This window comes from Allobacillus halotolerans (assembly GCF_018967645.1).
GTDB classification, from domain to species: domain Bacteria; phylum Bacillota; class Bacilli; order Bacillales; family Alkalibacillaceae; genus Allobacillus; species Allobacillus halotolerans.
Window position 1 is genome coordinate 1 of sequence record NZ_JAHLZF010000012.1, and the last position, 56869, is coordinate 56869.

Consider the following 56869-nt stretch of genomic DNA (forward strand, 5'->3'; position numbering starts at 1 on the left):
CCGAACACAGAAGTTAAGCTCTCTAGCGCCGATGGTAGTTGGGGTTTTTCCCCTGCAAGAGTAGGACGTTGCCGGGCGGTCAAAGCCAAGAAGATTTCTTCTTGGCTTTTTTTGCACATCAAAAAGCATATGATATTTTTCTTCTTCTTTGCATAACCATAATTTTACCTTCATCTATAATATCCATTGTTAAAAAAGCCAATTTAATTGTTTTCTTATCGATGTTTAATAAATAGAAATAGGGTATAGAGAAATATTTGGTTTAGTCATTCTTTAGATCGTTTGCGTTTTGATTGAGTACGTTGCTTTCATAGTAATGAATAAAAACACAAAGATTTACCAGGATCTATAGTTTAAATAAGTGAGGGGAGAAGAAATGATTGAATCGATGAATCAACTTTTTGGGGAAAACTTCTCAGAGATGCTGTTGCGCATTTTATTAGCTACCGTACTTTGTGGTTTGATTGGTTTTGAAAGAGAATTGAAAAAACACCAAGCTGGCTTTCGTACACATATATTAGTTGGGGTAGGCGCTTGTATGATGATGCTTTTGTCATTGTACGGTTTCGATCAATACATTACTCAATATGATAATATTCGCTTTGATCCTGCCAGAATTCCTTCTTATGTCATCAGTGGAATTGGCTTCTTGGGTGCAGGTACGATTATGGTTCATGGCATGACGATTCGCGGATTAACGACTGCAGCATCCATTTGGACCGTAGCTGGGATTGGATTAGTCGTTGGTGCAGGTTTGTATCCATTAGCTATTTTAACGACGATCGTTGTTTTACTTAGCTTGGTTTTTTTGAATTCATTCGAGAAGTTGTTTTCAAAAGACAAAGGAAAATATCTCATTCAACTCAGGATTGATAATAGAGCAAATATCGGAGACATCTTGGATGTGTTTGAAACGTATGACCTATATATCAAACGAATTGAAATTGAGACGGAGAGTGTCGATCAGCGAAATATATATATTGAACTTGAGAAGGACCAATTGTTTAACCGACATGAATTACTTGATGAAGTTAGTCGCATACAGTATGTAACGTATGTTCACAAGCCAAAATAATAACAACTAGAAGATGATTCGAAAATGAATCATCTTTTTTTATAAAAATGGAGCAAAACGTTTTGCATCGATCATAAAAATAAGTATAATAAAATTATAGTCAAAGATAGTCAAAGTCAAAGTTAATGTAAATGACTTTTATTTAAGTAACTTAAAGGGAATTATAGGGTAAAGGAGGGATCGCACGTTGAAGAACATATCTGATGTCATTGAAGCATATTTAAAGAGAGTGCTTCAGATGAGTGGTGAGGATATCGTTGAAATAAAAAGAAGTGAGATAGCAGATCGCTTTGAGTGTGTTCCTTCGCAAATCAATTATGTCATCAAGACACGTTTTACGGTTGAAAAAGGATATATTGTTGAGAGTAAGCGTGGGGGCGGAGGCTATATTCGTATCATTCGATTAAAGCCTAAATCAAAGCAAGCTTTACTTGATGAAATGCTCTCAATCACCAACAACCCAATGTCACAGCAGGCAAGCATGGACTTATTAAATCGGTTATATGAGGAACGTTTATTAACCGAAAGAGAGTCACATCTAATGAATAAAATTTTACATCGGGATGTCCTATCCATCCCATTGCCCAATCGAGATATCATTCGTTCTAAAGTTTTTCGAGAGTTAATTATGACGTTGAAAGTTCATGATCGACAGGAGGGATAAATATGGAATGTCAAAGATGTCATAAAAACGACGCCAGTGTGCATTATACACAAGTTATTAATGGGAAGAAAGATGAGGTCCATTTATGTGAAGAATGTGCTGAAAAAGAGGGTTATATGGACTTTTCCAACCAACATCTTTCCATGCATCAATTCCTGACAAGTATGGTTCCGCTTGACTCGGCATTCAATAAAAGTCAGAGTATCAAGCCGGAAACGACAACGCAGTGTGACTATTGTGGAATGACATATGGAGAATTTCGTAGAAAAGGAAAATTCGGTTGTAGCCATTGTTACGAATCGTTTTCTTCCTACTTGACACCCCTTCTGAAGCGAGTTCATAGTGGGAATACTGAACACGTTGGAAAGATCCCAAAAAGAATTGGCGGGAATTTACACAAACAACGTGAGGTTGAGAGTTTGCAAACAAAACTTCAAGAAGCAATTCAAGCTGAAGCATTTGAAGAAGCAGCAACAATACGAGATCAAATACATCAATTGAAACAGGAGCTAGAAGAGGAACGAAAAGGTGGTGAAGCATAATGTCATTACAAGACTTTATTGATGATGCCATCAGCCCTTGGTTGAATGACGGTGGAGAGGATAACGATATCGTCTTAAGCAGTCGAATACGCTTGGCAAGAAATTTGGATAAAGTTCCTTTTCCTACGAGTGGCCAAGAAGAACCTTTAACAAAAGTCTTGGAATACATGGAACAGGAATTTAGTGGCCAATCATTCAATGGGTTTAAGGATTTTCAACTTGCCAAGATGTCAGATCTTGAGCCGATTGAAAAAAGGGTCTTGATTGAAAAACATTTAATTAGCCCAAACTTAGCTGAGAACGAAGGCAGCGGCGCTGTATTGATTTCAAAAAATGAACAAGTCTCAATTATGGTCAATGAAGAAGATCACTTACGGTTGCAAATCTATTATCCAGGACTGCAATTGAAAACAGCCGTAGATACCGCTTTTGAAATCGATGATTGGATCGAGGGCAAAATTGGTTATGCTTTTGATGAAGAGAAAGGATATTTAACAAGTTGTCCGACAAACGTCGGTACAGGATTAAGGGCATCCGTTATGATGCATCTTCCAGCACTGACAATGACAAATCAGATGAATCAGATTGTTCCTGAGATTAATAAGCTAGGGTTAGTTGTACGCGGGATATATGGTGAAGGTAGCGAAGCGTTAGGGAATCTTTACCAAGTATCCAACCAAGTGACTCTAGGGAAGTCTGAGGAAGAAATCATTCAAGATTTAACCAGTGTCGTAAGAGAATTAATTGATAGTGAACGTAGATCCAGAGAATGGATTGTCCAGCAATCGGGTATACAGTTAGAAGATAAACTGTATCGTTCCTATGGGATTTTATCTAATAGCCGGATCATTCACTCGAAAGAAGCATCAAAATGTTTGTCAGATATTCGTTTAGCAATTGATTTAGGATGGATTAAAGGAGTTTCCAAAACTATTCTGAATGAATTAATGGTGTTAACCCAACCCGGTTTCTTGCAGCATTACGCCAAGAAAGGACTTTCGCCAAGAGAACGGGATGTATTTCGAGCTAAATTGATTCGAGAACGATTAACGATGGAACAAGAGGATTAAAAAGGAGGTCATTTATATATGATGTTTGGTAGATTTACAGAAAGAGCTCAAAAAGTATTGGCACTTTCACAAGAAGAAGCCTTAAGATTAGGCCACAACAACATCGGTACAGAACATATTTTGTTAGGATTGATTAAAGAGGGCGAGGGCATTGCTGCTAAAGCTTTGAAGTCGCTGGATATCGACAGTGAAAAAATACAACAAGAAGTTGAACAGTTGATTGGAAAAGGAGAGTCAACGAATCAAACGATTCACTATACACCGCGTGCGAAGAAAGTCATCGAGCTTTCTATGGATGAAGCGAGAAAGTTGAATCATTCCTACGTAGGAACAGAGCACATTCTTTTAGGGTTAATCCGTGAAGGCGAAGGGGTGGCAGCTCGCGTATTTAACAACTTAGGTGTTAGCTTAAATAAAGCACGTCAACAAGTATTACAACTACTTGGTAGCAATGACTCAACATCTGGTCATCCACATCAACGAAAACAAAAACAAAATTCGAATGCACAAACACCAACGCTTGATTCACTAGCTTCAGATTTAACAGCTACTGCTCGTGAAGGAAACGTGGATCCAGTTATTGGACGAAGTGAGGAAATTGAACGCGTCATTCAGGTGCTTAGCCGCCGTAGAAAAAACAACCCTGTATTGATTGGTGAACCAGGTGTTGGTAAGACGGCAATCGCAGAAGGGCTCGCTCAACAAATTGTTAATAATGAAATCCCTGAAATTCTTCGCGACAAACGAGTAATGACACTAGATATGGGTACCGTTGTTGCGGGCACGAAATATCGTGGTGAATTTGAAGACCGTTTGAAAAAAGTGATTGAAGAGATTCGACAGGCTAAAAACATTATTTTGTTCATCGATGAATTGCACACATTAATTGGTGCTGGCGGAGCAGAAGGTGCGATTGATGCATCCAATATTCTGAAACCAGCATTAGCTCGGGGTGAATTGCAATGTATCGGTGCGACGACATTGGATGAATACCGTAAGTATATTGAGAAAGATGCTGCATTGGAGCGTCGTTTCCAGCCAATCCAAGTATCCGAGCCAACGACAGAAGAATCCACGAAAATCTTACAAGGTCTTCGTGATCGCTATGAAGCACATCACCGTGTGACCATTTCGGATGATGCGATTGAAAGTGCCGTACGCTTCTCCGACCGGTATATTACGGACCGCTTTCTACCGGATAAGGCGATTGATTTAATTGACGAAGCGGCTTCACGCGTCAGACTTCGTAACTATACAGTGCCACCAAACCTAAAAGAGTTGGAAGAAAAGCTGGATGAAGTGAAGAAAGAAAAAGATGCAGCCGTTCAAAGTCAAGAATTTGAAACAGCAGCGTCATTACGTGATAAAGAACAAAAGCTGAAAGATGAAGTTGAGAAAACGAAGAATGAGTGGAAAGAAAAACAAGGACAAGAAAGCTCCGAAGTGACATTGGATGATATTGCGCATGTCGTCTCCACATGGACGGGTGTTCCAGTTTCCCGTATGGAGAAATCCGAAAAAGAGCGTCTGTTGAACTTGGAAGAAAATCTTCATGATCGGGTCATTGGCCAAGAAGAAGCCGTGCAATCTATTTCCAAAGCCATTCGAAGAGCTCGTGCTGGATTAAAAGACCCGAAACGCCCAATAGGTTCATTCATTTTCCTAGGACCTACAGGTGTTGGTAAGACAGAGCTTGCACGCGCCTTAGCTTCGACGATGTTCGGAGAAGAAGATGCAATGATTCGGATTGATATGTCCGAGTATATGGAAAAACACGCGACATCTAGACTTGTCGGTTCACCTCCAGGATATGTAGGTTATGATGAAGGCGGTCAACTAACCGAAAAAGTCCGTCAAAAACCGTATTCCGTTATTCTTTTGGATGAAATTGAAAAAGCGCACCCAGAAGTATTCAATATCTTACTACAAGTACTTGAAGACGGTCGCTTAACGGATTCAAAAGGCAGAACGGTTGATTTCAGAAACACGATCTTAATCATGACATCCAACGTTGGTGCACATGAATTGCGCCGGGAAAAATACGTTGGCTTCAGTATGAGTGACGATCAAAGAGACTATAAGAGTATGAAGGATAAAGTGATGGAAGAATTGAAAAAGGCCTTCCGTCCAGAATTTTTAAACCGGGTGGATGACACAATCGTCTTCCATTCACTTGAAGAAAAACATATCCGTCAAATCGTTACATTGATGGTGAAACAGCTTCAAGATCGTTTGGTTGACAATGAAATTCACTTTACACTTTCAGATCAAGCGATTGATAAGATCGCCGATGAAGGAATGGACCTAGAGTATGGAGCTCGCCCACTCCGTCGCTCCCTTCAGAAAAACGTCGAGGACTTCCTTTCCGAAGAGTTGTTGAAAGGTGACTTGGAAAAAGGTCAGTCTGTAGAGATTGATGTAGATGACAATGGTGACTTCTATGTATCTGCAAAAAAAGCTTTTGAAGATGTAAAATAGTTGCTAAATTATTCAAACAGCCAGCAGGAAAAATACCCGCTGGCTGTTTTTTTCTTGTACAATAGAAGTATGCAATCAGCTTGAAAGATCGATAGAAAAGGAGCCTGAGAATGGCAAAGAAGAAATCAGTTTTCATGTGTCAAGAATGTGGGTATGAATCCCCGAAATGGATGGGAAAATGTCCCGCATGTCATCAGTGGAATAGCTTTGTAGAAGAAAAAATACAGACGACGAAAGATCGACATACTCTTGGACAACAAGAAAGTCGGACGAGAAGAAAACCGACGACAATTAATCAAGTGTCCATGCAGGATGAAAAGCGGATACGTATTGATATGGAGGAGATGAACCGAGTTCTCGGTGGAGGGGTCGTACCAGGATCACTTGTTTTGATTGGAGGCGATCCCGGTATAGGTAAATCCACGTTATTATTGCAGTTATCGTCCCAGTTAGCAGCCGCAAAACATGCAGCTCTTTATATTTCGGGTGAGGAATCGGAGAAGCAAACAAAGCTTCGTGCAAGTCGGTTAAATATCAATAATGACTCTCTATATATCCTTTCAGAAACAAACTTGGAATATGTGATCGACTCCATTAATGAAATGAATCCTGATTTTGTCGTGATCGATTCGATTCAGACGATTTACTTGGATACTGTTACATCTGCAGCCGGGTCGGTTTCTCAAGTTCGTGAATGTACTTCAGCCTTAATGAAAGTAGCCAAAACGAAAGGCATCCCAATTTTCATTGTTGGTCACGTGACGAAAGAAGGTGCAATTGCAGGCCCACGTCTTCTTGAGCATATGGTTGATACGGTTCTTTACTTTGAAGGTGAGCGCCATCATGCTTTCCGTATTTTGCGCAGTGTCAAAAACCGCTTTGGCAGTACGCATGAAATGGGTATTTTTGAAATGAAAGAAGAAGGGTTGGTCGAAGTCAGTAATCCATCGGAAATTTTCTTAGAAGAACGCTCACAAGGAATTGCCGGGTCGACGATTGTTGCCTCGATGGAAGGGACAAGGCCGATGTTGGTGGAGATCCAGGCACTTATTTCTCCGACACAATTTGGGAATGCTAGAAGAATGGCGACCGGTTTAGATCATAACCGTGTGCCTCTATTGATGGCCGTCTTAGAAAAGCGAGCTGGCCTTCTTCTACAAAACCAAGATGCTTACGTGAAAGTTGCGGGCGGCGTGAAATTAGATGAACCGGCCATCGATTTGGCTGTGGCTGTGTGCATTGCATCAAGCTTCAGAGACCAGCCGACGCAAAAAGATGATGTATTTATCGGAGAAGTAGGACTTACAGGTGAAATCAGACGTGTGTCTCGGATTGAGCAGCGGATCAAGGAAGCACAAAAATTAGGCTTCAAACGAGTGATTTTACCTAATCGGAATTTAAGTGGAATTTCAACACCGGACGGAATTAAATTACATGGTGTAGATTCTGTTCATGATGCTTTACGGGTGGCTCTGGAATAAAATTGTTAGCTCATTGTAATCAAATTGACATATAACTTTAACGATGGTACAATATTCTGTTTTGTATCTTTTGACTATGAAATAACCGGGTGGTATAATTTTAACCACCCAAAAATACTTTTAAATGATGCAAAGAGGAGGTGTCAAGATGTTAAAAAAGGTGGTCCAATTATTTATATTGGTTGCCGGTGGAATGATTGGCTATTTATATATTCCTGATATCAACCAGGTCGCTAACTATATGCCGAGCTGGCTTGTTCCGTATTTTGGTTTGTTTTTAGGTGCACTCATATTCTTTTTTATTAGTCTATTTATTGCTGATTATATCATTGGTTTTTTAGTTTTCATCGAGGAAAAATTAGTCAAAGTTCCAGTTGCCGACTTATTGTTCGGGAGTATCGGACTCGTTGTTGGATTGTTGATCGCATTCTTGATCAACACATTTGTCCAAGGTTTGGGCATTCCTGTGATTTCCGGTGTGCTCCCTGTTTTCTTGTCTATCATTTTGGCGTATTTAGGTTTTCAGGTTGGGTTTAAGCGTCGAAATGAATTTGCAGGTCTATTATCTAAAAAAGAGCCGGAAGAGAAAGAGAAGGCTACCGAGGAAAAAGTGAATGATCAACAAGTCAAACCGAAAATTCTTGATACGAGTGTAATTATTGATGGTAGAATCGCTGATATTTGTGAGACGAAATTCTTGGAAGGAACAATCATGATTCCGCGTTTTGTCTTGGAAGAGTTACAACATATCGCAGATTCATCTGATTTGTTAAAGCGTAATCGTGGCCGTAGAGGGTTGGATATTTTAAACCGGCTTCAAAAAGAACTGCCGGTTGATGTGCAATTTTATGAAGGTGACTTTGATGATATCCAAGAAGTAGATAGCAAGCTTGTGAAACTGACAAAACTTTTGGATGGTATTTTAGTGACGAATGATTATAATTTAAATAAGGTTTCTGAGTTTCAAAATGTGAGTGTGTTGAATATCAATGATCTTGCAAATGCAGTGAAACCAATCGTGTTACCTGGTGAAAAAATGCAAGTACATGTCATTAAGGCAGGAAAAGAAGAAGAGCAAGGTGTTGCCTACTTGGATGATGGGACGATGATTGTCATTGAAGAAGGCAAGAATTTTATCGGGAAAACAATCAAAGTGATTGTTACCAGCGTCTTGCAAACTTCTGCAGGCAGAATGATCTTTGCCAAACCGAAAGCTTTTGAGCAAGCCCAATAATAAAAACAATGTTCGAAAAGGTTGGCTCTAAGCTTCTATATGAAGCGATGAAAGCCAACCTTTTGTTAAAAGAAACACTAACGGTTTCTATCAATTATCCATCAATTGGCTAAAGAGAATGCTCAAAACCGAATGTGGCTTCACTTCACGTATGAAATCAACCAGAATGCAGGAGGATCCTATGGAATCATATCAGGTCATTATATTGGCAGCTGGTCAAGGAAAGAGAATGAAAGCAAACTTCAATAAACAATTTATCACCATTGGTTCAGAACCATTACTTGCACATACAATCGCTGTTTTTGAACAAGATGATTGGTGTGACTCGATCTATTTGGTTAATCAGCCAGGTGATCGAGAAATGATTGAATCCATTGTAGCCGAAAAACAATTTTCAAAAGTAAGGAAGTACGTAACGGGTGGAAAAGAGCGTCAAGACAGCGTACGTTTAGGTTTGGAAGCGGTTGATCCATCCAAAATCACAATGATTCACGACGGTGCAAGGCCATTCGTGACCGAGGAAGAGCTTCATCGATTACATAAAGCAACACAAAATACAGGCGCTGCATTTTTGGCTGTTCCTGTTACGGATACGATCAAGCAAGTCGATGGTGGCCGTGTGAAAACGTTGAAGCGAAGTGAATTATTTGCCGCCCAAACGCCACAAGCTTTCCGGTATGATTTGATTCATCGTGCACATGAATGGGCGTATAACCAAGGTATACAGGCGACGGATGATGTGCAATTGCTTGAGCTAATGGAGCAATCGATTGAATTGGTTGAAGGAAGTTACCGGAATATGAAGCTCACAACACCAGAAGATATACAAAGAGCTGAAAATATGCTACAAATAAATAGGCAATCTATACAAGAGGAGGAGCTATAATTGTTTCGGATTGGACAAGGTTTTGATGTACATCAGTTTGCGCCTGGTCGTCCCTGTATTATCGGTGGAGTTGAAATCCCGCACGAGCAAGGGTTGACTGGACACTCAGATGCTGATGTTTTATTACACACAATAGCAGATGCTGCACTGGGAGCAATCGGAGAGGGAGATATCGGGAAACACTTTCCTGATACAGACCCGGCATATAAAGATGCGGATTCAAAGGAATTGCTTCGTCATGTCTGGACGCTTGTGGAACAAAAAGGGTTCACTTTAGTCAATATTGATTGTACCGTTATTGCTCAAGCGCCGAAAATGGCTCCTTATATAGAGAAAATCCGTCAAGTGGTAGCTGAATTGCTACAAGCGGAAACGAATCAAGTGAATGTGAAAGCGACGACAACTGAACAGTTAAGTTTTATTGGTAGAAAAGAAGGGATCGCCGCGCAAGCCGTGATTCTTTTGCAACAAAAATAAACAGTAGAATTTATTGATGGAGGGAGTATCACCATGTCAGCACAAGAAGTACGTGTACGTTATGCACCTAGTCCAACAGGTCATTTGCATATCGGAAATGCTCGAACAGCTTTATTTAACTATTTATACGCAAGACATACTGGCGGAAAATTCATCATCCGTATTGAAGATACCGACCAGAAGAGAAATGTCGAAGGCGGAGAGCTAAGTCAACTCAATTACTTGAAATGGCTAGGAATCGATTGGGATGAAAGTATCGACCGAGAAGGTGAATATGGTCCATACCGCCAAATGGAACGTCTGGATATTTACCGAAAATACGTAGATGAGCTATTGGAACGCGGTCTCGCTTATAAATGCTATATGACTGAAGACGAATTAGAACAAGAAAGAGAAGAACAGCGGGCGAAGGGCCAGGTACCAATGTACTCTGGTGCGCATCGTAATCTTACACGTGAAGAACAAGAGAAGTTTGAACAAGAGGGCCGCGAGCCTAGTATTCGTTTGCGTGTTCCAAGTCAAGAAACTTATACTTTTTTCGATATTGTAAAAGGAAAAATTACGTTTGAGTCAGCTGATTTTGGTGACTGGGTCATTTTGAAAAAAGATGGCACACCAACGTATAATTTTGCAGTTGCGGTTGATGACCATTTGATGAAAATTACGCATGTCCTTCGTGGTGAAGACCATATTTCCAATACGCCAAAACAGATGATGGTCTACCGTGCATTTGATTGGGAGATTCCGACCTATGCGCATATGACATTGATCGTCAACGAAGAAAGAAAGAAACTTAGTAAGCGAGATGAAAGCATTATTCAATTCATTGAGCAATACGAAGAGTTAGGTTATTTGCCTGAAGCTTTGTTTAATTTCATCACATTGCTTGGTTGGTCTCCAGTAGGAGAGGAAGAAATCTTCACACGCGAAGAGTTCATTGAAATGTTCGACCCTGAACGACTATCAACATCTCCAGCTGTTTTTGATAGCCATAAATTAAAGTGGATGAATAACCAATATATTAAATCAAGTTCATTAGACCGAGTCATTCAGTTAGCTAAACCACATTTGTTAAAAGCCGGAAAAATTGAAGAAAATGCAGATGAGGAAACTGAAAAGTGGGTCAATGAATTGATTGGCTTATACAAGGAACAGCTTAGTTACGGTGCTGAAATTGTCGAGTTGACAGAGTTATTTTTCAAGAAAGAAGCAGAATATACAGAAGAAGCGATGGATGTTCTCAGCCAAGAACATGTTCCTGAAATGCTTGCGAACTTTAAAACACAGCTGGACGGGTTAGAAACTTTCGAAGCGGATGATATTAAAGCCGCCATCAAAGCAACGCAAAAAGATACAGGTAACAAAGGCAAGAAGTTGTTCATGCCAATACGGGTCGCAACAACAGCCGAAACACACGGACCAGAATTGCCACAGGCGATCCACTTACTTGGAAAAGAAACGGTCATCCATCGATTAGGGAAGTTAATTGATGAGTTAAATAATTCGTAACAACAATGGTTTTTTGTATATAATAACAATATATCATTGAATAAAAACGTAGATGAGGAAAAGTAGCCGATTGAAAGGACCACAGAGAGAGCTGTATAGGTGAGAGCAGCTTTCCAGACAATCGGTGAAATGCCCCTCGGAGTTCCTTTTCCGAAATACAGTAAGAAAAGGCGAGTAGCGATCGTTATCCGTTTAAGCGAGAGGTGTTCGATGCCTTTAAGCAGAGTGGAACCGCGTAAATATATACGCCTCTGTCTATTGAATGATAGACAGAGGCTTTTTGTATTCAGCGTTTTTCGGAGGCCAACCGAATTTACACTTTTGAAAACCACGATTTATCAAGAAACGTGTCATCTACCAATAAAACGTCACTCTTGTTAAAGAAGATCGAAGCATTCAAGGGAGGAGGATGGATGTGCGAAAGTTTTTTAGTCTGTTGAAAGATGATGTAAAAGTAGTCTTTGACCAGGATCCAGCGGCAAGAAATACGTTCGAAGTTGTGTTGACGTATTCTGGCGTGCATGCCGTTTGGGCACACCGATTTGCACATGGCTTTCATAAACGGAATATGAAATTTATAGCCCGTGTTATTTCACAAATCAGTCGTTTTTTCACGGGAATTGAAATTCATCCAGGAGCCAAAATTGGACGTCGCTTTTTCATCGACCATGGAATGGCGGTCGTCATCGGTGAAACGTGTGAAATTGGTGATAATGTAACGATATATCAAGGAGTAACACTTGGTGGAACAGGTAAAGAGAAAGGAAAAAGACACCCGACTCTTAAGGATAATGTGCTTGTTGCAACAGGAGCGAAAGTGTTAGGCTCCATTACGATTGAAGAGCATTCAAAAATTGGCGCAGGGTCCGTTGTATTGAAAGATGTGCCAAAGCATTCAACCGTCGTCGGCATACCTGGACGCGTCGTTGTCCAGAATGGTGTGAAAGTGAAAAAGAATTTAGATCATCATAAAATGCCGGACCCGGTGCAAGAACATTGCAACCGTTTGGAAGGAAGAATCAAGGAATTGGAGAAAGAATTGGCGAAGCTGAAAGGAGTGTCTGTGCATGACGATTAAATTATACAATTCATTAACGAGACAAAAAGAGGAATTTAAACCGATTGAAGAAGGTAAAGTAAAAATGTATGTGTGTGGGCCGACTGTTTATAACTATATTCATATCGGGAATGCGCGTCCAGCTATCGTCTTTGATACAGTTCGCCGTTTCTTGGAGTATGTCGGCTATGATGTAGAGTACGTATTAAACTTTACGGATGTCGACGATAAATTAATCAAGGCGGCTAATGAATTAGGCGAGGAAGTTCCAGACATTGCTGAGCGTTTTATTAAAGCCTATAAAGAGGATGTTTCCAAGCTTCATGTGCAAGAAGCTGTTCATCATCCGCGGGTTACAGAATCCATGGAAGACATCATCGCTTTCATCGAAGGGTTGATTGAAAAAGACTATGCTTATGAAGTGGATGGAGACGTCTATTATCGTACGAGAAAATTTGAAAATTACGGAAAGCTATCTCATCAATCCATAGACGAACTTCGTTCAGGAGCGAGAATACAAGTTGGAGAGAAAAAAGACGATCCTCTTGATTTTGCTTTATGGAAAAACGCGAAAGATGGAGAAATCTCTTGGGAAAGTCCTTGGGGAGAAGGAAGACCAGGGTGGCATATCGAATGTTCAGCTATGGCGAAAAAATATTTAGGCGAAACGATCGATATCCATGCGGGTGGTCAAGACCTTACTTTTCCACACCATGAAAATGAAATCGCCCAGTCTGAAGCGAATAATGACAAGACGTTCGCAAACTATTGGATTCACAACGGTTATATTCAAATCGAAAATGAAAAAATGTCCAAATCGCTAGGTAATTTCATTTTAGTGAAAGACATCGTTGAACAGTTCGACCCGAACATTATCCGTTTTTTCATGCTAAGTGTCCATTATCGAAACCCAATTAATTTTAGCCAAACCGTGATTGAAAAAACACAAAATAGTTTTGATCGCATCCAAACAGCTTATCAAAACCTGTTGTATAGAAAAGAAACGAGCGTGGACTTAACGGATAATCAAGCGCAGTGGATGGATTCTATTGACGCACACCGGTCAAAGTTCATTCAAGAGATGAATGATGACTTCAATACAGCCAATGCCATTTCGGTTCTTTTTGAATTGGCGAAAGACGCAAATCGTTATTTGGAAAATAAACAGACAGATACAACAGTCATTGATGTCTTTATAGAGTTGTTTGAAGAAATTACGGGAGTACTCGGGTTGAAATTGGAAACAGAAGAGCTGCTTGACGAGGAGATTGAACAATTGATCGAAGAACGTGTTCAAGCAAGAAAAGACCGGAACTTCAGTCGCGCAGATGAGATTCGCGATCTTTTGGATGAAAAAGGCATTATATTAGAGGATACGCCACAAGGCACTCGATGGAAGCGGAAGTGAATGTATGACTGAACCATTTCAAATGAAAAGCTTGGCACTTGCCTACATGGGCGATGCCATCTATGAAGTTTACATCCGAGCTTATTTAATTGAAAAAGGAGAGGTGAAGCCACAAAAGCTTCACCAATCCGCCATTTCATTTGTTGCAGCAACAGCACAAGCATCTACGGTGAAAAGCTGGCTCGATGATGGGTTTTTAACGGAGACAGAAGAAGCCATCGTGCGTAGAGGAAGAAATGCAAAGTCGAACAAACCGAAAAGCACAGACGTACAGACGTATCGGCTTAGCACCGCTTTTGAAGCGTTACTGGGCTATTTATATTTAAATCAGGAGACAGATCGACTGGAACAATTGATTTCCATGGCGATTATGGACGCTGAAGAAAGGAGATCGTAAAGTGAGTGAAGAGTGGATCGTTGGAAGAAATGCTGTATTAGAAACGTTGAAATCTGGACGGGCGATTAACAAAGTATTAATTCTTGAGTCTATGAAGCCCGCTGCCCAAGGTGAACTCATTCAGGCAGCGAAGAAAGCGAACATTCATGTACAAAAAGTACCGAGAAATAAACTTGACCAATTGGGTGATCATCATCAAGGGGTCGCTGCTTCTGTTGCTGCGTATGATTATCTAGAACTTGAAGATTTACTCAATATTCCGGCGAAAAAAAACGAGACTCCCTTTTTTGTCCTGCTGGATGAGTTGGAAGATCCACATAATTTAGGTTCGATTATGCGGACAGCTGATGCGATTGGTGTACATGGGATCATCATTCCGAAGAGACGCTCCGTGCAACTGACGCAAACCGTTGCGAAAGCTTCTACCGGAGCGATTGAATACGTCCCTGTTGCACGAGTAACAAACATGGCTCAAACGATTGAGCGGCTGAAAGAAGAGAATATTTGGATCATTGGAACAGACGCTTCAGCTTCCGAGGACTATCGGCAAGGAGCATATGACATGCCGCTAGGTCTTGTGATTGGCAGTGAAGGAAAAGGAATTAGCCGGTTGGCAGCCAAAAAATGCGATTGGCACATTCGTCTGCCGATGGTTGGTCATGTGACATCATTGAATGCATCTGTTTCGGCAAGTTTGCTCATGTATGAAGTATACCGAAAACGGAATCCGTTGGGTGGTTGATTCATGATTGTTCTCATTGTCGACGGTTACAACATGATTGGTGATTGGCCTGTATTAAAAGAATTGAAAGAAAAGAGCTTGGAAGAAGCACGGGCGAAGTTAGTTGAGTTAATGGCAGAATATCAAGCTTATATGGGTTATCGAATTATTGTCGTATTCGACGCTTATAATGTTCATGGGCCAGAAAGTCGGGAAACGTTCAAAAAAATTCAACTGGTTTACACGAAAGAAAATGAAACGGCCGACGAAAGAATTGAAAAACTGATTAAAGAAGTGAAGAACGTCAAAACGAAAGTGTATGTTGCAACATCTGATTTTCAAGAACAGTGGACTGTTTTTTCACAGGGAGCACTGCGCAAGTCTGCTCGAGAGTTGTTTTTAGAAATTCAACGAATGAAAAAAGATATCCAAATCGATCTGAAAAATAATCAAAAATTAGCACCGAAACACAAAATTTCATTTGACCAGGACATTCGATCGAAACTTGAAAAAATGCGGAGAGGAAGAAAATAATTCAAACAATAGTTGACTGAAAATTCACAAATCCTGTATAATAATGTTGTATTCTTATATCTGTTATCATTCAGGAGGAGCTAACGTGATCACTAAGGCAGAAATGAAAATGAAACAGGACATGATGGAGTCGGAAGATGAACGTCTCGTAGAACAAGTTCAGCAGGGGGATGGACAAGCCTTGAATCAACTGATTCTGAAATACAAAGGTTTTGTCCGCGGAAAAGCACGTACATATTTTTTGATTGGCGCAGATCGGGAAGACATCATTCAAGAAGGGATGATCGGTTTATATAAAGCGATCCGTGATTACCGACCGGACAAGCTTTCATCTTTCAAGATGTTTGCGGAGCTTTGTGTAACACGCCAGATTATTACGGCAATCAAAACGGCCACCCGACAAAAACATATTCCTCTGAACTCCTATGTCTCGTTAGACAAACCTATTTATGATGAAGAATCTGACCGTACATTGATAGATATCATTGCGGAAGATGAATTAGGCGATCCGGAGAAGCTACTGATCAACCGTGAAAAAAATGGTGATATGGAAATCAAAATGCGTGAAGTATTAAGTGAGCTGGAACAGGAAGTTCTCAATCTTTATCTAGATGGGTGTTCTTATCAAGAGATTTCCCTAAAACTGAACCGTCACGTAAAATCGATCGACAATGCTCTCCAGAGGGTGAAAAGAAAGTTAGAACGTTACTTGCAAGTGAGCGAGATCACGCTCTAAACAATATTTGACACGCCCTTACCCACGTGGTAAGTTTATTGGGTATGAATGAAATCGGATTGAGGTTAATTTATGAGGAAAAAAGCTGTACTGGCATGTTCGGTTTGCCAGTCGCGTAATTATACAACGGACAAAAAAACTAGTTCTAGTGAGCGGATTGAAATAAAAAAGTTTTGTAAAACGTGTGGGAGTCATACGTTGCATCGAGAGACGAAATAGTGTGCAGCAAGGTAAGGGGGATGTAAATGGTCAAGTTCTTGAAAGATGTCAATCGAGAAATGCGGAAAGTATCGTGGCCTAAAGGAAATGAGTTGACCCGATATACCATTATTGTATTGGTGACTGTTATTTTCTTTGGTGTCTTTTTCACTGTGACTGATTTAGTTTTATCTCAAATTTTAGAGCTCTTCTAATTCAATGGTTTAACGATAGAATGTTGTGCTATAATAGTTAGTGAAATAAAACCCGCTTGCCGGGTTTTTTATTATACATTTTTTTACATGATAACGTATAATTCAAACAACAAGTAAACAACGAGAAGAGAGTTCGGGCTGCTGTAAAATGAGAAAACAGAAGCTTCTTGAATCTCTTTGATTTTTTATGTGGCAATAGATTGCGATAATTGACAATCGATCGGGTTAACGAATAGGAGGGAAAGGCGCAAAGCCTATCATTATGGAGAAAAATTGGTATGTGGTTCATACGTATTCTGGCTATGAAAACAAAGTAAAATTAAATTTGGAAAAACGAATCGAATCTATGGGTATGGAAGATAAGATTTTCCGAGTGATCGTTCCAGAAGAGGAAGAAACAGAAGTCAAAAATGGCAAAAGAAAGACATCTTTAAAGAAGGTGTTTCCTGGGTACGTTTTGACAGAAATGATTATGACGGATGATTCATGGTTTGTCGTCAGAAATACACCTGGCGTTACAGGATTCGTCGGTTCAACAGGTGCCGGACAAAAGCCGACACCATTATTGCCGGAAGAATCCGAGCGAATCTTAAAGCGTATGGGTGTCAAAGAGCAAGTGCCTGAAATTGATTTTGAACTGAAAGAGACAGTGCGAGTGACAGAAGGTCCATTCGCGAATTTCACTGGTACAATCGAGAATATTGATACAGATAAACTGAAGGTTAAAGTGCATGTCAACATGTTCGGCAGAGAAACACCTGTCGAATTAGACTTTAATCAGATTGAAAAAATATAACAAACTTCTTGCATTCATAGTCGAAAAATGCTAAGATTTTTATGTTTCTCATGGCCTTATGGGCTAATGATAAAAATGAGTGGGAGGGGCAAGCCCCAATTACCACATCACGGACTTTAAGGAGGTGTGTCTCGTGGCTAAAAAAGTAGTTAACGTTATTAAACTTCAAATTCCAGCAGGTAAAGCAAACCCTGCACCGCCAGTCGGTCCTGCATTGGGTCAAGCTGGTATCAATATCATGGGATTCTGTAAGGAATTTAACGCACAAACACAAGATGAAGCTGGCATGATTATTCCGGTTGAAATTTCTGTTTTTGAAGATCGTTCATTTACTTTCATAACAAAAACTCCACCGGCTGCTGTGCTTCTTAAGAAAGCGGCAGGAATTGAATCCGGTTCTGGTGAACCAAACCGTAATAAGGTCGCAACAGTTAAACGCGATCAAGTACGCGAAATTGCTGAAACAAAAATGCAGGATTTAAACGCTGCTGATGTGGATGCTGCTGTACGTATGGTAGAAGGTACTGCCCGCAGCATGGGTGTTACGATTGAAGACTAATGTCAATGCTATGAAAGGTTGCGGATGAATACTTTCGCAACCTTTATTACAGGTTAACAAAAGTCCAGTAGAGACGACTGTCTTTACCCGAAGACTTACGTTGGTAAGTTTTCGAAAGTGGGAGGTTTAACCGTTAAAACCACAAAGAGGAGGAAAATATAATGGCTAAAAAAGGTAAAAAATATAGCGAAGCACTTAAATTAGTTGATCGTTCAAAAAGCTATGATTCTAAAGAAGCTATTGAGCTTGTGAAAAAAGCATCTACAGCTAAGTTCGATGAAACAGTTGAAGCTGCTTTCCGTTTGGGTGTCGACCCAAAGAAAGCTGACCAACAAATCCGTGGTGCAATGGTATTGCCACACGGTACAGGTAAAACACAACGTGTACTTGTCTTCGCAAAAGGGGACAAAGCAAAAGAGGCTGAAGCGGCAGGCGCTGACTATGTAGGTGACCAAGAATACATCAGCAAAATCAACGAAGGTTGGTTTGACTTTGATGTAATCGTTGCGACACCTGATATGATGGCAGAAGTCGGGAAGCTCGGACGTGTGCTTGGACCAAAAGGTTTAATGCCTAACCCGAAAACAGGCACTGTCACTTTTGAAGTTGAAAAAGCCGTTCAGGAAATTAAAGCGGGTAAAGTTGAGTACCGTGTTGATAAAGCCGGTAACATTCACGTTCCGATCGGTAAAGTTTCTTTCGAAGACAACCAGTTGGTAGAGAACTTTGCTGCAATCACGGAAACACTAGTGAAAGCAAAACCTCAAGCTTCAAAAGGTAAATATATGCGTAATGCTGCCATCTCATCAACAATGGGACCTGGTGTACGCGTAGATGTATCAAGTTTCACCAATTAATCAAGAAATCATTGACTTTTTGATGAGCGGCATATATACTATGTCTTGTCAATTAAATAAATGAGTTATACCGTAGACAGCAGGAGCAATTCCAATTGCTTAAACAAATCCTGCCGAGGTGTGTGATCGTTGCATTCAATCCTCATCTAAATGTGGATTGAATCGTAAATGTGTAAACAATCATGCTCCCATGTCTACATGGGAGCTTTTTTAATGGATAAAAGTGATTGACACGCTCACGGTATGAGGAATCAATTTTCAATTAGGAGGTGGAACGATGAGCTCAATTATCGAGCAAAAGAAACAGCACGTGGAAGAAATTGCTGAAAAGTTTTCAAATGCAAAAACAGCTGTATTAGTTGATTATCGTGGATTGAATGTTGAAGAAGTCACTGAACTTCGTAAACAATTGAGAGAAGCGGGCGTTGAATATAAAGTGTATAAAAACACAATGACACGCCGTGCAACTGAAAAAGCAGGCTTTGAAGAACTACACGAAGTTTTAGTTGGACCGACAGCCATCGCTTTCTCTGAAGAGGATGCAGTTGCACCAGCTAAAGTGATCGGTGGATTTGCGAAAGAGCACGAAGCTTTGGAAATCAAGGGTGGCATTGTTGAAGGAAACGTTGCAACGCTTGAACAAATCAAAGAACTTTCCGAACTACCATCTCACGACGGGCTTCTATCTATGCTTTTAAGCGTACTACAAGCTCCAGTCAGAAACTTTGCATACGCAACAAAAGCGATTGCAGAGCAAAAAGAAGAAGAAGGTGCCTAAACAGAAGCGCCTAATCGTATAGACGTTAATAAAAAATACTAAGGAGGATTTAACATGTCTAAAGATCAAATCATTGATGCGATTAAAGAAATGTCCGTTCTAGAATTGAACGATTTAGTAAAAGCTATTGAGGAAGAATTCGGTGTTACAGCTGCTGCGCCAGTAGCAGTCGGTGGCGGTGCTGCAGAGGAAGCTGCTGAAGAGAAAACTGAATTTGATGTTGTACTTGAAGATGCAGGTTCTTCTAAAATCAAAGTTGTTAAAGCGGTTCGTGAAATCACAGGTCTCGGCTTGAAAGATGCGAAAGAGGTTGTTGACAACGCACCAGGCGCTATCAAAGAAGGCGTAGCTAAAGAAGAAGCTGAAGAAATGAAAACAAAACTAGAAGAAGTTGGCGCGAAAATCGAACTTAAATAGTCAACAAACTCCAATAAGCTCGCTGAACCAGTTCAGCGAGCTTGATTTTTAATTGATTGAATGGATTCAATCTTAATACTTACCAGATGAATTTTTTTCAATTATCCAATGAAGGTGGTCGGTTGAATGAGCGAGCACTATTATGAACGTCACCCCACAAGTGAAAGCAACCCTACTTTTTTCAACGCAATATTGAACACGTTCACATTTACTTTCCAAACAGATGATGGTGTATTTTCCAAAAAGCAAATTGATTATGGTACAAAAGCATTGTTGGCGCAATTTAAGCAACCGAAAGTCATGGGTGAATTTTTGGATGTCGGTTGTGGTTATGGCCCGATCGGAATCACTCTAGCAAAACAATTCCCCGAACGGTCGATTGTGATGGTTGACGTGAATGAGCGTGCGATTCACTTGGCACAAGAGAATATTGAATTAAATGATCTGGAGAATGCGAAGGTCCGGTTTAGCGATGGGTTGTCTACTGTCAAAGATGAACAATTTGCTTCAGTTGTTACGAACCCGCCATTTCGAGCAGGCAAGAAAGTAGTTCATCAAATCATGGAAGAAAGCTTCGATGTATTAAAGCCCGGGGGCGAATTATGGGTAGTGGTACAGAAAAAACAAGGAGCACCTTCATTAAAGAATAAGCTGGAATCATTATTCTCACAAGTGGAGACAGTCAACAAAGACAAAGGGTACTACATTTTGCGTGCCAAAAAGTTTGACTAGGAATCATACGGTGTGATAATATTAAAAAATGCCAATAGAATTGTTTTTCTGTCAAGTGTTTTTTGAAAAATACTGACTAAAGCAATCTGAATGGTGAAAAACGCAGATGAAGTTACGATTATACAGTTCTGATGTATAATATTCTTTAGAGAAGCCGATAATGGTACCGTTCATTAAACATGAATTGAGGTCTTAATGGTACATGACACTTTATCTATTAACTTATAATTTCATAACTTGACATTCTCTATGAATGTTCAAATAGATGCTTGCATAAGGCCTTTTAAAGCAAGCAAGTTCGGCATGCATTCTTGTCGGACCATTTTTATTTTTACTTAAGCTCTTTCTGAAGGATCCTCTCCGGTGAATGTGGAGGTTCATCAGTTAGGATGGAAGAGCCCTTTCTTTTAAATCTGGTAGTTGAGGGGTGAAGCAGTTGTTAGGTCAACTAGTCCAATATGGTCGACACCGCCAGCGTAGAAGTTACGCGCGAATTAGTGAAGTTCAAGAGCTTCCTAACTTAATTGAAATTCAAACCGCTTCGTATGATTGGTTTTTAGAAGAAGGTTTGAAAGAAATGTTCAGAGATATTTCACCGATTGAAGATTTCACCGGTAATTTATCTTTGGAGTTTGTGGATTATAGTTTAGGTGAGCCTAAATATCCATTGGATGAAGCGAAAGAGAGAGACGTGACATATAATGCCCCGTTGCGGGTGAAAGTTCGTCTGTTGAACAAAGAGTCTGGGGAAGTGAAAGAGCAAGAGGTCTTTATGGGTGATTTCCCATTAATGACTGAAAACGGCACATTTATCATCAATGGTGCAGAACGTGTTATCGTTTCCCAACTTGTGCGTTCGCCAAGCGTTTATTTCAATGACAAAATTGATAAAAACGGTCGCAAAGGTTACACATCAACCGTTATTCCAAGCCGTGGTGCATGGTTGGAAATGGAGACGGACGCGAAGAATGTTGTTCATGTGCGAATTGACCGAACCCGCAAATTGCCGATTACGGTCCTATTGCGTGCACTTGGATTCAGCTCAGATGAAGAAATTATCGATCTGATCGGTGATAACGAGTATCTACGCAATACGTTAGATAAAGACAACACTGAAGACAGCGACAAAGCGTTAATAGAAATTTATGAAAGATTACGTCCTGGAGAGCCACCGACTGCTGAAAACGCACGCAGTTTATTGTTCTCTCGCTTTTTTGACCCGAAACGCTATGATTTAGCACGGGTAGGACGTTATAAAATGAATAAAAAGCTTCATATTAAAAATCGTTTATTCAACCAAGTGTTGGCTGAAACGATTGCAGATGAAGAAACAGGTGAAGTGCTCGCTCGAAAAGGCGACAAGTTGAACCGTCGTCTCTTGGATCAATTGATTCCTTATTTAGAGAAGGAAGAAGATCCAGTTGGTGAGAAAATCTTGGAGCCACAGGACGGCGTGCTGGATGAACCGGTCAAAGTCCAATCCATTAAAATTTTCGATCCGACCGACCCAGAGGGCGAAAGAACATTAAATGTGGTAAGTAATGGAAATGTCAGCCAAGACATTAAACATATTACGTACGAAGACATTTTAGCTTCCATCAATTATTTCTTTAATATCTTGCATGAAGTCGGAAACACAGACGACATTGACCATTTAGGGAATCGTCGTTTGCGTTCTGTTGGCGAACTGCTTCAAAACCAGTTCCGAATCGGTTTATCAAGAATGGAACGTGTTGTTCGTGAGCGAATGTCCATTCAAGATAGTGAGTCGATCACGCCACAGCAGTTGATCAATATCCGACCAGTTATTGCGTCCATTAAAGAGTTCTTTGGAAGTTCTCAGTTATCGCAGTTTATGTATCAAACAAACCCATTGGCTGAATTGACGCATAAACGACGTCTTTCGGCGTTAGGGCCTGGTGGTTTGACGCGTGAACGTGCTGGTTTTGAAGTACGTGACGTTCACTATTCTCACTATGGTCGTATGTGTCCGATTGAAACGCCAGAAGGTCCGAATATTGGGTTGATTAACTCATTGTCCTCCTTTGCGCGTGTGAATCCGTTTGGTTTCATCGAAACACCATATCGAAGAGTCGATCATGACACAGGGATAGTTACTATGAAGACTGACTATCTAACAGCAGACGAAGAAGATAACTACATCGTTGCGCAAGCAAACGCACCATTGAACGATGATGGAACGTTCCAGAATGAAGAAGTCATTGCTCGTTTCCGTGGTGAAAACATAGTGGTCGACCGTGATCAAATCGACTATATGGACGTTTCACCAAAACAAGTTGTATCAGCTGCGACAGCCTGTATTCCATTCCTGGAAAACGATGACTCAAACCGTGCCTTGATGGGTGCAAACATGCAACGTCAGGCTGTTCCATTGCTAAGCGCTGAAGCACCTTTAGTCGGAACAGGTATGGAATATGTATCTGGAAAAGACTCCGGGGCTGCCGTCATCAATAAGTATGATGGAATTGTTGAAAAAGTAGATGCGAAAGATATTTACGTTCGTCGTATTTCTGAAGTGGACGGTAAAGAAGTAGAAGGCGATTTAGATCATTATCGCTTACAGAAATTCATCCGTTCTAACCAAGGAACTTGTTACAATCAAAAGCCGATTGTCTCTAAAGGCGACCGCGTCGTAAAAGGTGAAATCCTTGCTGATGGTCCATCCATGGACAATGGTGAACTGGCACTCGGTCGAAATGCTCTAGTCGCATTTATGACATGGGATGGATATAACTACGAGGATGCGGTCATCATGAGTGAACGCTTCGTGAAGGACGACATATTTACTTCGATTCATATTGAAGAGTTTGAATCGGAGGCTAGAGATACCAAGCTTGGACCGGAGGAAATCACTCGTGATATTCCGAACGTTGGAGATGAAGCACTGAAAAACTTGGATGAAGACGGAATTATCCGCGTCGGTGCTGAAGTTATTGATGGCGATATCCTCGTTGGAAAAGTAACACCAAAAGGAATGACAGAGCTATCTGCTGAAGAGCGATTACTACATGCCATCTTTGGAGAAAAAGCTCGTGAAGTTCGTGACACGTCACTACGTGTGCCGAATGGCGGTGGCGGAATCGTTCATGATGTGAAAGTGTTTAACCGTGAAGACGGTGATGAACTTTCTCCAGGTGTGAACAAACTCGTTCGGGTGTATATCGTTCAGAAACGGAAGATTTCAGAAGGGGATAAAATGGCCGGTAGACATGGTAACAAAGGTGTTATTTCCAAAATTCTACCTGAAGAAGATATGCCATTCATGCCAGATGGCACCCCGGTAGACGTTATGTTGAACCCACTTGGTGTACCATCGCGTATGAATATCGGTCAGGTTCTTGAGCTTCACTTAGGAATGGCTGCTCGAGAAATGAACATCCATGTTGCGACCCCGGTATTCGACGGAGCAAATGAAGAAGATGTATGGGAAACCATGACAGAAGCCGGCCTTTCCAGGGACGGAAAAACAGTTCTTTATGACGGTCGTACTGGTGAAGCATTTGATAACCGTGTTTCTGTCGGAGTCATGTACTTGATTAAACTTGAGCACATGGTAGATGACAAATTGCACGCTCGTTCCACTGGACCATATTCCTTGGTCACACAGCAACCACTTGGTGGTAAGGCGCAATTTGGTGGACAGCGTTTCGGTGAGATGGAAGTTTGGGCATTAGAAGCATATGGTGCCGCATACACACTACAAGAAATCTTGACCGTTAAATCCGATGACGTCGTTGGTCGTGTACAGACATACGAAGCGATTGTCAAAGGTGAAAATCTACCAGAACCAGGTGTACCAGAATCCTTCCGTGTCTTGATCAAAGAGCTTCAAAGTCTTGGAATGGATGTCAAGATGCTGACAGATGAGCAAAATGAAATCGACATGAGAGATTTAGAAGATGATGAGCAAGCTGGCGAACAGCTGAATGTCGATATAGAGCATAAAGAAACGTCAGATGAATAAAGCCAGAAGATAAAACCCACCTATCGTAGGATAAAATAAGGGAGGTAGGCTCCTTGATTGATGTCAATAAATTTGAGTTTATGAAAATTGGTTTAGCCTCACCGAATAAGATCCGTTCTTGGTCTTACGGTGAAGTGAAAAAACCAGAAACAATTAACTATCGTACACTAAAGCCTGAAAAGGACGGTCTTTTCTGTGAGCGAATTTTTGGGCCGACAAAAGATTGGGAATGTCATTGTGGAAAATACAAACGAGTTCGCTATAAAGGTGTCGTTTGTGACCGCTGTGGCGTTGAAGTTACAAAATCAAAAGTACGAAGAGAGCGCATGGGGCATATTGAGTTAGCTGCCCCTGTCTCTCACATTTGGTATTTCAAAGGAATTCCAAGCCGTATGGGTCTTGTGTTGGACCTATCTCCACGTGCTTTGGAAGAAATTATTTACTTTGCTTCTTATGTTGTCACAGAGCCAGGTGATACACCTCTCGAAAAGAAACAGTTGCTTTCAGAAAGAGAATATCGCACTTATTATGATAAGTACGGTAAGATCTTTAAGGCACAGATGGGTGCGGAAGCCATCCGTAAACTTCTTCAAGATATCGATCTGGAGAAGGAAGTTCATGACTTAAAAGAAGAGTTGAAAACAGCGCAAGGTCAAAGACGTACGAGAGCCATCAAGCGATTAGAAGTTCTTGAATCATTCCGTAATTCAGGAAACGATCCATCCTGGATGATTTTGGATGTCTTACCGATCATACCACCGGAACTACGTCCAATGGTTCAGTTGGATGGTGGCCGATTTGCGACGTCTGACTTAAACGATTTATACCGCCGGGTTATTAACCGGAACAACCGTTTGAAAAGATTGTTAGATCTTGGTGCTCCATCTATTATCGTTCAAAACGAAAAACGGATGCTCCAAGAATCGGTGGATGCCCTCGTTGATAATGGTCGTCGCGGTCGCCCGGTTACTGGACCAGGAAACCGTCCGTTAAAATCTCTCTCTCATATGTTGAAAGGGAAGCAAGGGCGTTTCCGTCAAAACTTGTTAGGTAAACGTGTTGACTATTCCGGACGTTCGGTAATCGTCGTTGGTCCGAACTTGAAGATGTATGAGTGTGGCTTGCCGAAAGAAATGGCGATTGAATTATTCAAACCATTTGTTATGCGTGAACTCGTCAAACGTGGGTTGGCTCACAACATTAAGTCAGCAAAACGAAACATTGAACGTTTACGTCCAGAGATCTGGGGCGTGTTAGAAGATGTAATCAAAGAACATCCGGTCCTATTGAACCGTGCACCGACACTGCACCGTTTAGGGATTCAAGCTTTTCAGCCGAAATTGGTTGATGGTCGTGCGATTCGATTGCACCCACTCGTTTGTACAGCTTATAACGCTGACTTTGATGGGGACCAAATGGCTGTTCACGTGCCGCTTTCACCGGAAGCACAAGCAGAAGCGAGAATTCTTATGCTTGCAGCGCACAACATCTTGAATCCAAAAGACGGAAAACCAGTCGTTACACCATCTCAAGACATGGTATTAGGAAACTACTACTTGACGCTTGAGAGAGAAAACGCACTTGGTGAAGGTTTTGTATTTGGTAATGCAGATGAAGCAAGACTCGCTTATGATAACGGGTATGTTCATTTACACAGCCGGATTGCAATTGATGCAGGTTCATTGAAGAACCCTAAGTTCACGGAAGAGCAAAACAAGAAGTTGTTGCTGACAACAGTCGGTAAAATAATTTTCAATGATATTTTGCCGCCGACGTTCCCTTACATGAATGAACCGACAAAATCGAATCTACATGATGGTCTTGAGGATCATCACTTTATCGGTAAAGATGCAAATGTAAAGGAAGCACTAGCAGAACGCGAACTGAACTTACCATTCAAAAAAGGTATTCTGGGAGATATCATCGCAGAAGTCTTTAAGTTTTATAAACTCTCTGAGACGTCTAAGATGCTTGACCGTATGAAAGACTTAGGCTTTAAGTATTCTACGAAAGCCGGACTTACCATTGGAGTTTCAGATATCGTTGTCCTGGCAGATAAAAATGAAATCTTGGATGAAGCACAAGGAAAAGTAGATAACGTACAAAAGCAGTTCAAGCGTGGTTTGATCACGGATGGCGAACGTTATGATCGCGTCATTCAAATTTGGACAGATGCCAAAGATGTCATTCAAGAAAAATTAATGAAGTCCTTGGAACCATTAAACCCGATCTTTATGATGAGTGATTCGGGTGCACGTGGTAACCCATCTAACTTCACGCAGCTCGCGGGTATGCGTGGTCTGATGGCTAACCCATCTGGACGAATTATCGAACTCCCGATCAAATCGAGCTTCCGTGAAGGACTAACGGTCTTGGAGTACTTTATTTCCACGCACGGTGCACGTAAAGGTCTTGCGGATACCGCGCTGAAAACAGCCGACTCTGGTTACTTGACACGTCGCTTAGTGGATGTTGCACAAGATGTAATCATTCGCGAAGAAGATTGTGGTACCGACCGTGGCATGACCGTTTCCACTATTCAGGAAGGAAACGAAGTCATTGTTCCTTTAGGAGATCGGTTAGTCGGAAGAACGGCGTTCAGAGCTGTGAAACACCCAGAGACGGGTGAGGTCATTGTTCAACGTAACGAATTGATCACTGAAGATATTTCCGCTGAGATTTTAGAAGCGGGCATCGAATCGGTAACAATCCGTTCTGTATTCACATGTAACACACAGCATGGTGCTTGTAATAAGTGTTACGGACGGAATATGGCAACAGGTGACCAAGTGGATGTTGGTGAAGCAGTTGGTATCATTGCAGCTCAATCCATCGGTGAGCCAGGTACTCAGTTAACGATGCGTACCTTCCACACAGGTGGGGTTGCAGGTGATGATATCACACAAGGTTTACCGCGTATCCAAGAAGTATTTGAAGCGCGTAACCCGAAAGGTAAAGCGATCATCACAGAAATCAAGGGAACTGTAACGGATATTAATAGTGAAAAAGATAAAAAAGAAATCATTGTACAAAGTGATGTCGAAACAAAGACTTACACAACACCGTACAATGCACGCATCAAGGTAGAAGTTGGAGACGCCGTAGAACCTGGAGAGGCGTTGACGGAAGGTTCAATCGATCCGAAAGAATTGATTGTTGTCCAAGGCACACAAGGCGTACAGGAATACTTGCTCAAAGAAGTTCAAAAAGTATACCGTATGCAGGGTGTTGAAATCAGTGACAAGCATATTGAAGTCATGGTCCGTCAAATGCTTCGTAAAGTTCGTGTGAATGATGCCGGCGAAACAGAATTGCTTCCTGGTTCACTCATGGAAGTTAACCAGTTCAAAGAAGCCAACCAAGAGGTGCTGTTGGAAGGTAAACAACCAGCAACAGCCAAACCAGTCATTCTTGGTATTACGAAAGCATCACTAGAAACGGATTCCTTCTTGTCTGCCGCATCTTTCCAAGAGACAACACGGATCTTGACAGATGCTGCGATCAAAGGTAAATATGATGAATTGCTCGGATTGAAAGAGAACGTCATCATCGGTAAACTTGTCCCTGCAGGTACGGGATTACAGAGATACCGACGCCTAGAAGCTGAAAAAGATGAAGCTTTCCAAGAAACAGAAGAAGAAAACTTAGAAGAAGAAACACAAGAAATATAAAGTTTGAGGCACCTTGAAAAAGATTGAGGTTATCATTGACAACATTTTTAGACAGTGATAATATATTCAAGGTGCTTCATACTAATGTTGTTACTTTGGAGGATTGCGAGAATGTCTTATGAAAAAGTAGCAGAAGCTAAAAATAGTTTAGTCATTGGAGCGAAACAAGTACAAAAAGCCATGAGAGATGGCGAAGTACAAGAGGTCGTTGTTGCAGAAAATGCTGAACGACGCGTAACAGATCATATACTGCTTACTGCTGACCAAATGAATGTACCCGTTGTGTTTGTCGACTCGATGAAACAATTGGGGAAAGCAAGCGGTATTGAAGTAGGCGCAGCTACAGTGGCAATCAAAAAATAAACTTTGCACGACCTGTTCGTGTTAAGTTTTGTTTTTTGCTAAATGATGAACCACCTGGATGTGTGGGATTGCAAAACGAGATGAGAAGGGAGGAAACAACATGCCAACAATTAACCAATTGGTGCGTAAAGGACGTCAATCTAAAACAAAAGGATCCGATTCTCCGGCTCTAAATAAAGGTTTCAACTCGTTCAAGAAAAAGTTCACGGATAACAATGCTCCACAAAAACGTGGTGTGTGTACACGTGTTGCTACCATGACTCCTAAAAAGCCAAACTCAGCACTTCGTAAATATGCACGTGTTCGTTTGTCTAACCAGATTGAAGTAACAGCTTACATTCCTGGAATTGGACACAACTTACAAGAACACAGTGTTGTGCTAATTCGCGGTGGCCGTGTAAAAGACTTGCCAGGTGTACGTTATCATATCGTACGTGGCGCGTTGGACACTGCCGGTGTTGAAGGACGTAAACAGAGTCGTTCCAAATATGGCGCGAAAAAAGCCAAAAAATAAGTAACAAAAATAAACACTGAGGAAAGGAGGAGTAGCTATGCCACGTAAAGGAGCCGTACCAAAAAGAGATGTGCTACCAGATCCGATTCATGAATCGAAGCTAGTAACACGTCTAATCAACCAAATCATGGTTCATGGTAAAAAAGGTGTTGCCCAGAAAATTCTTTATAATGCATTTGACCTTGTCGGTGAACGCACTGGCCAAAACCCAATGGACGTATTCGAAGAGGCAATGAAAAATGTCATGCCTGTTCTTGAAGTTCGTGCTAGACGTGTTGGTGGGTCTAACTACCAAGTACCAATGGAGGTTCGCCCAGAACGCCGTCAAGCATTAGGTTTGCGTTTTATCGTAAACTATTCAAGACTTCGCGGTGAAAAAACCATGGAAGAGCGTCTTGCAAATGAAATCATGGATGCAGCCAATAATACAGGTGCAGCAGTGAAACGTCGTGAAGAAATGCATAAAATGGCTGAAGCCAACAAAGCATTCGCACACTATCGCTGGTAAAAATCATTTAATAAAAAAACATAGCAGTTATGCAGAAAGGAGAAATGATTATGCCAAGAGAGTTCTCCTTAGACAGATATCGTAATATCGGAATCATGGCACACATTGATGCCGGTAAAACTACTTGTACAGAAAGAATTCTTTTCTATACTGGTAGAATTCATAAACTCGGAGAAACTCACGAAGGTGCATCCCAAATGGACTGGATGGACCAGGAGCAGGAGCGTGGAATCACGATTACCTCTGCTGCGACAACAGCTCAGTGGAATGACCATCGGATCAATATTATTGATACTCCAGGACACGTTGACTTTACAGTAGAAGTTGAACGTTCCCTACGTGTTCTTGATGGTGCAGTAGCACTGTTAGATGCACAGTCTGGAGTTGAGCCACAAACAGAAACAGTATGGCGCCAAGCAACAACTTATGGCGTACCGCGTGTTGTATTTATTAACAAAATGGATAAAGTGGGGGCTGACTTCCTTTATTCCGTAGGTACATTGAAAGAGAGATTGGGGGCAAATGCTCACCCAGTCCAGCTACCAATCGGTGCTGAAGACCAATTCGAAGGAATTATCGATTTGGTTGAGATGAAAGCTTATATCTATGAAGATGACCTAGGTACGAAAGCATCAAACACTGAAATTCCTGATGAATATAAAGAACAAGCGCAGGAATACCGCGATAGCCTAGTTGAAGCTATTTCAGAACTTGACGAAAACCTTATGGATAAGTATTTGGAAGGTGAAGAAATCACCAAAGAAGAATTGAAAGCAGGAATTCGTCAAGCTACTGTAGACGTTGAATTCTATCCAGTATTTTGTGGATCAGCATTTAAAAACAAAGGTGTTCAGCTTCTACTAGATGGTGTAGTTGACTACTTGCCATCTCCATTGGATGTACCTCCAATCCAAGGTTTCGATAAGAAAACCGAGGAAACTGTTGAGCGTAAATCTGATGACAACGAGCCATTCTCAGCTTTGGCATTTAAAGTTATGACTGACCCTTATGTTGGTAAGTTGACATTCTTCCGTGTATACTCAGGAACATTGTCTAGTGGTTCATACGTTCAAAACACAATCAAAGACAAACGTGAGCGTGTTGGACGTATCCTTCAGATGCATGCGAACCACAGAGAAGAAGTTGACACTGTATATGCAGGAGATATTGCTGCAGGTGTAGGTTTGAAAGATACTGGTACAGGTGAAACACTATGTGCTGAGAAAAGTGAAGTTATCTTGGAATCAATGGACTTCCCTGATCCAGTTATCGGTGTAGCCATTGAACCAAAATCAAAATCCGACCAAGATAAAATGGGTATCGCTCTAGCGAAACTTGCTGAAGAAGATCCAACGTTCAAAACGGAAACAAATGATGAAACTGGACAAACAATCATTCACGGTATGGGTGAACTTCACCTAGATATCATCGTTGATCGTTTGAAACGTGAATTCAAAGTTGATGCACAAGTTGGTGCACCACAAGTTGCTTACCGTGAAACGTTCCGTGCTTCTGCAAATGCTGAAGGTAAGTTCGTACGTCAGTCTGGTGGACGTGGACAGTTCGGTCACGTTTGGATTAAATTCGAACCAAACGAAGAAGGAGCTGGCTTCGAATTCGTCAACAATATTGTTGGTGGGGTTGTTCCTCGTGAATATATCCCCGCTGTTCAAGCCGGAATCGAAGAATCATTGGAAAACGGTGTACTTGCCGGATATCCATTAGTCGATGTGAAAGCAACACTATATGATGGTTCTTACCACGATGTTGACTCTAACGAAACTGCCTTTAAAGTAGCCGCATCAATGGCTCTTAAAGAAGCTAAAAACAAATGTCAACCAGTTCTATTGGAACCAATGATGAAAGTAGAAGTTGTTGTTCCTGAAGAATATATGGGCGACATCATGGGTGATGTTACTTCCCGTCGTGGCCGTGTAGAAGGAATGGGTAGCCGCGGAAACGCATCTGTCGTTAACGCATTCGTCCCACTTTCTGAAATGTTCGGTTACGCAACAGCACTTCGTTCAAACACGCAAGGACGTGGAACGTTCACTATGTACTTCGATCACTATGAAGAAGTTCCAAAATCGATTTCTGAAGAGATCATTAAGAAAAATAGTGGACAATAATTGATTTTTATCATTAAATCACTTATAAAAGTATTGTAAGTTGTTGTCTTTTGGTATAATGCCAAAAGGCAACCTGACAATATAAATACAAAAAACTTTTATTTCATTTAAGGAGGAAATATAAATGGCTAAAGAAAAATTCGACCGTTCCAAGCCCCATGTGAACATTGGTACTCTTGGACACGTTGACCACGGAAAAACTACTCTAACTGCAGCAATCACTACTGTACTTCATAAGCATTTCGGTGAAGGTTCTGCAATGGCTTATGACCAAATCGACGGTGCACCAGAAGAAAAAGAACGTGGAATCACAATCGCGACTTCTCACGTTGAATATGAAACTGCAAACCGTCACTATGCACACGTTGACTGCCCAGGACACGCAGACTATGTTAAAAACATGATCACTGGTGCTGCTCAAATGGATGGTGCGATCCTAGTTGTATCTGCAGCTGATGGTCCAATGCCACAAACTCGTGAGCACATCTTGCTTTCTCGCCAAGTTGGCGTACCAGCATTCGTTGTATTCTTGAACAAAACTGACCAAGTTGACGACGAAGAGTTACTAGAACTAGTTGAAATGGAAGTTCGCGACCTACTAAGCGACTATGACTTCCCTGGTGACGACATTCCAGTTGCTCAAGGTTCTGCTCTTAAAGCACTAGAAGGTGACGAAGAGCACGAAAAAGCAATCCTTGACCTTATGGAAAAAGTAGACGACTACATTCCAAACCCAGAGCGTGACACTGACAAGCCATTCATGATGCCTGTTGAGGACGTATTCTCAATCACTGGCCGTGGTACAGTTGCGACTGGTCGTGTAGAGCGTGGTCAAGTATCTGTTGGTGACGAAGTTGAAATCATCGGTCTTGCCGAAGAAGCTTCTAAAACAACAATCACTGGAGTTGAAATGTTCCGTAAGCTTCTAGACTATGCTGAAGCTGGAGACAACATCGGTGCGCTTCTACGTGGTGTATCCCGTGAAGAAATCAACCGTGGCCAAGTACTAGCTAAGCCTGGTTCAATCACTCCACACACAAACTTCAAAGCTGAAGTTTATGTTCTATCAAAAGACGAAGGTGGTCGTCATACACCATTCTTCTCTAACTACCGTCCACAGTTCTACTTCCGTACAACTGACGTGACTGGTGTTATCCAATTGCCAGAAGGCGTTGAAATGGTAATGCCTGGTGACAACGTTGAAATGGACGTTGAACTAATCTCCCCAATCGCGATTGAAGAAGGAACTAAATTCTCAATCCGTGAAGGTGGACGTACAGTAGGCGCTGGCGTTGTAGCGTCTATCCAAAAATAATAATTGTATATGTTACAAACACCGCTGATCCAGTTGATGGATGAGCGGTGTTTTTTTATCTTTCAATAGATAGAAGACTCCATACTCTAAAACACGAAAACGTTTTAGGAGTAGTTCAAGCTACAGTTCTCAGAAAGAAGAAAGATTGATCGCGAAGTTCTTATATAGGTTCTATACCCTCGAACGAGCCAGAAATGACCCCGGAAAGTCCTATAGGAGGGTTCTATACCCTCGAACTAGTCAGAAAAAAAGTCGGAAAGTCCTATAGGAGGGCTCTATACCCCCGAGCGAGCCAGAAAAAAAGCCGGAAAGTCCTATAGGAGAGCTCTATACCCTCGAACGAGCCAGAAAAAAAGCTAAAAAGTCTTATAGGGATACTCTATACTCCCCTTCGAAAGATCAACACAATTTAAATCGTAATTGCCTACTAAAAAGACACGAAAAACATAATCGAAAACTATTTGTATTCTCTTCATTCCATTAACAAAAAAACATCTGCAAACCCCTTGAAATCAATCAAATATCTCTGTATAATAGCAAAGGTATTTGCAACAGAAAGAATTCTAGTTTTTCCTTGCAATCAAGGCTTGAATTCATTATAATTAGTAATGTTGCAGAAAAACCAAGGCGATGAAGCGAAAGGTTGCTGAAACACCCGGCCCCTTTGCCATGGCGGATGTTGAGGAAATTTTCGCAGAGTATGTCTGTTTTAATATAGGCGAAAAAGGAGGGAAAGTAATGGCAAATGAAAAAATACGTATTCGTTTAAAGGCTTATGATCACAGAGTTTTAGATCAGTCAGCTGAGAAAATCGTTGAAACAGCAAAACGTTCAGGTGCGGAAGTATCAGGTCCAGTACCATTACCTACAGAGCGTGCTGTTTACACTGTTTTGCGTGCCGTACACAAGTACAAAGACTCTCGTGAGCAATTCGAGATGCGCACACATAAACGGTTAATCGACATTTTGAGCCCAACACCACAAACAGTGGATTCATTAATGCGTTTAGATTTACCATCTGGCGTTGATATCGAAATTAAATTATAAATTTTTAGGAGGTGTAACGGATGGCGAAAGGAATCTTAGGACGTAAAGTCGGCATGACACAGCTTTTCGCAGATAACGGTGAATTAATCCCAGTTACTGTCATTCAAGCTGAAGGTAATGTCGTACTTCAAAAGAAAACCGAAGAAAATGATGGCTACAATGCAATCCAAATCGGTTTCACAGACAAAAAAGAAAATCGTTCGAACAAAGCTGAGAAAGGTCATGCTGAGAAAGCGAGCACGAACCCTAAGCGCTTCGTTCGCGAAATCCGTAACGTAAATCTTGACGAGTATGAAGTAGGTCAAGATCTAAGTGTGGATGTATTCGAAGCAGGAGAAAAGGTGAACGTAACTGGTACTTCCAAAGGGAAAGGTTTCCAGGGTTCCATCAAACGTCACAATCAATCACGTGGACCTATGACACACGGTTCTCACTACCACCGTGGACCAGGTGCAATGGGTGTTATTGACCCAATGCGTGTATTCAAAGGCAAAAAACTACCAGGTCAAATGGGTAAAGAAACAGTAACAATCCAAAACTTAGAGATTGTTAAAGTGGATACTGAAAACAACTTAGTCCTTGTAAAAGGAAATGTTCCAGGTCCTAAAAAATCTTACGTACAAATTACTGGTGCAGATCAGGCGTAACAAATAACGAATGAAGGGAGGAAATGTCATGCCTAAAGTAGCACTATATAACCAAGCGGGATCAGAAGTAGGCAGTGTAGAACTTGCTGAGAACGTATTTGGTATTGAGCCGAACAAAACTGTTCTTCACGATGCTGTCATTATGCAGCGAGCTTCTATGCGTCAAGGAACGCATAAAGTTAAGAACCGTTCAGAAGTAAGAGGAGGAGGCCGCAAACCGTGGCGCCAAAAAGGAACTGGCCGTGCGCGTCAAGGTTCCATTCGTTCCCCACAATGGGTTGGTGGCGGAACTGTATTTGGTCCAACTCCAAGAAGCTATAGCACAAAATTACCGAAGAAAGTACGTCGTTTGGCAATTCGCTCAGCTTTAGCTACAAAGGTAAATGAAGAAAGCATTTACGTTTTGGAAGACTTAAAGCTAGAAACGCCAAAAACAAAAGATGTCATTAATCTTTTAGGTAATTTGAATGTTGATGGAAAAGCATTAATCGTAACAACAGAAGAAGATGAAAACGTTGTGCGTTCCGCAAACAATATTAAAGGCGTTGAAGTTCTAACAGTAACTGAATTAAACGTACTTGACGTATTGAAGCATGACACGCTTCTTATTACGAAAGAAGCAGCTGAAAAAGCAGGGGAGGTGCTTGCATAATGAAAGACCCACGAGATATTATTAAGCGCCCGGTAATTACAGAGCACTCTGCGGATTTAATGGCTGATAAAAAGTACACTTTTGAAGTATCACCAAAAGCGAACAAAACAGAAATTAAACATGCCGTAGAATTAATCTTTGACGTTGAAGTTGTAAAAGTAAACACAGCAAATAAAAAAGGTAAATTCAGAAGAATGGGTCGTCACGGAGGCTATCGTCCGAATACGAAAAAAGCCGTCGTTACATTGTCTGAAGACAGTAAAGATCTAGATTTCTTTGAAGGTGCCTAAACTTTAAATCGAATTTAAAAGGAGGGAAATATGATGGCGATTAAAAGATATAAACCGACAAGTAACGGTCGTCGTAACATGAGCACATTGACAAATGATGAAATTACGACTTCTACACCTGAAAAAACTCTCTTGTCTCCACTCAAGAAAAGAGCTGGACGTAACAACCAAGGGAGAATGACGGTTCGTCATCAGGGTGGTGGACATAAACGTCAGTACCGCGTAATTGATTTCCGTCGTAACAAAGATGGTATACCAGGACGCGTTGCTACGATCGAATATGATCCGAACCGCTCAGCAAATATAGCTTTAATCCATTATGCAGATGGTGAAAAACGATATATACTTGCACCGAAAACACTTAAAGTAGGTCAAGAAATTATGTCTGGTGAAACAGCTGACATTAAAGTAGGTAACGCATTACCACTTAACAAAATGCCAGTTGGTACAACAATTCACAACATTGAATTGAAACCAGGCCGCGGCGGACAACTTGTTCGTTCTGCAGGGTCACAAGCTCAAATTCTTGGGCGTGAAGACAACAAGTATGTACTTGTTCGTTTGTCTTCTGGAGAAACAAGAATGATCTTGGGTACTTGCCGAGCAACAATTGGTCAAGTCGGAAACATTGAACATGAATTAACTCGTGTTGGTAAAGCTGGACGTAGTCGCTGGAAAGGTATTCGTCCAACAGTACGTGGTTCTGTTATGAACCCTAGCGATCACCCACACGGTGGTGGTGAAGGACGTGCACCAATCGGTATGCCATCTCCAGTTACACCTTGGGGTAAACCGACACTTGGACTTAAAACACGTAAACGTAACAAAGCTTCAGACAAATATATCGTGCGTCGTCGTAAGAAATAACGATGAAAAGCAACAAGTTGCTTAGTCACGAAGGGAGGTTTATTTATGGGTCGTAGTTTGAAAAAAGGACCTTTCGCAGATGATCATCTGATGAAAAAAGTCGAAGAGCTAGATAACAATAATAAAAAGCAAGTGATCAAGACATGGTCTCGTCGTTCTACCATCTTCCCACATTTCGTAGGACACACTTTCGCAGTGTATGATGGACGTAAACATGTACCAGTATATGTCACGGAAGATATGGTCGGTCACAAACTAGGTGAGTTTGCACCGACACGTACGTACAGAGGTCATGCTGGTGACGATAAGAAAACAAAACGCTAGTTGAGAGGAGGTTTGCATGATGCAACAAGCTAAAGCCGTAGCTAAAACTGTCCGTATTGCTCCTCGTAAAGCTCGTTTAGTCGTTGATTTAATTCGAGGAAAACAAGTAGGCGAAGCTATCGCAATTCTTAAGCACACGAACCGTGCTGCTTCACCGATTGTAGAAAAACTTATTTACTCTGCTGTCGCAAACGCAGAGCATAACTATGAAATGGATACGGATTCGTTGATCGTATCAGAAGTATATGTCAATGAAGGTGTCACATTAAAAAGATTTCGTCCGCGCGCACAAGGTCGTGCTACAGCAATCAATAAACGTACCAGCCACATCACAGTAGTGGTAACAGAACAAAAGGAGGGATAGTTCGTGGGTAACAAAATCAATCCTCATGGTCTTCGTGTAGGAATCATCCGTGATTGGGACTCTAAATGGTTCGCAGAAAAAGATTACGCTGACTTATTGCATGAAGATATCATGATCCGTGATTATATCGAAGAACGCTTAGCTGATTCATCTGTATCAAACGTTGAGATCGAAAGAGCAGCAAATCGAGTGAATATCTCAATCCACACATCTAAACCAGGAATGGTGATCGGTAAAGGTGGATCTGAAGTTGACGCTTTACGTACAAAGCTAAGCAACATGACAGACAAGAAAGTTCACATCAATATTGTAGAAGTTAAAAAACCTGACCTTGATGCAACACTAGTTGCTCAAAATATTGCTCGTCAATTGGAGAACCGTGTTTCATTCCGTCGTGTACAAAAGCAATCCATTCAACGCGCAATGCGTGGGGGAGCTAAAGGAATCAAAACAATGGTTTCCGGTCGTTTAGGCGGAGCAGACATTGCTCGTGCTGAATATTACAGTGAAGGAACAGTACCACTACACACACTTCGTGCAGATATCGATTATGGAACTGCTGAAGCTGACACTACTTATGGAAAACTCGGTGTTAAAGTGTGGATTTACCGTGGTGAGATCCTTCCAACAAAAAATGAAAACTAAGGAAGGGGGATTAGCAATATGTTAATGCCGAAGCGTGTAAAATACCGTAAACCACATCGCGTGAGCTTAAAAGGTCGTGCGAAAGGTGGAACTGAAGTAGCATTTGGAGAATATGGCCTTCAAGCTCTTGAAGGTGAATGGATCACAAGTCGACAAATTGAGGCTGCCCGTATTGCAATGACTCGTTACATGAAACGTGGCGGTAAAGTTTGGATTAAAATCTTTCCGGACAGACCGAAAACAGCTAAACCTCTTGAGGTTCGTATGGGTTCCGGTAAAGGGTCTCCTGAATCTTGGGTAGCGGTTGTAAAACCTGGAAAAATCTTATTTGAGATTGCGGGAGTCGACGAAGAGGTTGCTCGCGAAGCACTTCGTCTTGCGTCTCACAAACTTCCTATCCGTACTAAGTTTGTAAAACGTGAAGAAATTGGTGGTGAAAGCAATGAAAGCTAATGAAATTAGAGAACTAACCACTGCCGAAATTGAACAAAAAGTAAAATCTTTAAAAGAAGAACTCTTTAACCTACGTTTCCAATTAGCAACAGGACAGCTTGAAAATACGGTTCGTATCCGTGAAGTCAAAAAATCCATTGCTCGATTGAAAACAGTAATCCGTGAAAGAGAAATCGGCGTTAATTAATTGACAATTGAGAGGAGGTCAACCTCAAATGAGTGAACGCAATAACCGTAAAGTTTACAGTGGTCGTGTTGTTTCTGACAAAGCAGACAAAACAATCACTGTTGTGGTAGAAACGTATAAATTCCATCCGTTATATGGAAAGCGCGTTAAGTATTCAAAGAAATTCAAAACTCATGACGAAAATAACCAGGCGAAAACTGGTGACGTTGTGCGTATTATGGAAACACGTCCGTTATCCAAAACGAAACGTTTCCGTTTGATCGAAGTAACAGAAGAAGCTGTAATTATATAATAGTTCGCTCGGATTGAATCCGAAGGGAGGTTTCATTGATATGATTCAACAGGAAAGCCGTTTAAAAATTGCTGACAACTCCGGAGCTCGTGAAGTTCAAGCGATCAAGGTTCTTGGTGGTTCAGGCCGTAAGACAGCGAACATTGGTGATATCATCGTATGTTCCGTTAAGAACGCTACACCAGGAGGCGTTGTCAAAAAAGGCGAAGTAGTAAGAGCAGTAATTGTACGTTCAAAAAGCGGTGTTCGCCGTAAGGACGGTTCTTACATCCGTTTCGATGAAAACGCGGCAGTGATTGTTCGTGATGATAAGAGTCCTCGAGGCACACGTATTTTTGGACCAGTAGCTCGTGAACTACGTGACAACAAATTCATGAAAATTGTTTCACTAGCTCCAGAAGTTTTATAAAAAAAGAAATTAGACCCTTCAAGGGAGGTGCACGATTCATGCATGTAAAGAAAGGCGATAAAGTAGTCGTTATTTCCGGTAAAGATAAAGGTAAAGAAGGAACGATTCTAGAAGCGTACCCTAAAAAAGAACGTGTTTTGGTTGAAGGCGTCAATTATGTTAAAAAACACGCACAGCCTTCTCAAGATAATCCACAAGGTGGAATTTTGACAATCGAAGCACCAGTTCATGTTTCGAACGTTATGCCAGTCGATCCGAAAAGTGGCCAACCAACACGTGTTGGATATGAAGTGAAAGACGGTAAAAAAGTTCGTATCGCAAAGAAATCGGGCGAAGCTTTAGATAAATAGTCTAGCGGCGAAAGGAGGGCTACAGAATGAATGAATTAAAAAGAAAATACAAGGAAGAAGTCGTTTCTAACTTAGTTGAAAAATTCAATTACAGTTCAGTAATGCAAGCACCGAAAGTTGAGAAAATCGTGATCAACATGGGTGTCGGTGATGCAGTTCAAAATTCAAAAGCACTTGATAACGCAGTTGAAGAACTTGCAACACTATCAGGTCAAAAACCAACAGTTACACGTGCCAAAAAATCGATTGCAGGTTTTCGTCTACGTGAAGGAATGCCAATTGGTGCCAAGGTAACACTTCGTGGAGAGCGCATGTATGATTTCCTCGAAAAGCTAATCGCTGTATCCTTGCCACGTGTGCGTGACTTCCGCGGAATCTCCAACAAAGCATTTGATGGTCGTGGAAACTACACGCTTGGTGTAAAAGAGCAATTGATCTTCCCAGAAATTGATTACGATAAAGTAAATAAAGTTCGTGGAATGGATATCGTAATTGTGACAACTGCTGAGACAGATGAAGAAGCCCGTGAACTTCTTACGCAATTCGGAATGCCGTTCAAACAATAACATGAACGTAAAAAGGAGGATAAATCGTGGCGAAAAAATCAATGATTGCTAAACAAAAACGCAAACAGAAATATTCAGTTCGTGAATATTCACGTTGCCAACGTTGTGGACGTCCACATTCAGTAATCCGTAAATTTAAGCTATGCCGAATTTGTTTCCGTGACTTAGCTCACGCAGGACAAATCCCAGGCGTCAAAAAAGCTAGCTGGTAAACCCCATTGTAGGGAAGGAGGTAAAATCTAATGGCAATGACAGATCCAATTGCAGATCTTTTGACTAGAATCCGTAATGCGAACGTGGCTCGCCATGATCAACTGGAAGTTCCTGCTTCCAACTTGAAAAAAGAGATTGTAGATATCTTGAAGCGAGAAGGTTTCATTCGTGATTTTGAATATATTGAAGACAGTAAACAAGGTGTATTGCGCCTATTCTTGAAATATGGCCAAGACAATGAGCGTGTAATCACTGGTATTAAGAAAATCAGTAAACCAGGACTTCGTGTTTATGTGAAAGCAGACGAACTGCCTCGCGTATTAAACGGACTTGGCATCGCTGTTGTTTCAACTTCAAAAGGTGTTTTGACAGATAAAGAAGCTCGTCAGCAAGCAGTCGGCGGCGAAGTATTAGCATACGTTTGGTAATAGAAAGTGTAGTCAGGAGGTGGAATATATGTCACGTATCGGTTTTAAACCACTTGAATTGCCAGAAGGCGTTGAAGTTAAAGTGGATGGACTTACAGTTAATGTAAAAGGACCTAAAGGTGAATTGTCCCGTACGATTCATGAAGATATGATCATCAACATCGAAGACAATCAACTAGTTGTTGAGCGTCCAAGTGAAAGTAAGCTACACCGTTCCTTGCATGGTACGACTCGTACGATCGTTGCCAACATGGTAGAAGGTGTCACAAACGGCTTCCAAAAAGCACTTGAGATCAATGGTGTTGGTTACCGTGCACAAATGCAAGGTAATAAACTAATCGTTAACGCTGGATATTCTCATCCAGTTGAAGTAGACCCGATGGAAGGCATCGAAATTGAATGCCCTACAAACACAAAAATTGTTGTTAAAGGGATCAATAAAGAGAAAGTCGGCGCAACTGCAGCAAATATTCGCGCAATCAGAACACCTGAACCTTATAAAGGAAAAGGTATTCGTTATGAAGGCGAATATGTACGCCAAAAAGAAGGTAAAACTGCGAAATAACTTCCGTTAAGAGACAGAAAGGAGTGACTTAAATGATTACGAAGCAGGATAAGAATGCAACTCGTAAAAAACGTCATTATCGTTTGCGCCGTGACCTTACCGGCACTGCCGAGCGTCCGCGTTTAAACGTATACCGTTCAAATAAACACATTTATGCTCAATTAATCGATGATACAGCAGGCAAAACCTTAGCAAGTGCCTCTACTGTCGACCCGGAATTGAAATTGGATGCAACAGGTAATGTTGAAGCAGCTCAAAAAGTTGGTGAACTTCTCGCGAAGCGTGCGACTGATGCGAATCTAAAATCTGTCGTATTTGACCGTGGAGGTTACCTTTATCACGGACGCGTAAAAGCTTTAGCGGATGCAGCTCGTGAAAATGGGTTGGAATTTTAAACGTGATCGTAAAAGGAGGGAAATGAATTGAGTAAACAAATCGACGCAAGCAAGCTTGACATTGAAGAACGTGTAGTAACAATCAACCGTGTAGCGAAAGTTGTGAAAGGTGGTCGTCGTTTCCGTTTCACAGCACTCGTTGTCGTGGGAGATAAAAATGGCCATGTTGGCTTCGGTACAGGTAAAGCACAAGAAGTACCTGATGCGATTAAAAAAGCGATTGAGGATGGCAAAAAGAACTTGGTACGTGTACCAATCGTCGGCACAACGATTCCTCACCAAATTCATGGTCAGCTAGGCGCTGGAAACGTCCTTTTGAAACCAGCTACTGAAGGTACAGGGGTTATTGCTGGTGGACCTGTTCGTGCTGTATTGGAACTTGCTGGTGTAGGAGATATCCTTTCTAAATCATTAGGTTCAAATACACCTATTAACATGGTTCGTGCAACAATCCAAGGATTGAGTGAACTAAAAACGGCCGAACAAGTAAGTAAATTACGTGGTAAGTCAGCCGAAGAACTGAAAGGATAAGGAGGGATTTACATGGCTAAACAATTAGAAATTACCCTCACACGGAGTGTCATTGGAAGCAAACAAGACCAACGTAGAACAGTTGAAGCACTTGGGCTGAAAAAAAGACAACAAACTGTCGTTCGTGAGGATACACCAGTTGTTCGCGGAATGATCAATAAAGTATCCCATCTTGTTCAAGTGAACGAAAAATAACAAGAGTTTTTCAAAGAGGAGGTGCTCGAATGAAACTTCATGAATTAAAAAGTACTGAAGGTTCCCGTAAGAAAAGAAACCGTGTAGGTCGTGGAATGGCTACAGGAAACGGTAAAACTTCAGGCCGTGGACATAAGGGACAGAATGCACGTTCCGGAGGCGGCACACGTCCTGGATTCGAAGGCGGGCAATTACCGTTGTTTCAACGCCTTCCAAAGCGTGGATTCACAAATATTCACCGCAAAGAGTATGTCATTGTTAATTTAGAAACATTAAATAGATTTGATGAAGGTGTGGAGGTAACTCCAGAACTTCTACTTGAAGAAGGTATTGTCAGTAAGTTGAAAGCAGGCGTGAAAGTTCTAGGCAACGGTAGCTTAGATAAAAAATTGACTGTTAAAGCGCATAAATTCTCTGCTTCGGCGAAAGAGGCAATCGAAGCTGCAGGCGGTCAAACTGAGGTGATCTAATGTTCAGCACATTTATCAATATGTTTCGCGTAGCTGACATTCGCAGTAAAATTCTCTTCACCTTAGGTGTGCTCATTATTTTCCGTTTAGGAACTTTCATTCCTGTTCCTTTTACGGATAAAAATGCGTTGACGATGATGGATGAGGTAAACTCATTTGGGTTTATCGATACATTTGGTGGAGGAGCGTTGAGTCAGTTTTCAATCTTCGCAATGGGTGTGTTTCCTTACATTACAGCGATGATTATTATGCAATTGCTCCAAATGGACGTTGTACCGAAATTTACGGAATGGCGAAAACAGGGAGAGCAAGGCAGAAAGAAGTTGACTCAAGTTACGCGTTACGGAACAGTTGGTTTAGCTTTCCTTCAAGGAATTGGTATGTCTGTCGGTTTCAATGCGATGACAAACGGATCATTGATCCAGAATCCAAGCATCATGACTTACTTTGTCATAGCAATCGTATTGACTGGCGGTACGACTTTCTTGATGTGGTTAGGAGAGCAGATCACTGAATATGGGGTAGGGAACGGGATTTCCATCCTCATCTTTGCTGGTATCATTGCCGGATTCCCGAATGCAATTAACCAGCTCTTTGAACAGTATATTTCAGGTGCAGGCGACCAGTTATTTATTAATATTGCAATCTTGGCAATTATATTACTCGTCGTCGTTGCGATTATTGTTGGTGTCATATTCATCCAACAAGCGTTGCGTAAAATACCAATACAGTATGCGAAGCGCACGGTTAATCGTTCACCTGTTGGAGGACACTCCGCACATTTGCCATTAAAAGTAAATGCGGCAGGCGTCATTCCAATTATCTTTGCAATTTCATTTGTCATTGCACCTCAGACCGTAGCAGGATTTTTTGAAGGAAATGAATTTGCCTCAACGGTTCAATATATATTTGATTACACTCAACCAATTGGTATGGTTATATACGTCGGTTTGATCATTGCCTTTACGTATTTCTACACATTTGTTCAAGTTAACCCTGAGCAAATGGCAGAAAACTTACAAAAGCAAGGTGGTTATGTACCTGGCATTCGACCTGGTAAAAACACCGAAACATATTTGACTCGAGTCATTTATCGTTTAACTTTTGTCGGAGCACTGTTCTTAGCAGTCGTTTCTATCTTCCCGATCATTCTAGGCAGTGTTGCAAACCTTCCAGCAGCCGTCCAAATTGGCGGAACAAGCTTACTCATCGTCGTCGGTGTCGCACTGAATACGATGAAACAGCTGGAGAGCCAGTTGGTAAAACGACACTACCGAGGCTTTATAAAATAAGTTTCATTAGAATGTGAGAGCGAGGGGAAAGGTATGAATCTAATTTTGATGGGCTTGCCAGGTGCCGGAAAAGGTACTCAAGCGGAGAAAATCGTAGAAAAATATGCAATCCCTCATATTTCAACTGGAGATATGTTCCGTTCTGCGATCAAAGAAGGAACAGCGTTAGGAAATGAAGCAAAAACGTACATGGACAAAGGCGAATTGGTTCCTGACGAAGTAACCATAGGAATTGTTAAAGAACGTCTATCAAAACCGGACTGTGAAAAAGGATTTCTATTAGATGGATTTCCTCGTACAGTGGCTCAAGCTGAAGCACTCGAAAGATTGTTAAATGAGTTGAATACAAAACTCGATTATGTATTGCATGTTAAAGTTCCAACTGAAAAGTTGATTGAACGATTAACAGGGCGACGCATATGTCCGACTTGTGGAGCAACATATCATGTGGAATTCAATCCACCGAAGCAAGAAGGCATTTGTGATCATGACGGTACTGAACTCATTCAGCGAGAAGATGACCAACCGGAAACAGTGAAAAACCGTTTGGACGTGAATATCGAACAAACACAACCTTTGTTGGATTTCTATGAAGATAAAGGTTATCTAGTTGCTATTGATGGTGATCAAGATATTGATGAAGTTTTTAATCAAATCGACGATACTATCGGAGGCTTGGCCTAAATGATTATTTTAAAGACACCACGTGAAATTGAATTGTTGCGTCAAGCTGGAAAAATTGTTGGATTAACACACCAAGAGCTGAAGAAACATATTAAGCCAGGTGTGACAACAAAAAAACTAGATGACATTGCTGAAAAGTATATACGCAGTATGGATGCACTACCATCTTTTAAAGGATATAATGGCTTTAAAGGGAGTGTCTGTGTTTCAGTCAATGAAGAACTTGTACATGGTATTCCAAGCGACCGTGAGTTGAAAAATGGTGACATTGTCACATTGGACATCGGCGCAGATTATAAAGGATATCATGGCGATTCGGCTTGGACATATGCTGTCGGAGAAATTGACGAAGAAACGCAAAAGCTCCTCGAGGTCACTGAAGCATCTTTGTTTGAAGGATTAAGCGTAATTGCTCCCGGAAAACGTCTGACCGATATTTCACATGCCATTCAATCCTATGTCGAACCGTACGGCTACACCATAGTACGGGAATATGGAGGCCATGGGGTCGGCCAAGACCTTCATGAAGACCCACACATCTCGAATTTTGGCCCACCAAACAAAGGACCGCGTTTGAGAAAGGGTATGGTGCTGGCCATCGAACCAATGGTTAACCTCGGTGAACGATATGTTCGCACGCTGGAAGATGGTTGGACAGTCGTTACGGAAGATTCTAAGAACTGCGCACATTTTGAGCATACGATCGCAGTGACAGAGGATGGCTATGAAATTTTAACAAAAGCTTAGATCAAGTGAAGGTGATTGTGATTGAACGATGGAGAATCGGGAAGTCCTAAAATAGGCCAGTTGGTTCAGATCAAACGAGGTCGTGAACTAAGTCAGTATGCGATTATCATTGATATATTGGATGAGAAATTCGTATTATTGGCCGATGGCGAGAAAAGGAAATTCGACCGACCGAAAAAGAAAAATCTTCACCATGTGGAGCTGATTGATTATGTCTCTCCAGAGGTCGAAAAGAGCTTGAAAGAGACCAACCGGGTGACAAACGGAAAGCTCCGTTTCGCAATATCGAAATTTGTTAATGAACTATTGGCAGATTGGAAGAAGGGAGATTCTCTCAATGGCTAAAGATGATGTAATTGAAATGGAAGGTACAGTTCAAGAAACTTTACCAAACGCTATGTTTAAGGTAGAGTTGGAAAATGGACATCAAATCCTTGCCCATGTCTCCGGTAAGATTCGTATGCACTATATTCGAATTTTACCAGGTGATAAAGTAACGGTGGAAATGTCACCGTATGATTTATCAAGAGGACGAATCACTTATCGTTATAAATAAATGAAGACTCCGATCTAAGAGGAGGTAAGAACATGAAGGTAAGAGCATCAGTAAAACCTATTTGTGAAAAGTGTAAAGTTATCCGCCGTAAAGGAAAAGTTATGGTGATTTGTGATAATCCAAAACACAAACAAAAACAAGGATAATCGAAAAGGAGGTGCCATCCACTAATGGCTCGTATTGCAGGAGTTGACGTTCCACGTGATAAACGTGTTGTTATCGCGCTGACGTATGTATATGGTGTAGGGAAATCTACCGCACAAGAAGTGTTGAATAAAGTTGGTGTTTCTGAGGATACACGTGTACGTGACCTTACAGAAGACGAACTAGCTAGTATCCGTAAAGGTATTGAAGACTATACAGTTGAAGGGGATCTTCGTCGTGAAACATCCCTTAACATTAAGCGATTGATCGAGATCGGTTCATACCGTGGAATTCGCCATCGTAGAGGGTTGCCTGTTCATGGTCAAAAGACAAAGAACAATGCTCGTACTCGAAAAGGCCCACGTCGTACAATCGCTAACAAGAAAAAATAAGTAATCGAAGGAGGTTTGAAGCATTATGGCGAAAAAGCAGCAAACAACTCGTAGAAAACGTCGCGTGAAAAAGAATATAGAGTCCGGTGCAGCTCACATCCGTTCTACATTCAATAATACAATTGTGACAATCACAGACGCAGCCGGAAATGCTATTGCTTGGAGCAGTGCGGGAGCGCTTGGCTTCAAAGGTTCCCGTAAATCTACGCCATTTGCAGCTCAAATGGCAGCAGAAGTAGCGGCGAAATCAGCACAAGAAAACGGCATGAAAACGATTGAAGTTGCAGTTAAAGGCCCTGGTGCTGGTCGTGAAGCAGCAATCCGCTCTTTGCAAGCAGCTGGTCTTGAAATCACTGCAATTGTGGACGTAACACCAGTTCCACACAATGGTTGCCGCCCACCAAAACGTCGTCGTGTTTAATTTATTCGTATATATTTTGTCAGCCCGTCTATAATGGGTTATGATAGCTTAAATAAGCAGGCACGGATTATCAGGCTGTTTTTATGAAACAATACCTGATCATGAAAAAGAATGTGGGGAACTCCGCATAAGTGTTTCGACGTTTTGAAGGAGGGTTTTGGGTAAATGATCGAAATTGAAAAACCGCAAGTTGAAACGATTGAAATTAGTGATGATGCTACATTCGGAAAGTTCGTCATTGAACCGTTAGAACGTGGTTATGGAACGACAGTTGGGAACTCCCTTCGTCGTATTCTATTATCCTCATTACCTGGCGCTGCAGTGACGTCTGTCCAAATTGAAAACGTCCTTCATGAATTTTCAACTATTGAAAACGTCTATGAAGACGTGACGACAATTCTTTTAAACCTAAAAGAATTATCGTTAAAAATTTACTCTGAAGAAGAGAAAACATTGGAAATTGATGTTCAAGGCGAGGGTGAAGTCTTCGCTCGTGATATTCAACATGATAGTGACGTAGAAATACTGAACCCAGACCTTAAAATTGCAACAATCACAGGAAACGGAAGTCTATCCATGAAAATCTTTGCTGAGCAAGGTCGTGGCTACCGTAAAGCAGATGCGAATAAACGCGATGATCAGCCGATTGGCGTTATTCCAGTAGATTCAATCTTTACTCCAGTTAAGAGTGTAACCTATCAAGTTGAAAACACTCGAGTTGGTCAAGTAGCAAACTACGATAAGCTAACACTGGATGTAAGAACTGATGGAAGCATTCGACCAGAGGAAGCAATTTCCTTGGGAGCTAAAGTCTTTACAGAGCATTTGAATGTGTTTGTGAATATGACTGATGAAGCTCAACAAGCAGAAATCATGGTAGAAAAAGAAGAAGACCAAAAAGAAAAAGTGTTAGAAATGACCATTGAAGAGTTAGATCTCTCTGTGCGTTCTTACAACTGTCTAAAACGCGCTGGAATCAACACGGTTCAGGAACTGACACAAAAATCCGAAGAAGATATGATGAAAGTCCGTAACTTGGGAAGAAAATCATTGGATGAAGTGAAATACAAATTGAATGATTTAAACCTAGGCCTACGTAACGACGATTAATCAAGACAGCGATAAATCTTTCTGGTAAAGGAGGTTTTGAGAATGGCGAAAGCAAAATTAGGCCGTCCAACAGATCAACGTCAAGCAATGCTACGTAATCTTGCAACTGATCTGATTGTACATGAACGCATTGAAACAACAGAAGCAAAAGCGAAAGCATTACGCTCTGTTGTCGAAAAACTAATCACACTCGGTAAACGCGGTGACCTACATGCTCGTCGACAAGCAGCTTCAGTCATCCGCAATGCAAAAGCGGACGAAGAAGAGTCACAATCCGCTTTACAAAAATTGTTTTCAGATGTCGCACCTCGTTATGAAGACCGCCAAGGCGGTTACACACGTATCCTAAAACTAGGTGAGCGTAAAGGTGACGGTGCAAAAACGGTGATTATTGAATTAGTTGACTAATTGAATGATTAAGGGAAAAAGGGTGGTCAGTTGCCAGAAACATTGGACTGAGCCCTTTTTTATTTTGTGCAAAAATGGATCTAAAATATTTGTTTGGGTAAATACACAACTTAGCGTAGGTATCGATGATGATCACTGGTGTCAGGCGATTCGCTTACGGCGGGTGCTTGTACTCACAGGTCATGTGCGGTTCCCTTATTTCTTGATCCGCAGGCGTCGCCGCCGATGCTCCTCGCCAGCTTTACGTTTGAACAAGCGGAATCTTATCCGCGAATAGAACACTAAAATGGTGTACCATGTTTGATTAGGAGCACACTATTCGGGGGTAGCACAACTAAATTTAACTCTATCTTCGAATAGGAGCGCTTTAATCGGGGTTAGCACGACTAAATTTAGCTCTACCTTTGATTAGAAGCGCTCTATTCGGGGTTAGCACGACTAAATATAACTCTATCTTCGATTAGAAGCGCTCTATTCGGGGTTAGCACGACTAAATTCTACTCTACCTTTGATTAGAAGCGCTCTATTCGGGGGTAGTACGACTAAATTTAGCTCTACCTTTGATTAGAAGCGCTCTATTCGGGGGTAGTACGACTAAATTTAACTCTATCTTCGAATACCACATTACAAACAAAGTGGTATCTCCATCTTAATTGTGATCAATCTGCTGTATTGAATTCCGACTTTTACTGAAAAATGGTTTTGTAATTGGTTTGACAACGCTAAACGTTTATAAGAAGTACTCTCTAAAGAGCACTCCAACATGTGACTAAAACCGTATTAGTCATGAAATAACTCCTCATACGAAGCTAGAACCAGATCTATTACCAAATCGACTTGTCGGTATGATAAACTAACATTAGTGAAAGAGTACGGTGCCAAGGGAGCAACAGTGATGATTGTATTTAACAAAGTGAGCTATTCATATGACAAAAATAGTGGAAATGCAGTAGATGAATTAAGTATGTCGATTGAACAAAATGAATGGATTGCTTTGATCGGTCATAATGGTTCTGGTAAATCTACACTGGCAAAACTGATGAATGGCTTACTTCTTCCTACAAGCGGAACGATTTCAGTGGACGGGCTATCGTTGTCAGAAGATACCTATTGGGAAATCCGCAAGAAGGTCGGCATGGTTTTTCAGAATCCAGAGAACCAATTTGTTGGGACAACTGTCATGGATGATGTCGCGTTTGGTTTAGAAAACTTAGGTGTCACTCGAGAAGAAATGGTGAAACGAGTTTCTGCCGCATTAAAAGAAGTTGATATGTATTCATTTAAAGACCAAGCACCAAATCGTTTATCTGGCGGGCAGAAGCAACGCGTCGCAATCGCTGGCATTCTAGCGATTATGCCAGAAGTGATCATTTTTGATGAGGCATCGACAATGTTGGATCCGAATGGAAAGCAAGAATTATTGGAAACGATTAAAGGTCTTCGAAAAACAAAAAAGATGACGATTGTCTATATTACACATGACTTGAGTGAAGCAGCCTACGCGGACCGAATCATTGTAATGAACGAAGGAAGACAGTGGATGAGTGGTAAACCGAGAGAAGTTTTCCAATACCAAAATGAGCTGTCCGAGATTGGATTGGAAATACCACTTATATCAAGTATATATGCAGGAATGAACGAGCATGGAGTTAAACTGGAGAAAGAACCATTACATATGAAAGAATTGGTGGATCAACTATGGAAATTGTCTTCGAAAATGTAGATTTTATTTATCAACCGAATAGTCCATTTTCTCACCAAGCATTAAAAGATATCAGTCTGACGATAAAAGATGGAGATTATGCTGCTTTTATCGGGCATACAGGGTCAGGAAAATCAACATTGCTACAACACTTAAATGGCATTCTACGCCCAACTTCGGGGACAGTTCGTATTGGCGATTTCGAGCTGACGACGAAGAAGAACAATGAGATTAAATCACTACGTCGAAAAGTTGGTGTAGTCTTTCAATACCCAGAGCACCAGTTATTCGAGGAAACAGTTGAGAAAGATATTCTGTTTGGCCCTAAAAACTTTGGTATGGATGTTGAGGAAGCAAAGCATAATCTGCCAACTATTTTAGAAGAAGTCGGGTTACCGACAGACGTTCTCCAGCGCTCGCCGTTTGAATTAAGTGGTGGTCAAATGCGGCGGGTAGCCATCGCAGGAGTGCTCATTACGGAACCAAACGTATTGATTTTGGATGAACCGACGGCCGGTCTCGATCCAAGAGGTAGAAAGCAAATCATGAGTTTAATCGACTCGCTACATAAGAAAAAAAGAATGACAATCATTCTAGTGACCCATCACATGGAAGATGTTCTCCGTCACGCGAACCAGGCGTTTGTGTTAAACAAAGGAGAACTAGTGATGCAAGGAGAACCAGTAGAAGTATTCCAAGAAGAAGAACGTCTCCGAAAAATTGGACTTGGCATACCCGAAGAATTACAGCTAATTAATCAATTAAAGCAAACATTAGGTTTACCAATAACCTATCTTCATCAAAGTCCTAGCGAATTAGGAAAAGATATAGCAAAAGCTTTACACGCAGGAGGCAACCGATGAATCAATCCTTTATCATTGGTCAATATGTACCAAAGGAATCACCTGTTCATGCGTTAGATGCACGTACCAAATTAGTGATCGTATTTTTTTACGTCCTCGTGACCTTTTCTGCTGAGACATTGAGTAGCTACTTGATCTTATTTCTCTTTGCTGCATTTGGCGCGGTTATGTCTCGCGTACACCCTTTATTTATCGTGAAAGGCTTGCGTCCGATATGGTTTATCATCATATTGACGTTTATCTTACACTTATTCATACAACGCCAGGGAGAGGTATTATTCTCGATTTTCGGATATGCGATTTACGACCAAGCGGTTATCCAAGCAGCAATCATATCATCCCGGTTATTTTTACTTATATTAATGACGTCACTGTTAACGTTAACAACGACACCAATTTCGATTACTGATGCGGTTGAAACATTACTGAAACCGTTAAAATCCATTAAATTACCTATTCATGAATTAGCCTTAATGATGTCCATCTCCTTACGCTTCATTCCAACATTGATCGAAGAAACGGACAAAATTTCGAAAGCGCAAGCATCTCGCGGTATTGATTTTCGTACTGGAAAGTGGCGTGACCGATTGAAGGCGATCTTTGCTTTGCTGATTCCGCTGTTTATCAGTGCCTTTAAACGAGCGGAAGACTTAGCTATGGCTATGGAAGCAAGAGGATACAGAGGAGATTATGGGAGAACGAAATTCCGTGAATTGAAATTTACGTCGCTTGATTTAATCGTTTTTCTATTGTTTATCATCATCGTTATTGGATTCTTTTATTTCAATGGTTAAAAGCGATTAAAAGAACATTCAGCTTATGACGGTACCTTCTTAATGGAATATTTCTATTACCAAAACCTTCTCACTCAAGATGCTCAACTTAATAAAGGAGAATGTTCTGTGCAACGATTAAAAGTAAATATTGCTTATGATGGAACTGGATTTGCTGGTTTCCAGGTACAAGTAAAAAAGAGAACGATTCAACTGGAGATTGAAAAAGCATTGGAAAAGATTCACCGCCAGCCGGTTCGGATTTTCGCATCAGGCCGGACGGACTCTGGTGTCCATGCAAGAAGCCAATTCATTCATTTCGATACGGAACTAGAGCTTTCCGAACAAAATTGGGAAAATGCCCTTCGTACGACGTTTCCCGACGATATAACTGTCAAAAATGTTGAGAAGGTATCGAGTGACTTTCATGCTCGAAAAAACGCACGAGATAAAACGTACCGTTATTTTATCCGCAACACATCAGCCATAGATATTTTCATGAGGAATTTCGAATGGCATGTACCACAGAAATTGGATATCCAGAAGATGAAGGAAGCGGCTCTTCAAATCGAAGGCACGCATGATTTTACCCCGTTTTCTGCCTCTAAATCAAACGTCAAAGGCGATAAGACACGAACCGTGCATCATATACAACTTTTTGAAGAAGATGGTCGTCTGATGGTTGAGGTCAAAGGTAATGGGTTCTTGACCCATATGGTACGCATCATCGTCGGTACGCTGGTGGATATCGGACTAGGGAAAAAGGATTTAGATTGTATCGAAAAGGCATTTCAATCGAAAGATCGTAGACTTCTCGGCAGAACTTCACCGGGAAAGGGATTATTTTTATGGGAAGTGACGTATTAAGCATGTAAACAATATTTTTGCTTAAACATTATTTTTATTGACGGTATCAATATTTGGAAAACACCAATGATAAATTAAGAATTTATCAAGTTCCCCATGCTATGATGTACACATCAATGTCTGGGTGAGCATACAGAACAAATCATCAAACAAATCAAACGGCTGGAAAATCTGGAGGGACTTAGGATGATCGAACGTTATACAAGAGAAGAAATGGGAAAAATCTGGGCGGAAGAGAATCGATTTAAGGCTTGGTTGGAAGTAGAGATTCTAGCTTGTGAAGCTTGGGCTGAATTAGGCGTCATTCCCAAAGCAGATGTACAGAAAATACGTGAAAATGCTGATTTTGATATCGAGCGGATTCAAGAAATTGAAGCGGAAACTCGGCATGATGTTGTCGCATTCACCCGGGCAGTTTCTGAAACGTTAGGAGAAGAGAAGAAATGGGTTCATTATGGATTGACTTCTACGGATGTGGTAGATACGGCTCTTTCCTATCAAATCCGGCAAGCTAATGAAATAATTCGCAAAGACTTAAACAAGTTTGTTGAGGTGTTGGCTGAAAAAGCGAAGGCCCATAAGCATACCATTATGATGGGAAGAACGCATGGGGTTCATGCAGAACCTACGACATTCGGTTTAAAGTTGGCGCTTTGGTATGAAGAGATGAAGCGGAATGTCAAACGGTTTGAAGATGCAGCTGAAGGAATTGAATTCGGAAAACTTTCCGGAGCTGTCGGTACGTATGCGAATATCGATCCATTTGTTGAACAGTATGTATGTGAAAAGTTAGGTATTCAGCCAGCACCGATTTCTACACAAACTTTGCAGCGTGATCGTCATGCTCATTACATCGCGACACTTTCCTTGATTGCAACTTCAATTGAAAAGATGGCTGTGGAGATTCGTGGCTTGCAAAAAAGCGAAACGCGGGAAGTGGAAGAGTTTTTTGCAAAAGGGCAAAAAGGTTCGTCTGCTATGCCGCATAAACGAAATCCAATTGGCTCTGAGAATATGACAGGAATGGCACGTGTGCTTCGCGGTTATATGCAGACTGCTTATGAAAACGTTCCACTTTGGCACGAACGGGATATTTCACACTCCTCTGCCGAACGGGTCATTCTCCCGGATGCAACGATTGCTTTGAATTATATGTTGAATCGTTTCACGACAATCGTCGAAAAGTTAACCGTTTTTGAAGAGAATATGCGTTCCAATATGGATAAAACGTTTGGATTAATCTTTTCTCAACGAGTATTATTGTCCTTGATCGATAAAGGATATGCCCGTGAAAAAGCCTATGATTTAGTTCAGCCTTTGGCCATGCAGGCATGGGAAGAAGGAACATCTTTTATTGATTTGGTGAAAGAGAATGAGGAAATTCAATCGTTACTTTCCCAAGAAGAATTGGATGATTGTTTTGACCCGACCTATCACTTGAAAAATGTAGATATGATTTTCGAACGTCTCGGTTTGGAATAAAAGAAGTTCATGATGAGGAAAAGCGAGCGGTTGTATGAAGAGAAAGGTATTCATTGAACCTTCCAGTTATCGAAAAATCACAAGAGATTTAGCAATTACTTTGTAGAAAAAACCTAAAGTAATGGAAGGGTGACTAACTTGGGCATAAAACAACGTGCATTAATCAGCGTTTCGGATAAAGAGGGGATCATTGACTTTGCGAATCAACTCGTCAATTCAGGAGTTGAAATTGTGTCCACTGGTGGAACAAAAAAAGCACTTCAGGAAGCGGATATTCCGGTCATTTCAGTCGAAGATGTCACAGGCTTCCCAGAAATTTTGGATGGAAGAGTCAAAACGCTTCACCCAAATGTGCATGCTGGACTCTTGGCGAAACGAAATGAAGGGGAGCATATACAACAAATCGAAGAACAAGGAATCACGCCAATCGATTTATTGGTCGTCAATCTGTATCCATTTAAAGAGACGATTGCTCGAAATGAGAGGACATTTGAAGAGTCCATAGAGAATATTGATATTGGTGGACCTGCGATGCTGCGGGCAGCTGCAAAAAACCATCAAGACGTAACGGTTGTTGTGGATCCTCAGGATTATAACCGAGTTGCTGAATCAATTGAAAAGGGATTAACTACCGAACTCAAAACTGAACTAGCTGCAAAAGTTTTTCGTCATACAGCTCACTACGATGCTTTAATCGCCGAATACCTGACAAAACAAACAGGTGATTCATTCCCTGAAACACAGACGTTTACATATGAACGGAAGGAACAATTAAGGTATGGCGAAAATCCTCACCAGCAGGCTGCTTTTTATACTCATCCTTTAGCCGGGGATCGAACGCTCGCAAATGCCGAACAATTACATGGAAAGCCTTTATCTTACAACAACATTCAAGATGGCAATGCAGCCCTAGAAGTAATCGCCGAATTTGATGAGCCTGCAGCGGTTGCCATTAAGCATATGAATCCTTGTGGAGTGGGAGTAGGTGATACGGCATATGATGCTTATATGCGTGCTTATGAAGCAGACCCGGTATCCATTTTTGGTGGAATTGTTGCCATCAACCAGCCTGTTGAGAAAGATGTAGCTGAAAAATTAAAAGAAATATTTTTGGAAATTATTATCGCACCCGATTTTTCACAGGAAGCACTGGAAATACTTACGCAAAAGAAAAATATCCGATTGCTCAAGCTACCTTTTGATCAGCGCCCAAAGGAAAAGAAGGTGACATCCGTTGCTGGAGGTGTCTTAATTCAGGAGGAAGACCGACTGGAAGTTCATCCTGCAGATTGGACAGTAATAACCGAGAGAGAACCATCCGAATCAGAGTGGAAAGACTTAACGTTTGCGTGGAAAATCGCCAAGCATGTGAAATCGAACGCCATTTTGCTGGCGAAGGATGAAAAGACCGTCGGCGTCGGAGCAGGGCAAATGAACCGAGTGGGTGCTGCTAAAATCGCGATTGAACAAGCGGGTGAAGCGGCAAAAGGTGCGGTCATGGCATCTGATGCTTTTTTCCCAATGTCGGATACTGTAGAAGCAGCACAGTCGGCAGGAATCAAGACGATTATCCAACCAGGTGGCTCGATTCGTGATGAAGACTCTATTCAAAAATGTAATGAGTTCGGAATTGCGATGGTCTTTACGGGCAATCGCCACTTTAAACATTAAACCAAAACAATTGAATCCTGGTGACTGGCGTTGACTATGGTCATTGCAACCCGAGTTTAACCGTTGAAAAATGAATGAAGATGAAGATAAACCAATATATGACTTGACAAAGATGCCATAGGTATTATAATATATGCTATGGCATTTTATCATAACCACGTAATAGCCCCGGAAAACTATTCGTGTTAGATAAATTGAAAAACGTAAAATAAACGGATTGAAATATAGGAGGGAAAACACATGCGCACAACTTTCATGGCAAATGAAAACAATGTTGAGCGTAAGTGGTATGTGGTAGACGCAGAAGGACAAACACTTGGCCGTCTTTCTACAGAAGTAGCTAGCCTACTTCGCGGAAAACACAAACCAACATACACGCCACATGTCGATACTGGCGATCACGTCATTATCATTAACGCAGAAAAGATTCATTTAACTGGTAACAAATTAGACGATAAAATTTATTACCGTCACTCAAATCACCCAGGTGGTTTGAAATCACGTACAGCAAACGAAATGCGTACGAAATACCCTGAACAAATGTTAGAAATAGCTGTTAAA

At 41.2% G+C, this 56869-nt stretch carries 69 protein-coding genes, 1 rRNA gene and 2 other annotated features (1 of these 72 cut by a window edge); all 70 genes read left to right on the forward strand.

The window, feature by feature from the left end; genetic code table 11:
• Positions 1-77, forward strand: a 5S ribosomal RNA gene (rrf, locus tag KQ486_RS14700); the annotation flags it as partial.
• 299 nt (positions 78-376) lie between these two features.
• Positions 377-1075, forward strand: a complete 699-nt coding sequence (locus KQ486_RS08810) for an MgtC/SapB family protein (RefSeq protein ID WP_186278664.1) — start codon at positions 377-379, stop codon at positions 1073-1075.
• A gap of 187 nt (positions 1076-1262) precedes the next feature.
• Positions 1263-1739: a CtsR family transcriptional regulator gene (locus tag KQ486_RS08815; protein WP_144163587.1), complete on the forward strand. Its 477-nt coding sequence runs from the start codon at positions 1263-1265 to the stop codon at positions 1737-1739.
• A gap of 2 nt (positions 1740-1741) precedes the next feature.
• The gene (mcsA, locus tag KQ486_RS08820; protein WP_144163588.1) at positions 1742-2281 is read left to right on the forward strand and encodes a protein-arginine kinase activator protein McsA; all 540 of its coding nucleotides are present in this window, start codon (positions 1742-1744) and stop codon (positions 2279-2281) included.
• Positions 2281-3351, forward strand: a complete 1071-nt coding sequence (mcsB, locus tag KQ486_RS08825; protein WP_144163589.1) for a protein-arginine kinase McsB — start codon at positions 2281-2283, stop codon at positions 3349-3351. The genes mcsA and mcsB overlap by 1 nt, the downstream gene beginning before the upstream one ends.
• An 18-nt stretch (positions 3352-3369) precedes the next feature.
• Positions 3370-5829 carry an ATP-dependent Clp protease ATP-binding subunit gene (locus tag KQ486_RS08830; RefSeq protein WP_216687406.1) on the forward strand — a complete coding sequence of 820 codons (2460 nt, stop codon included), beginning with the start codon at positions 3370-3372 and terminating at the stop codon, positions 5827-5829.
• 110 nt (positions 5830-5939) lie between these two features.
• Positions 5940-7310 carry a DNA repair protein RadA gene (gene radA, locus KQ486_RS08835; protein WP_144163591.1) on the forward strand — a complete coding sequence of 457 codons (1371 nt, stop codon included), beginning with the start codon at positions 5940-5942 and terminating at the stop codon, positions 7308-7310.
• A gap of 148 nt (positions 7311-7458) precedes the next feature.
• Positions 7459-8544, forward strand: a complete 1086-nt coding sequence (locus tag KQ486_RS08840) for a PIN/TRAM domain-containing protein (protein ID WP_216687407.1) — start codon at positions 7459-7461, stop codon at positions 8542-8544.
• A 181-nt stretch (positions 8545-8725) separates the two neighbouring features.
• Entirely contained in the window at positions 8726-9430 is a 705-nt protein-coding gene (gene ispD, locus KQ486_RS08845) for a 2-C-methyl-D-erythritol 4-phosphate cytidylyltransferase (protein WP_216687408.1), read from the forward strand.
• Complete coding sequence (gene ispF, locus KQ486_RS08850; protein ID WP_144163594.1) at positions 9431-9907, forward strand: 2-C-methyl-D-erythritol 2,4-cyclodiphosphate synthase; 477 nt, start codon at positions 9431-9433, stop codon at positions 9905-9907. It begins immediately after the preceding gene.
• 33 nt (positions 9908-9940) lie between these two features.
• Positions 9941-11416: a glutamate--tRNA ligase gene (gltX, locus tag KQ486_RS08855; RefSeq protein ID WP_144163595.1), complete on the forward strand. Its 1476-nt coding sequence runs from the start codon at positions 9941-9943 to the stop codon at positions 11414-11416.
• A gap of 40 nt (positions 11417-11456) precedes the next feature.
• Positions 11457-11672 (forward strand) — a binding site (T-box leader).
• A gap of 153 nt (positions 11673-11825) precedes the next feature.
• The gene (gene cysE / locus KQ486_RS08860; RefSeq protein ID WP_216687409.1) at positions 11826-12494 is read left to right on the forward strand and encodes a serine O-acetyltransferase; all 669 of its coding nucleotides are present in this window, start codon (positions 11826-11828) and stop codon (positions 12492-12494) included.
• Positions 12484-13881 (forward strand): cysteine--tRNA ligase, encoded by a 1398-nt coding sequence (gene cysS, locus KQ486_RS08865; RefSeq protein ID WP_216687410.1) that lies wholly within the window; start codon positions 12484-12486, stop codon positions 13879-13881. Before cysE ends, cysS begins: the two co-directional genes overlap by 11 nt.
• A gap of 4 nt (positions 13882-13885) precedes the next feature.
• Positions 13886-14278, forward strand: coding sequence for a Mini-ribonuclease 3 (locus KQ486_RS08870; RefSeq protein WP_144163598.1), 393 nt, complete (start codon positions 13886-13888; stop codon positions 14276-14278).
• Position 14279: 1 nt separating this feature from the next.
• Entirely contained in the window at positions 14280-15020 is a 741-nt protein-coding gene (gene rlmB / locus KQ486_RS08875; protein ID WP_144163599.1) for a 23S rRNA (guanosine(2251)-2'-O)-methyltransferase RlmB, read from the forward strand.
• 3 nt (positions 15021-15023) lie between these two features.
• The gene (locus KQ486_RS08880) at positions 15024-15533 is read left to right on the forward strand and encodes an NYN domain-containing protein (protein WP_216687411.1); all 510 of its coding nucleotides are present in this window, start codon (positions 15024-15026) and stop codon (positions 15531-15533) included.
• Positions 15534-15576: 43 nt separating this feature from the next.
• Entirely contained in the window at positions 15577-16269 is a 693-nt protein-coding gene (gene sigH / locus KQ486_RS08885; protein ID WP_186278665.1) for an RNA polymerase sporulation sigma factor SigH, read from the forward strand.
• 72 nt (positions 16270-16341) lie between these two features.
• Positions 16342-16488, forward strand: a complete 147-nt coding sequence (gene rpmG, locus KQ486_RS08890) for a 50S ribosomal protein L33 (protein ID WP_144163601.1) — start codon at positions 16342-16344, stop codon at positions 16486-16488.
• A 26-nt stretch (positions 16489-16514) separates the two neighbouring features.
• A complete protein-coding gene (gene secE / locus KQ486_RS08895) occupies positions 16515-16682 on the forward strand; it encodes a preprotein translocase subunit SecE (protein WP_144163602.1) in 168 nt (55 codons plus the stop codon).
• Positions 16683-16944: 262 nt separating this feature from the next.
• Positions 16945-17478, forward strand: a complete 534-nt coding sequence (gene nusG / locus KQ486_RS08900) for a transcription termination/antitermination protein NusG (protein ID WP_144163603.1) — start codon at positions 16945-16947, stop codon at positions 17476-17478.
• A 133-nt stretch (positions 17479-17611) separates the two neighbouring features.
• Entirely contained in the window at positions 17612-18037 is a 426-nt protein-coding gene (gene rplK, locus KQ486_RS08905; RefSeq protein ID WP_144088732.1) for a 50S ribosomal protein L11, read from the forward strand.
• A 161-nt stretch (positions 18038-18198) separates the two neighbouring features.
• The gene (gene rplA, locus KQ486_RS08910) at positions 18199-18894 is read left to right on the forward strand and encodes a 50S ribosomal protein L1 (RefSeq protein WP_144163604.1); all 696 of its coding nucleotides are present in this window, start codon (positions 18199-18201) and stop codon (positions 18892-18894) included.
• Positions 18895-18946: 52 nt separating this feature from the next.
• Positions 18947-19115: a sequence feature (ribosomal protein L10 leader region), on the forward strand.
• 56 nt (positions 19116-19171) lie between these two features.
• Positions 19172-19672 carry a 50S ribosomal protein L10 gene (rplJ, locus tag KQ486_RS08915; RefSeq protein WP_144163605.1) on the forward strand — a complete coding sequence of 167 codons (501 nt, stop codon included), beginning with the start codon at positions 19172-19174 and terminating at the stop codon, positions 19670-19672.
• Between the two features lie 54 nt (positions 19673-19726).
• Positions 19727-20089 carry a 50S ribosomal protein L7/L12 gene (rplL, locus tag KQ486_RS08920; RefSeq protein ID WP_144163606.1) on the forward strand — a complete coding sequence of 121 codons (363 nt, stop codon included), beginning with the start codon at positions 19727-19729 and terminating at the stop codon, positions 20087-20089.
• A gap of 126 nt (positions 20090-20215) precedes the next feature.
• Positions 20216-20821 (forward strand): class I SAM-dependent methyltransferase, encoded by a 606-nt coding sequence (locus KQ486_RS08925; RefSeq protein WP_144163607.1) that lies wholly within the window; start codon positions 20216-20218, stop codon positions 20819-20821.
• A 436-nt stretch (positions 20822-21257) separates the two neighbouring features.
• Positions 21258-24806, forward strand: a complete 3549-nt coding sequence (gene rpoB, locus KQ486_RS08930) for a DNA-directed RNA polymerase subunit beta (RefSeq protein ID WP_216687412.1) — start codon at positions 21258-21260, stop codon at positions 24804-24806.
• Between the two features lie 53 nt (positions 24807-24859).
• Positions 24860-28477: a DNA-directed RNA polymerase subunit beta' gene (gene rpoC / locus KQ486_RS08935; protein WP_274236558.1), complete on the forward strand. Its 3618-nt coding sequence runs from the start codon at positions 24860-24862 to the stop codon at positions 28475-28477.
• 111 nt (positions 28478-28588) lie between these two features.
• The gene (locus KQ486_RS08940) at positions 28589-28840 is read left to right on the forward strand and encodes a ribosomal L7Ae/L30e/S12e/Gadd45 family protein (protein ID WP_216687413.1); all 252 of its coding nucleotides are present in this window, start codon (positions 28589-28591) and stop codon (positions 28838-28840) included.
• A 100-nt stretch (positions 28841-28940) separates the two neighbouring features.
• Entirely contained in the window at positions 28941-29354 is a 414-nt protein-coding gene (gene rpsL, locus KQ486_RS08945; protein ID WP_144163611.1) for a 30S ribosomal protein S12, read from the forward strand.
• A 37-nt stretch (positions 29355-29391) separates the two neighbouring features.
• On the forward strand, positions 29392-29862 hold the full coding sequence (rpsG, locus tag KQ486_RS08950) for a 30S ribosomal protein S7 (protein WP_144163612.1): 471 nt from the start codon (positions 29392-29394) through the stop codon (positions 29860-29862).
• A 50-nt stretch (positions 29863-29912) separates the two neighbouring features.
• Entirely contained in the window at positions 29913-31991 is a 2079-nt protein-coding gene (gene fusA, locus KQ486_RS08955; RefSeq protein ID WP_216687414.1) for an elongation factor G, read from the forward strand.
• 124 nt (positions 31992-32115) lie between these two features.
• A complete protein-coding gene (tuf, locus tag KQ486_RS08960) occupies positions 32116-33306 on the forward strand; it encodes an elongation factor Tu (protein WP_144163614.1) in 1191 nt (396 codons plus the stop codon).
• 738 nt (positions 33307-34044) lie between these two features.
• Positions 34045-34353, forward strand: a complete 309-nt coding sequence (rpsJ, locus tag KQ486_RS08965; RefSeq protein ID WP_144163584.1) for a 30S ribosomal protein S10 — start codon at positions 34045-34047, stop codon at positions 34351-34353.
• A gap of 20 nt (positions 34354-34373) precedes the next feature.
• The gene (gene rplC, locus KQ486_RS08970) at positions 34374-35000 is read left to right on the forward strand and encodes a 50S ribosomal protein L3 (protein WP_144163583.1); all 627 of its coding nucleotides are present in this window, start codon (positions 34374-34376) and stop codon (positions 34998-35000) included.
• A 28-nt stretch (positions 35001-35028) separates the two neighbouring features.
• Positions 35029-35652, forward strand: coding sequence for a 50S ribosomal protein L4 (gene rplD / locus KQ486_RS08975; RefSeq protein ID WP_144163582.1), 624 nt, complete (start codon positions 35029-35031; stop codon positions 35650-35652).
• Positions 35652-35942 carry a 50S ribosomal protein L23 gene (rplW, locus tag KQ486_RS08980; protein ID WP_144163581.1) on the forward strand — a complete coding sequence of 97 codons (291 nt, stop codon included), beginning with the start codon at positions 35652-35654 and terminating at the stop codon, positions 35940-35942. Before rplD ends, rplW begins: the two co-directional genes overlap by 1 nt.
• A 33-nt stretch (positions 35943-35975) precedes the next feature.
• Positions 35976-36809 (forward strand): 50S ribosomal protein L2, encoded by an 834-nt coding sequence (rplB, locus tag KQ486_RS08985; protein WP_144163580.1) that lies wholly within the window; start codon positions 35976-35978, stop codon positions 36807-36809.
• Between the two features lie 45 nt (positions 36810-36854).
• Positions 36855-37133 (forward strand): 30S ribosomal protein S19, encoded by a 279-nt coding sequence (gene rpsS / locus KQ486_RS08990; RefSeq protein WP_144163579.1) that lies wholly within the window; start codon positions 36855-36857, stop codon positions 37131-37133.
• Between the two features lie 19 nt (positions 37134-37152).
• Positions 37153-37497, forward strand: coding sequence for a 50S ribosomal protein L22 (gene rplV / locus KQ486_RS08995; protein WP_144088750.1), 345 nt, complete (start codon positions 37153-37155; stop codon positions 37495-37497).
• Between the two features lie 3 nt (positions 37498-37500).
• Positions 37501-38142: a 30S ribosomal protein S3 gene (gene rpsC / locus KQ486_RS09000; protein ID WP_144163577.1), complete on the forward strand. Its 642-nt coding sequence runs from the start codon at positions 37501-37503 to the stop codon at positions 38140-38142.
• 18 nt (positions 38143-38160) lie between these two features.
• On the forward strand, positions 38161-38595 hold the full coding sequence (gene rplP / locus KQ486_RS09005; RefSeq protein ID WP_144163576.1) for a 50S ribosomal protein L16: 435 nt from the start codon (positions 38161-38163) through the stop codon (positions 38593-38595).
• The gene (rpmC, locus tag KQ486_RS09010; protein WP_144088753.1) at positions 38585-38782 is read left to right on the forward strand and encodes a 50S ribosomal protein L29; all 198 of its coding nucleotides are present in this window, start codon (positions 38585-38587) and stop codon (positions 38780-38782) included. Before rplP ends, rpmC begins: the two co-directional genes overlap by 11 nt.
• Positions 38783-38810: 28 nt before the next feature.
• Complete coding sequence (gene rpsQ, locus KQ486_RS09015) at positions 38811-39074, forward strand: 30S ribosomal protein S17 (protein WP_144163575.1); 264 nt, start codon at positions 38811-38813, stop codon at positions 39072-39074.
• Between the two features lie 40 nt (positions 39075-39114).
• Positions 39115-39483 carry a 50S ribosomal protein L14 gene (gene rplN, locus KQ486_RS09020; RefSeq protein WP_144163574.1) on the forward strand — a complete coding sequence of 123 codons (369 nt, stop codon included), beginning with the start codon at positions 39115-39117 and terminating at the stop codon, positions 39481-39483.
• Positions 39484-39521: 38 nt separating this feature from the next.
• Positions 39522-39833 (forward strand): 50S ribosomal protein L24, encoded by a 312-nt coding sequence (rplX, locus tag KQ486_RS09025; protein WP_144163573.1) that lies wholly within the window; start codon positions 39522-39524, stop codon positions 39831-39833.
• Between the two features lie 26 nt (positions 39834-39859).
• The gene (gene rplE / locus KQ486_RS09030; RefSeq protein ID WP_144163572.1) at positions 39860-40399 is read left to right on the forward strand and encodes a 50S ribosomal protein L5; all 540 of its coding nucleotides are present in this window, start codon (positions 39860-39862) and stop codon (positions 40397-40399) included.
• 26 nt (positions 40400-40425) lie between these two features.
• Positions 40426-40611, forward strand: a complete 186-nt coding sequence (locus KQ486_RS09035) for a type Z 30S ribosomal protein S14 (protein ID WP_144088758.1) — start codon at positions 40426-40428, stop codon at positions 40609-40611.
• Positions 40612-40641: 30 nt separating this feature from the next.
• The gene (gene rpsH / locus KQ486_RS09040; RefSeq protein WP_144163571.1) at positions 40642-41040 is read left to right on the forward strand and encodes a 30S ribosomal protein S8; all 399 of its coding nucleotides are present in this window, start codon (positions 40642-40644) and stop codon (positions 41038-41040) included.
• Between the two features lie 28 nt (positions 41041-41068).
• Positions 41069-41605, forward strand: coding sequence for a 50S ribosomal protein L6 (gene rplF / locus KQ486_RS09045; protein WP_216687415.1), 537 nt, complete (start codon positions 41069-41071; stop codon positions 41603-41605).
• A 32-nt stretch (positions 41606-41637) separates the two neighbouring features.
• Complete coding sequence (rplR, locus tag KQ486_RS09050; protein ID WP_144088761.1) at positions 41638-42000, forward strand: 50S ribosomal protein L18; 363 nt, start codon at positions 41638-41640, stop codon at positions 41998-42000.
• A gap of 27 nt (positions 42001-42027) precedes the next feature.
• The gene (rpsE, locus tag KQ486_RS09055) at positions 42028-42531 is read left to right on the forward strand and encodes a 30S ribosomal protein S5 (protein WP_144163569.1); all 504 of its coding nucleotides are present in this window, start codon (positions 42028-42030) and stop codon (positions 42529-42531) included.
• 12 nt (positions 42532-42543) lie between these two features.
• A complete protein-coding gene (gene rpmD, locus KQ486_RS09060) occupies positions 42544-42726 on the forward strand; it encodes a 50S ribosomal protein L30 (protein WP_144163568.1) in 183 nt (60 codons plus the stop codon).
• A 29-nt stretch (positions 42727-42755) separates the two neighbouring features.
• Complete coding sequence (gene rplO, locus KQ486_RS09065) at positions 42756-43196, forward strand: 50S ribosomal protein L15 (RefSeq protein ID WP_144088764.1); 441 nt, start codon at positions 42756-42758, stop codon at positions 43194-43196.
• Positions 43196-44488, forward strand: coding sequence for a preprotein translocase subunit SecY (secY, locus tag KQ486_RS09070; protein ID WP_144163567.1), 1293 nt, complete (start codon positions 43196-43198; stop codon positions 44486-44488). Before rplO ends, secY begins: the two co-directional genes overlap by 1 nt.
• 33 nt (positions 44489-44521) lie before the next feature.
• Positions 44522-45172, forward strand: coding sequence for an adenylate kinase (locus tag KQ486_RS09075; RefSeq protein ID WP_144163566.1), 651 nt, complete (start codon positions 44522-44524; stop codon positions 45170-45172).
• The gene (map, locus tag KQ486_RS09080; RefSeq protein WP_144163565.1) at positions 45173-45919 is read left to right on the forward strand and encodes a type I methionyl aminopeptidase; all 747 of its coding nucleotides are present in this window, start codon (positions 45173-45175) and stop codon (positions 45917-45919) included.
• Between the two features lie 21 nt (positions 45920-45940).
• Positions 45941-46264, forward strand: a complete 324-nt coding sequence (locus tag KQ486_RS09085) for a KOW domain-containing RNA-binding protein (RefSeq protein ID WP_144163564.1) — start codon at positions 45941-45943, stop codon at positions 46262-46264.
• A complete protein-coding gene (infA, locus tag KQ486_RS09090) occupies positions 46257-46475 on the forward strand; it encodes a translation initiation factor IF-1 (RefSeq protein ID WP_144163563.1) in 219 nt (72 codons plus the stop codon). The genes KQ486_RS09085 and infA overlap by 8 nt, the downstream gene beginning before the upstream one ends.
• 32 nt (positions 46476-46507) lie before the next feature.
• On the forward strand, positions 46508-46621 hold the full coding sequence (rpmJ, locus tag KQ486_RS09095) for a 50S ribosomal protein L36 (protein WP_144088770.1): 114 nt from the start codon (positions 46508-46510) through the stop codon (positions 46619-46621).
• Positions 46622-46645: 24 nt separating this feature from the next.
• Entirely contained in the window at positions 46646-47011 is a 366-nt protein-coding gene (gene rpsM, locus KQ486_RS09100; RefSeq protein WP_216687416.1) for a 30S ribosomal protein S13, read from the forward strand.
• 25 nt (positions 47012-47036) lie between these two features.
• On the forward strand, positions 47037-47432 hold the full coding sequence (gene rpsK / locus KQ486_RS09105; protein ID WP_144163561.1) for a 30S ribosomal protein S11: 396 nt from the start codon (positions 47037-47039) through the stop codon (positions 47430-47432).
• Positions 47433-47597: 165 nt separating this feature from the next.
• The gene (locus tag KQ486_RS09110) at positions 47598-48542 is read left to right on the forward strand and encodes a DNA-directed RNA polymerase subunit alpha (protein WP_144163560.1); all 945 of its coding nucleotides are present in this window, start codon (positions 47598-47600) and stop codon (positions 48540-48542) included.
• A gap of 42 nt (positions 48543-48584) precedes the next feature.
• Entirely contained in the window at positions 48585-48950 is a 366-nt protein-coding gene (gene rplQ / locus KQ486_RS09115) for a 50S ribosomal protein L17 (protein WP_144163559.1), read from the forward strand.
• Between the two features lie 895 nt (positions 48951-49845).
• The gene (locus KQ486_RS09120; protein ID WP_216687417.1) at positions 49846-50673 is read left to right on the forward strand and encodes an energy-coupling factor ABC transporter ATP-binding protein; all 828 of its coding nucleotides are present in this window, start codon (positions 49846-49848) and stop codon (positions 50671-50673) included.
• Positions 50649-51515 (forward strand): energy-coupling factor transporter ATPase, encoded by an 867-nt coding sequence (locus tag KQ486_RS09125; RefSeq protein ID WP_144163557.1) that lies wholly within the window; start codon positions 50649-50651, stop codon positions 51513-51515. Before KQ486_RS09120 ends, KQ486_RS09125 begins: the two co-directional genes overlap by 25 nt.
• A complete protein-coding gene (locus KQ486_RS09130) occupies positions 51512-52309 on the forward strand; it encodes an energy-coupling factor transporter transmembrane component T family protein (RefSeq protein WP_144163556.1) in 798 nt (265 codons plus the stop codon). Before KQ486_RS09125 ends, KQ486_RS09130 begins: the two co-directional genes overlap by 4 nt.
• A 108-nt stretch (positions 52310-52417) precedes the next feature.
• Positions 52418-53155 carry a tRNA pseudouridine(38-40) synthase TruA gene (truA, locus tag KQ486_RS09135; RefSeq protein WP_274236585.1) on the forward strand — a complete coding sequence of 246 codons (738 nt, stop codon included), beginning with the start codon at positions 52418-52420 and terminating at the stop codon, positions 53153-53155.
• A 186-nt stretch (positions 53156-53341) separates the two neighbouring features.
• Complete coding sequence (gene purB / locus KQ486_RS09140; protein WP_216687419.1) at positions 53342-54637, forward strand: adenylosuccinate lyase; 1296 nt, start codon at positions 53342-53344, stop codon at positions 54635-54637.
• A gap of 144 nt (positions 54638-54781) precedes the next feature.
• Positions 54782-56308 (forward strand): bifunctional phosphoribosylaminoimidazolecarboxamide formyltransferase/IMP cyclohydrolase, encoded by a 1527-nt coding sequence (gene purH / locus KQ486_RS09145; RefSeq protein ID WP_216687446.1) that lies wholly within the window; start codon positions 54782-54784, stop codon positions 56306-56308.
• A 240-nt stretch (positions 56309-56548) separates the two neighbouring features.
• On the forward strand, positions 56549-56869 hold the 5' portion of the coding sequence (rplM, locus tag KQ486_RS09150) for a 50S ribosomal protein L13 (RefSeq protein WP_144088781.1). It continues 117 nt past the right edge of the window; only the first 321 of its 438 coding nucleotides appear in the window; its start codon is at positions 56549-56551; its stop codon lies off the right edge, out of view.

Excerpts from the sequence above, each read along its gene's own strand:
- KQ486_RS08810 (WP_186278664.1), top strand. The coding sequence starts at position 377 with ATGATTGAATCGATGAATCAACTTTTTGGGGAAAACTTCTCAGAGATG.
- mcsA (WP_144163588.1), top strand. The coding sequence starts at position 1,742 with ATGGAATGTCAAAGATGTCATAAAAACGACGCCAGTGTGCATTATACA.
- mcsB (WP_144163589.1), top strand. The coding sequence starts at position 2,281 with ATGTCATTACAAGACTTTATTGATGATGCCATCAGCCCTTGGTTGAAT.
- KQ486_RS08830 (WP_216687406.1), top strand. The coding sequence starts at position 3,370 with ATGATGTTTGGTAGATTTACAGAAAGAGCTCAAAAAGTATTGGCACTT.
- radA (WP_144163591.1), top strand. The coding sequence starts at position 5,940 with ATGGCAAAGAAGAAATCAGTTTTCATGTGTCAAGAATGTGGGTATGAA.
- KQ486_RS08840 (WP_216687407.1), top strand. The coding sequence starts at position 7,459 with ATGTTAAAAAAGGTGGTCCAATTATTTATATTGGTTGCCGGTGGAATG.
- ispD (WP_216687408.1), top strand. The coding sequence starts at position 8,726 with ATGGAATCATATCAGGTCATTATATTGGCAGCTGGTCAAGGAAAGAGA.
- gltX (WP_144163595.1), top strand. The coding sequence starts at position 9,941 with ATGTCAGCACAAGAAGTACGTGTACGTTATGCACCTAGTCCAACAGGT.
- cysE (WP_216687409.1), top strand. The coding sequence starts at position 11,826 with ATGGATGTGCGAAAGTTTTTTAGTCTGTTGAAAGATGATGTAAAAGTA.
- cysS (WP_216687410.1), top strand. The coding sequence starts at position 12,484 with ATGACGATTAAATTATACAATTCATTAACGAGACAAAAAGAGGAATTT.
- KQ486_RS08870 (WP_144163598.1), top strand. The coding sequence starts at position 13,886 with ATGACTGAACCATTTCAAATGAAAAGCTTGGCACTTGCCTACATGGGC.
- KQ486_RS08880 (WP_216687411.1), top strand. The coding sequence starts at position 15,024 with ATGATTGTTCTCATTGTCGACGGTTACAACATGATTGGTGATTGGCCT.
- sigH (WP_186278665.1), top strand. The coding sequence starts at position 15,577 with ATGTTGTATTCTTATATCTGTTATCATTCAGGAGGAGCTAACGTGATC.
- rpmG (WP_144163601.1), top strand. The coding sequence starts at position 16,342 with ATGAGGAAAAAAGCTGTACTGGCATGTTCGGTTTGCCAGTCGCGTAAT.
- secE (WP_144163602.1), top strand. The coding sequence starts at position 16,515 with ATGGTCAAGTTCTTGAAAGATGTCAATCGAGAAATGCGGAAAGTATCG.
- nusG (WP_144163603.1), top strand. The coding sequence starts at position 16,945 with ATGGAGAAAAATTGGTATGTGGTTCATACGTATTCTGGCTATGAAAAC.
- rplA (WP_144163604.1), top strand. The coding sequence starts at position 18,199 with ATGGCTAAAAAAGGTAAAAAATATAGCGAAGCACTTAAATTAGTTGAT.
- rplJ (WP_144163605.1), top strand. The coding sequence starts at position 19,172 with ATGAGCTCAATTATCGAGCAAAAGAAACAGCACGTGGAAGAAATTGCT.
- rplL (WP_144163606.1), top strand. The coding sequence starts at position 19,727 with ATGTCTAAAGATCAAATCATTGATGCGATTAAAGAAATGTCCGTTCTA.
- KQ486_RS08925 (WP_144163607.1), top strand. The coding sequence starts at position 20,216 with ATGAGCGAGCACTATTATGAACGTCACCCCACAAGTGAAAGCAACCCT.
- KQ486_RS08940 (WP_216687413.1), top strand. The coding sequence starts at position 28,589 with ATGTCTTATGAAAAAGTAGCAGAAGCTAAAAATAGTTTAGTCATTGGA.
- rpsL (WP_144163611.1), top strand. The coding sequence starts at position 28,941 with ATGCCAACAATTAACCAATTGGTGCGTAAAGGACGTCAATCTAAAACA.
- rpsG (WP_144163612.1), top strand. The coding sequence starts at position 29,392 with ATGCCACGTAAAGGAGCCGTACCAAAAAGAGATGTGCTACCAGATCCG.
- fusA (WP_216687414.1), top strand. The coding sequence starts at position 29,913 with ATGCCAAGAGAGTTCTCCTTAGACAGATATCGTAATATCGGAATCATG.
- tuf (WP_144163614.1), top strand. The coding sequence starts at position 32,116 with ATGGCTAAAGAAAAATTCGACCGTTCCAAGCCCCATGTGAACATTGGT.
- rpsJ (WP_144163584.1), top strand. The coding sequence starts at position 34,045 with ATGGCAAATGAAAAAATACGTATTCGTTTAAAGGCTTATGATCACAGA.
- rplC (WP_144163583.1), top strand. The coding sequence starts at position 34,374 with ATGGCGAAAGGAATCTTAGGACGTAAAGTCGGCATGACACAGCTTTTC.
- rplD (WP_144163582.1), top strand. The coding sequence starts at position 35,029 with ATGCCTAAAGTAGCACTATATAACCAAGCGGGATCAGAAGTAGGCAGT.
- rplW (WP_144163581.1), top strand. The coding sequence starts at position 35,652 with ATGAAAGACCCACGAGATATTATTAAGCGCCCGGTAATTACAGAGCAC.
- rplB (WP_144163580.1), top strand. The coding sequence starts at position 35,976 with ATGGCGATTAAAAGATATAAACCGACAAGTAACGGTCGTCGTAACATG.
- rpsS (WP_144163579.1), top strand. The coding sequence starts at position 36,855 with ATGGGTCGTAGTTTGAAAAAAGGACCTTTCGCAGATGATCATCTGATG.
- rplV (WP_144088750.1), top strand. The coding sequence starts at position 37,153 with ATGCAACAAGCTAAAGCCGTAGCTAAAACTGTCCGTATTGCTCCTCGT.
- rplP (WP_144163576.1), top strand. The coding sequence starts at position 38,161 with ATGTTAATGCCGAAGCGTGTAAAATACCGTAAACCACATCGCGTGAGC.
- rpmC (WP_144088753.1), top strand. The coding sequence starts at position 38,585 with ATGAAAGCTAATGAAATTAGAGAACTAACCACTGCCGAAATTGAACAA.
- rpsQ (WP_144163575.1), top strand. The coding sequence starts at position 38,811 with ATGAGTGAACGCAATAACCGTAAAGTTTACAGTGGTCGTGTTGTTTCT.
- rplN (WP_144163574.1), top strand. The coding sequence starts at position 39,115 with ATGATTCAACAGGAAAGCCGTTTAAAAATTGCTGACAACTCCGGAGCT.
- rplX (WP_144163573.1), top strand. The coding sequence starts at position 39,522 with ATGCATGTAAAGAAAGGCGATAAAGTAGTCGTTATTTCCGGTAAAGAT.
- rplE (WP_144163572.1), top strand. The coding sequence starts at position 39,860 with ATGAATGAATTAAAAAGAAAATACAAGGAAGAAGTCGTTTCTAACTTA.
- rpsH (WP_144163571.1), top strand. The coding sequence starts at position 40,642 with ATGGCAATGACAGATCCAATTGCAGATCTTTTGACTAGAATCCGTAAT.
- rplF (WP_216687415.1), top strand. The coding sequence starts at position 41,069 with ATGTCACGTATCGGTTTTAAACCACTTGAATTGCCAGAAGGCGTTGAA.
- rplR (WP_144088761.1), top strand. The coding sequence starts at position 41,638 with ATGATTACGAAGCAGGATAAGAATGCAACTCGTAAAAAACGTCATTAT.
- rpmD (WP_144163568.1), top strand. The coding sequence starts at position 42,544 with ATGGCTAAACAATTAGAAATTACCCTCACACGGAGTGTCATTGGAAGC.
- rplO (WP_144088764.1), top strand. The coding sequence starts at position 42,756 with ATGAAACTTCATGAATTAAAAAGTACTGAAGGTTCCCGTAAGAAAAGA.
- secY (WP_144163567.1), top strand. The coding sequence starts at position 43,196 with ATGTTCAGCACATTTATCAATATGTTTCGCGTAGCTGACATTCGCAGT.
- KQ486_RS09075 (WP_144163566.1), top strand. The coding sequence starts at position 44,522 with ATGAATCTAATTTTGATGGGCTTGCCAGGTGCCGGAAAAGGTACTCAA.
- map (WP_144163565.1), top strand. The coding sequence starts at position 45,173 with ATGATTATTTTAAAGACACCACGTGAAATTGAATTGTTGCGTCAAGCT.
- infA (WP_144163563.1), top strand. The coding sequence starts at position 46,257 with ATGGCTAAAGATGATGTAATTGAAATGGAAGGTACAGTTCAAGAAACT.
- rpmJ (WP_144088770.1), top strand. The coding sequence starts at position 46,508 with ATGAAGGTAAGAGCATCAGTAAAACCTATTTGTGAAAAGTGTAAAGTT.
- rpsM (WP_216687416.1), top strand. The coding sequence starts at position 46,646 with ATGGCTCGTATTGCAGGAGTTGACGTTCCACGTGATAAACGTGTTGTT.
- rpsK (WP_144163561.1), top strand. The coding sequence starts at position 47,037 with ATGGCGAAAAAGCAGCAAACAACTCGTAGAAAACGTCGCGTGAAAAAG.
- KQ486_RS09110 (WP_144163560.1), top strand. The coding sequence starts at position 47,598 with ATGATCGAAATTGAAAAACCGCAAGTTGAAACGATTGAAATTAGTGAT.
- rplQ (WP_144163559.1), top strand. The coding sequence starts at position 48,585 with ATGGCGAAAGCAAAATTAGGCCGTCCAACAGATCAACGTCAAGCAATG.
- KQ486_RS09120 (WP_216687417.1), top strand. The coding sequence starts at position 49,846 with ATGATTGTATTTAACAAAGTGAGCTATTCATATGACAAAAATAGTGGA.
- KQ486_RS09125 (WP_144163557.1), top strand. The coding sequence starts at position 50,649 with ATGGAAATTGTCTTCGAAAATGTAGATTTTATTTATCAACCGAATAGT.
- KQ486_RS09130 (WP_144163556.1), top strand. The coding sequence starts at position 51,512 with ATGAATCAATCCTTTATCATTGGTCAATATGTACCAAAGGAATCACCT.
- purB (WP_216687419.1), top strand. The coding sequence starts at position 53,342 with ATGATCGAACGTTATACAAGAGAAGAAATGGGAAAAATCTGGGCGGAA.